The sequence below is a fragment of the Streptomyces sp. NPDC001832 genome (assembly GCF_040297265.1).
In the GTDB taxonomy this organism is placed as follows: domain Bacteria; phylum Actinomycetota; class Actinomycetes; order Streptomycetales; family Streptomycetaceae; genus Streptomyces.
Map to the genome: position 1 here is coordinate 1 of NZ_JBEOYU010000006.1, position 57671 is coordinate 57671.

The window sequence follows — 57671 nt, forward strand, 5'->3', positions numbered from 1 at the left end:
CCGCGACACCTGCCCGGTGGGCGCGTCCACCGTCAAGGTCGGGCTGCCGAAGCAGCCGGACACCACGGTGAACGTGCTGAAGGCGGACGGCTCGCAGGGCGGCTACTTCAGCGTCTGCGGCGACAGCTTCAAGGTCGGCGCCTTCACGGTCGGCTAAGCCTCGATCCACCGATCGTTCCTCGTACTGCTTGACCGTGGGGCGATCTGTACCGAAGTGGTGAACCCCCCGGCGGCTGCGGCTGCTCCCTTGGGCAACTCGGCACCCACGGTTCCAGCGGCCATCGACACATCGCCTATGGAGCAGCGACAGTCTCGCCGGACGGCCGACATCCTGCCGACGTGGCCTCATGGACGTCGTACTGAGGTACTGCCACCACGGTTGCCTCGCAGGATCGGATCGGCGGGCTGGACCAACTGCCGGACGAGTGGAGTTGATCGGGCATGCGCAGGATCTGCTCGCGGACCCGGGGGCCGAGGCGGCCCAGGTCCGGTACCTGGCCGCCCGGTTGACGGAGGCGTTGCGTCGCGTCCCGCCGGGATCAGCCCTGTGGAATCAGCTTTCCCCGTTTGAGTATGAGTGTCTTGTCGCAGGCGGCGGCGACGTCCCTGGAGTGCGTGACGACGATCACGCACTTGCCGTCATCGTGGGCCAGTTTCCGGAAGACCTCGATGATGCCAGCGGCGGTCTCGTGGTCAAGGGCACCAGTCGGCTCGTCGGCGAAGAGGATGTCGACCTCGCAGGCCAGTGCCCGGGCGATGGCTACGCGCTGCTGTTGGCCGCCGGAGAGTTGGAGAGTGCGGCGGGTACGGTCCTCGGGCTCGATGCCGAGGAGCCCGAGCAGTTCGTTGGCGCGCTGCTTCCTGCTGCCGCCCCTGACACCGGTGATCTCCATGGCGGAGGTGACATTTTGGACGGCGTTCATGTAGGTGAGCAGGTTCAGCGACTGGAACACGGTGGCCACGTGCCGGTTGCGGTACGTGCCGAGGCCCACTTCGGCCACATCGCGGCCCTTGAAGCGGACGCTGCCTGAGGTGGGTGCGTCGAGCCCGCTGGCCAGGGACAGCAATGTCGTTTTGCCGGAGCCGGACGGGCCGACAATGGCGTACATGTGGCCGGCCTCGAAGGTGTACGAGACGGACTTGAGGACCACGCGGCGACGGCTACCGGTGCTGTACGTGCGGCTCACGTCAGCGAGTTCGAGTATCGGCCCGGTCGTACCGCCGGGTGCGTGCGTGTCGGTGGGTGTGCTCGTCACGTCAGTTGCCCTTCGTGAGGATGTCGCGCGGGTTGAGGCGCAGGACGCGGGTGCCGGGGACGAGAGTGGCCAGGGCGGCGATGCCGAGTCCGGTGGCGCCGACCTTGGCGATGTCGGACGGACCGAGGCGCACGTCGAGTGAGTCGATGGGATCGGTCTTGGGCTGGTCGTCGCCCTGCTTACTCATGCCGCTGGGGTCGCTGTGGTCGGATTGGAGGCTCTCGTTCTCGGCTTCCTTGTTGGCCGATTCGACCTCCCCGGCGAGCAGCTTGTTGCCGATCGCCTCGGAGATGAACTGGCTGCCCACTCCGGCAAGTGCGATCGCGATGACGGCACAGGCGACGACCTCGACAAGGTGCTGGCCGAGCAGCTTGGGCTTCTTCTCGCCGAGGGAGAGCAGGATGCCCAACTCGCCGCGGCGCTCGCGCAGGTTGGAGGCGACGACGAGGGCGAGGATGATGGTGCCGGCGACGGCGACGAGCCAGACGGTGACCGTCGCGAAGTTCGCGGTCTTGGTGATGGGGCCGACGAGCGTCCTGTACTGCTTGTCGTTGACCGAGATCGGGAAGATCTGGAGATCGGCGCCGGCCTTATTCGCGTCGTGCTTGAGCTGGTCCAGGTCTCGGGGGTCGGTCAGGCTGAAGGTAGCGGACTTGAGGGTGCCGCCGCCGTCGGTGGTCCTGCCGCCGAGCAGGCTGGCGCCCTCGATGCTCGCGTAGAGCTGGTTGGCCGGATCCATCATGGCGGGCACGTACTGGCCCGTGTCGGCCGTGCCGTTCTCGTAGATGCCGATGACCTCGAACTCGTGCTCCGAGGTGTCCACGCCCGGCATCAGCTCGCCGATCTTGAGCTTGACCGTGTGGCCGATCTCGAGCTTGTTCTCCTTGGTCACACGCTCCTCGACGACGATCTCGTTCCTTTTGGTGTCCGGTCCGATGCCCTTCCCGGCGATCATCTTGGCGTCGCCGTTGCGGAAGACGCTCACCTCGTCGAGCTTGCGCACACCGTCCACCTTGAACAGGTCGGTGCCGGTGGTGTCCTGGCCCGCAGGCGCCGGGACCGGCTGGTAGAGCTTGGTGGTCGTGGTGGGGAAGGCGGCTCCGTCCGCCGTGTAGTTGCAGTCGGCGACCACGGACGACTTGCAGATCTTGTCGACCAGTTCGCGCTTCAGGTCGCCGGCGGATCCGATGGTGCCGGGGTTCTGCCCGCTGCCCTCGCTGCCGTTGTTCTTGCCCGACGCCAGTAAACCGTTCACATCGAGCTGCATCGTGGCCACCGCGCCCACACGCTTCTTGGCGCTGTCGGCCGCGCGCGCCGCCGCCGACTGGATCAGGAAGCCGGACAGCACCAGGGTGCAGACGACGAAGAACAAGCCGACCAGCATCAGCGTTTTGCCCGGGGCGCCGGTGAGCCGCCACCACGCACGTTTGCAGAGGTTCATGAACGGCACGCTATGCAGTCGGCGTTTTGAGCGACGTTGGCGAAAAGGGCGTCTCACGCGCACTCTCATACACGAATCAAAGACAGCATCTGGTAGACGTGGCGGAAACGCCGGGAAATGGACGGAGCCTCTTCGGCCGCGCCCCGCATTTTCAGGCAGTTCTCAGGAACGGCGAAAGGGGCGACGCACGTGCGGGTCTTGGTGGTCGAGGACGAGCAGTACATGGCGCGCGTCCTGGAGCTCGGGCTGCGCCGCGAGGCCATCGCCGTCGACGTCGTCCACGACGGGACGACGGCCTTGGAGTGGGTCACGGTGTACGACTACGACGCCGTGGTCCTGGATCGTGACCTGCCGGGTGTGCATGGCGACGAGGTGTGCCGACGCATCGTCGAGATGGGCATGGGCTGCCGCGTGCTGATGCTCACGGCTGCCGGCCGGCTCGGTGACAAAGTGGAAGGCCTGGGCCTCGGCGCGGACGACTATCTCGCCAAGCCCTTCGACTTCCCCGAACTGGTCGCACGACTGCGCGCCTTGTATCGGCGCAGTCCCATGTCGCACTCCCCGATCCTGATGTTCGCCGACCTGACCTTCGACACGCATCGACGCCGGGTGGCACGCGGCGGTGCGGAAATCAAACTCACGCCGAAGGAAAGGGCCGTCCTGGAACTGCTGATGCGCGCCGACGGCGGGGTCCTGAGCGCGGAGTACCTGCTCGACAAGGCATGGGACGTGCACGCCGATCCGCTCACGAACGCCGTCCGGCTCGTGGTGCACACGCTACGCAAGAAGCTCGGCGAACCGCAGCTCGTGCACACCGCGATCAGCGCGGGCTACTACTTGGGCGCGAAGTGAGGCGGCATCGGGGCCGCGTGTACAGGCCGCGCACGCTGAGCATCCACACCCGGCTGTTCCTCGGCTTCGGCGCCGCGCTCGCGGCCTGCTCGGCGATGATGGTGGCCATCATCTACATCGGGATCCGCTATCTGCCGACATACGACTTCACAACGCCGATCGTCGTGCCGCAGACGGAGGCCGGCCCGACCCACGTCGCGCCGAAACATGAGCCGCACATCCAGGATCCGCCCCTGAAGCGGGGCGACACGATCGATGTCTCCGGCCTGATCCGCGACAAGGAGGATGTGTGGGCGACGGTCCTCGTCCTGTCCATCGGCGGCGTGATCGTGGTCCTCGGTATCGGCCTGAGCGCAGGCTGGCTCCTGTCCCGACGGCTGCTCGCACCGCTGCACACCATCAATCAGGCGGCGGCCAAGGCCGGCGAGGGCGACCTGACATATCGGATCAACGCCCAAGGACCCAAGGACGAACTGAAGCAGCTCGCCGACACCTTCGACACGATGCTGGGGCGCCTGGAGGAGTCGTTCGCGGCACATCAGCGGTTCGCCGCGAACGCATCGCATGAGCTCCTGACACCGCTCGCGACGACCCGCGCGATTCTACAGATGGCCGACGGCGACACGTCGAAGGAGGAGTTCGCCGAGCTGCTCCCGATGCTGCGCGAGACCAACGAGCGCAACATCCAGGTCGTTCAGGAGTTGCTGCGGCTCGCGGCGGAGCAAGAGACCCACGAAACCGAGCCGGTGGACATGGCCGAACTGACGGAACAGGCCGTCGCCGAGCAGCGGGCCGGGGCAGACGACGTGACGATCACCGTCGCGATCGACACCCTCGAACCCTGCGATGTCATGGGTAGCGAGACGCTCTTGCGGCAGCTGGTCGTGAACCTCCTGAACAACGGCTGTAGGCACAATGTGCCGGGCGGGACGGTCGATGTGCGCGTCGATCGCGTGAACGACGCGATCGTCCTGGAGATCGTCAACACTGGCCCGACGGTCGACCCTAAGGTGGTGGGCCGCCTTTTCGAGCCCTTCTACCGGGCCCGCCCCCGCGTGGCCAGCGACCGCAGCGGCCACGGTCTGGGTCTAGCGATCGTCCGGTCCATCGTGCGTGGCCACCACGGCACCGTGACGGTGCGAGCTCAGGCGGCCGGCGGCCTCCTCGTGCGGGTCGAGTTGCCGGCAGAGCCTCGCAGAAGGCCGTGAGAACCGGTTGTGCTCGGCATCACCCTGACCCGTGAGTTGGGCGCCCTCAGGGTTCTTTGGGGTCGGCCCCGATAGCTGGCGGGGATGGGCAGGCGCGAGCATCTGGGCATGGATGCACGGGAGTTGACGGAGAGACGGAACAGGTTCGGCCAAGCCTCCTTTGGGCCGGGCTGCTGGCCCTCGTCACCTTGCTCGCGTTCTTCCGCCGGGACGTGGTCCGGGCGTGGGTTCCGGTGCTGGTGCTCGCCGGGACCGTACTGATGGCCGTGAGTCTGGATCTGCTGGCAGCGGGGGCCCTGTGCATCGGGGCGGCGATGCTTGGGATGCGCCGCGGGCTGCGGGGGAGGGAAGCCGCTGCGCGCGGTCCGCAGCAGGCCCGCTCTGCCGCGGAAAAGTAGACAAGGCGGCAAAAATGTTTCAGTCTACCCACCCCCGCCTCGCGCCACACGTCTCGACGCAGTCATTTATTCGTCTATGTGGCTGAACTTTTCTTGTTTCATGGTCAGTTGAAGAGGGAAAGGCCTTACCCTTCACCAGGTGAACGAGTTGATGTCCCGCGATTCCGATGCCGAGCCGACCTCCCACACCGAACCGCTCCCCGGCACGCTGCCCGAAACCCTCCGGGCCGAGTTGATCGCCTTCCGGCGCGACTTGCACATGCACCCCGAGCTCGGCAACCAGGAGTTCAGGACCACCGCGGCCATCAAGGCCCGGCTGGAGAAGGCCGGGCTCCGGCCCGAGGTGCTCTCCACCGGAACCGGACTCATCTGTGACGTGGGTACGCGGGACGGCTCCACCCGGCCCATGCTCGCCCTGCGCGCGGACATCGACGCACTGCCCATCCCGGACACCAAGGCGGGCGTCCCGTACCGCTCCACCGTCCCCGACCGGGCGCATGCCTGCGGGCACGACATCCACACCACCGCGGTCCTCGGCGCCGGTCTCGTGCTCGCCGACCTCGACGGGCAGGGGCTGCTGCCGAATCCCGTACGGCTGATCTTCCAGCCGGCCGAGGAGGTACTGCCGGGCGGGGCGCCTGACACGATCGCGTCCGGGGTGCTGGAGGGCGTCGGGCGGATCATCGGGGTGCACTGCGACCCGAAGGTGGACGTGGGGCGGATCGGGCTGCGGGTCGGGGCGATCACCTCGGCCTGCGACCGCCTGGAGGTGTCCCTCGACGGGCCGGGCGGCCACACCGCCCGCCCGCACCTGACCACTGACCTGGTCACGGCCGCCGCCAAGGTGGCCACCGAGGTGCCCGCGCTGCTGGCCCGCCGGGTCGACGCCCGTGCCGGACTCGCCGTCACCTGGGGGCGGCTGGAGGCCGGTCACGCCTGCAATGTGATCCCGCAGCACGCCGAGCTGTCCGGCACCGTGCGCTGTCTGGACCTGGCGGCCTGGCGGGAGGCGCCGGACCTGGTGCACGCGGCGATCGACGAGGTGGCCGGGATGCACCGGGCCAAGACGTTGATCAACTACGTCCGGGGCGTCCCGCCCGTCGTGAACGACGCCGCCGTGATCGATCTGCTCGCCGGAGCGATGACCGCGCGCCGCGGACCGTATGCGATCGAGGACACCGAACAGAGCCTCGGCGGCGAGGACTTCTCCTGGTACCTGGAACACGTCCCCGGAGCCATGGCCCGGCTCGGGGTCCGTACTCCCGGCAACACTGCCCGACTTGACCTGCATCGCGGTGATTTTGACGCGGACGAGGAGGCCATCAAGGTGGGCGTAGAGCTGTTCACGGCGTCGGCACTTCTGGATGGCTGCTCCGCCTGAGCCTGGATCCACCGCGTGAAGCGGCGGGCACCGGTGGCTATTCGTACGGGGATGCGCGCGTAGTCCCCCGATGCCCTGACCGGCGCGCGGCCAAGATCCGCGCGCCGCTTGACTCGTCTCGACGCCTGACCGGCATGCGGATGTCAACAGGGCTTCATCAATTGGCGGTTGACCGCCAGACACATAGCCGCCACGCGCGACAGGCATCAACTCCCTCCCCACGGCCCAGACTCATCGCGGCGCCCGGACCACCCCTTCCCCCGGGCGTCCGAGGAGTGCGTCGTGATCAGACCTTCCGCAGGAGGAAGGGCCGCCCTGCTCGCCGCAGGGCTCTCCCTGGTGCTGCTCTCGGCGGGGCAGACCGCCGCCGCCCCGGACACCGCCCCGGACACCGCGTCCGCACCGGCCACCTTCACCGGGGCCAAGGGCGCGAGCACGAGCACCACCGTCACCCTCATCACCGGTGACCGCGTCACCCTCACCGACATCGGCGGCGGCCAGAAGACCGTCACCGTCGACCGGGCCAAGGGCGCCACCGGGGCCGTCCACAACGAGACCGTGGACGGCAGGATCACCGTCATACCCGACGAGGCCCGCCCCTATCTGCAGTCCGGTGTCCTCGACCGGCGGCTCTTCGACGTCACCGGCCTCGTCGAGCAGGGCATCACCGGCGATCTGCCGCTGATCGTGACGCACGGCAAGGGCGCCCGCACCGCCGCCGCCCCGCGCGGCACCAAGACCGTCCGGTCCCTGCCCAGCATCAGTGGCGCGGCCGTACGAGCCACCGAACCAGCCGCCTTCTGGCGTGAGTTCACCAGCTCCGTCCGCCCCGGCGCCCGCTCGGCCGGTGCCATGAAGGTCTGGCTCGACGCCCGGGTCAAGGCCGACATGGCCGACTCCAACGCCCAGATCGGCACCCCCAAGGCCTGGGAGGCCGGCCTGACCGGCAAGGGCGTCAAGGTCGCTGTACTCGACACCGGCGCCGACCTCACCCACCCCGACCTCGACGGACGGGTCGCCGAGAGCCGGTCCTTCATCGAGGGCCAGGAGGTCGCCGACCGCCAAGGCCACGGCACCCATGTCACTTCCACCGTCGGCGGCAGCGGCGCGGGCTCCGAAGGCAAGGAGCAGGGCGTCGCCCCCGGCGCCACCCTCGCCGTCGGCAAGGTCCTCAGCGACCAGGGTTCCGGCAGCGAGTCGCAGGTCATCGCCGGCATGGAGTGGGCCGCGAAGGATATCGACGCGAAGATCGTCTCGATGAGCCTCGGCTCCAGCGAGGCCAGCGACGGCACCGACCCCATGGCGCAGGCGGTGAACACCCTCTCCGCCGAGACCGGCGCCCTCTTCGTCATCGCCGCCGGCAACGCCGGCGCCCCGGGCTCCATCGGCTCACCCGGCGCCGCCGACTCCGCGCTCACCGTCGGCGCCGTCGACTCCGCCGACCGCGCCGCCTACTTCACCAGCAAGGGCCCCCGCTACGGCGACCAGGCCCTCAAGCCCGACATCTCCGCCCCCGGTGTCGACATTCTCGCCGCCCGCTCCCAGCTCGTCAGCGGCAGCGGCCTCTACACCTCCAAGAGCGGTACGTCGATGGCGACCCCGCACGTCGCGGGCGTCGCCGCGCTCCTCGCCGAGCGGCACCCCGACTGGACCGGCGCCCAGCTCAAGAACGCCCTCATGTCCAGCTCCAAGACGCTCACCGCGTCCTCGTACGCCCTCGGCGCGGGCCGGGTCGACGTAGCCGCCGCGATCTTGGCGAACGTCACCGCCACCGGCTCCGCCGACCTGGGCTTCTACTCCTGGCCTTACGAGAAGAACAAGCCCGTGACGAAGACCGTCACGTACACCAACTCCTCCAACGCGCCCGTCGAGCTGAACCTGGCCGTCGAGGGCATGCCGCAGGGCACCACCACCCTCGCCGACAGCACCCTCACCGTCCCGGCCCACGGCACCGCGCAGACCACCGTCACCGGCGACGGCGCCAAGGCCCCCGTCGGCACCACCTCCGGCCGCATCACCGCCACCTCCGGCGGCACGCCCGTCACGCACACCGCGCTCGGCCTGGTCAAGGAGGAAGAGCGCTACAACCTCACCGTCCATGTCAAGGACCGCGACGGCGCCCCCACCCCCGCCGTGCTCTGGGTGAAGCAGCTGGCCGCGAACGTCGACCCGTTCGGGGCGGCCATCGGCGAGTCCGGCACTGTTCAACTGCGCCTGAAGCCCGGCACGTACACCGTCAACACCTTCCTCGACGTCCGCGGCTCGCACGGCAAGGACTCCCTCGGCCTCGGCTTCCTCATCGATCCGGAGATCGTCCTCGACCGCGACCGCGAGATCACCCTCGACGGGCGCCAACTGCGTGAGATACGCGCCGAGGTCGACAAGCGCACCGAGACCCGGCAGCTCCTGATGGAGTTCGACCGCAAGGCCAACGGAGCCTCCTTCAGCGACGCCGAAATGGTCCCCGCGAAGTACGACTCGATCTTCGCCGCGCCCACCACCAAGCCCGCCACCGGCACCTTCGAGTACCGGACGGTCTGGCGGCTCGGCAAGCCGATGCTCGATGTCGCCGCGGGCGGCGTCCGGCTCTTCAACGCCGCCCCGCAGCGCGGCGCCACCCTCCTCGAGGGCCGTCACCGTCTCGGCGTCGTCGACGCGGGCACCGGCACCGCCGCGGAGTACGCCGGCAAGGACGTCACCGGCAAGGCGGTCCTGGTCCGCCGCACCGAGGGCGCCGACCCCACGCAGCTCGCCCAGACCGCCCAGGACGCGGGCGCCAAGGTCCTGTTCGTCACCGACGACAAGCCCGGCCGGCTGGCGGCGTGGTTCGGCACCGCCGACCGCGAGGAACGGCCGATCGCCGTCGCCACCGTGAACGCGGCCGACGCCGCCACGATCGCGTCCGCCGCGGCCCGCGGGCAGGCTCTCGACCTGACGGGCACCCCCTTCACCCCGTACACCTACGACCTCTCCGAGGGGCACCCCGGAGCCATCGGCACGGACCTCGTCTTCCGGCCTGGCAAGGACGAACTCGCCACGATCCACTCGAAGTTCCACATGCCGACGGCCAAGAAGGAGCTCGGCGGCGAATTCCGCTACTCGATCACCGACACCTTCCGGTACGGCTTCGGCTTCAAGGAGTGGATCGTCTTCCCGACCGAGCGCACCGAGTACGTCTCCACCGGCACCGGCCAGCGCTGGCACGAGGCCGTCAACCTGGCGGAGAAACGGCTCACGATGGAGCAGCGCGGCGGCATCTCGTCCTACCGGGGCGGCAGCAAGACCGGTCTGGACTGGTTCAAGCCGGTCTGGCACCCGTGGCTCGGCACCGGCATCGGCTGGGGTCAGCAGCGCTCCGGCAAACAACTGCAGTTCAACATGTTCGGCTGGGGCGACTCCGGACCGGACCACTCCGGCTGGGGCGACGTGTACACCGACCGGACGATGAGCCAGTACACCGAGGTGTACGTCAACGGCGAGCAGGTCTCCCGCAGGATAAGTTCCGGTGGCTACGTCTGGGACGCCCCCGCAGAGGAGGCCACCTACAAGGTAGTCACCGACACCACGCTCGACCCGGCCCGCTGGCGGCTCGCCACCAAGGGCCACTCGGAGTGGACCATCCGCTCCAAGGAGACCCCGGCCGACCGGTGGACCTACCTGCCGATGATCAACCTCGGCTTCGACCTCGACACCGACCTCGTCGGCGATGTCCGGGGCGGCAGCCGGGTGCCCGTACGGATCTACGCCGAGTACGTGAAGGGCGCGTCGGACACGGGTGTCCTCGGGGGCGGCTCCCTGGAGGTCTCCTACGACGAGGGGGCGACCTGGACGAACGTCGCGCTGAGCTCGTCAAGCGACGCCTCCTGGAACGGTGAGCTGCGCGTCCCGGACGGCGCGAAGTTCGTCTCGCTGCGGGCAGGCGCGAACGACGACCGGGGCGGCTCGGTGAAGCAGGAGCTCATCCACGCGGTGGGCGTGCGCTGACCATCCCGCGCATGACGCACAGTACGACCAGGTCCTGGGGCACGGCCGGAGCTGTCCGGCCGTCCCCGGGACCTCGTCCGGTGACACTTTGCCCGACTTGGCCTGCATCGCGGTGATTTCGGTGTCGACGAGGAGGTCATTATGGTGGCCGTGGAGTTCCTTACTGCCTCCGCGTCGCTCGACGGCAACCATCCGTAATCGGGCAGGTCACCCCCCGTTCGCGACGATCCGATAACGGCTTCCGTACAGGGCTTTATCTGACATCTACGCGCGTTACGATCGCGGCGAAACCAGCGCCGGAAGAGGCGCTTCGGTCAGGTTTGAAGGAGCCTTCCCTTGCGCCGGGTATCCAAGATCACCGCTGCGTGTGCTGTCACCGCGGCCCTCGCGCTCACCGCCACCGCGTGTGGCGAGTCGTCCACCGAGAGCTCCAGCTCCGACAAGGGTGAGATGAAGATCGGCATGGCCTACGACGTGGGCGGCCGTGGTGACAACTCGTTCAACGACTCCGCCGCGCGCGGTCTGGACAAGGCCAAGGCCGAGTTCGGTGCCGAGACCAAGGAGCTCACCGCCAAGTCCGGTGAGACCCCTGCCGACCGTGAGCAGCGCCTCGAGTCGCTCGCCGAGGGCGGCTACAACCCGGTCATCGCGGTTGGATTCGCGTACAAGGACGCGGTCGACAAGATCGCGGCCAAGTATCCCAAGGTCAGCTTCGGTCTGGTCGACTCGGTCGCCAGCGCGAAGAACGTCGACAGCATCGTCTTCGCCGAGGAGGAAGGTTCCTACCTCGCCGGTGTCGCGGCCGCGCTGAAGTCGAAGGACGGTCAGGTCGGCTTCATCGGCGGCGTGGACCTCCCGCTGATCAAGAAGTTCGCCGCGGGCTTCGAGCAGGGTGTCCTGGACACCAATCCGAAGGCCAAGGTGCAGATCCAGTACCTGTCCACCGGCTCGGACCTCTCCGGCTTCGGCAGCCCCGACAAGGGCGCGGCCGCCGCCAAGGGCATGCTCGACAAGGGCGCGGACGTCATCTTCTCCGCCGCGGGCGGCTCGGGCGCCGGTGCGATCGAGGCCGTCGCGGGCAAGAAGGGCGCCTGGTCCATCGGCGTCGACTCCGACCAGGCCCTCGACCCGGCGCTGGCGAAGTACAAGGACACGATAATGACCTCCGTCGTCAAGAACGTCGACGGCGGTGTCTACGACCTGGTCAAGTCCGTCAAGGACGGCAAGCCGCTGACCGGCACGCAGGCGTACTCCCTGGCCGAGGGCGGCGTCAGCCTGACCACCACGGGTGACCACCTCAAGGACATCCAGCCCCAGCTCGACGAGGCGAAGAAGAAGATCGTCGACGGCACCATCAAGGTCAAGACCACGACCTGATCCGACCCGTCGATCGGGGCCCGGGCGAGCTGCTTCGGCTGTTCGCGCGGGCCCCGATTCACGTACGGCTCCCCCTGCTTCACCGTAGCCGTACGCACGCTGCCCGCCCTCCGTCCCACCGCCTCCGCCCTCCGCTCCTGCCAAGGAGAGTGCGCCATCAACGCGTCCAGCAGTCCTCATGCCGTGGAGCTCCGCGGCATCACCAAGCGGTTCCCCGGAGTCGTGGCCAACCACGACATCGACATCACCGTGCGCCGCGGCACCGTCCACGCTCTCGTCGGCGAGAACGGCGCCGGCAAGTCCACTCTGATGAAGATCCTGTACGGCATGCAGAAGCCGGACGAGGGAACCATCGCGGTGGACGGCGAGCAGGTCTCGTTCCACAACCCCGGCGACGCCATCGAACGCGGTATCGGCATGGTGCACCAGCACTTCATGCTCGCCGACTACCTCACGGTCCTGGAGAACGTCGTCCTCGGCTCCGAGAAGCTGTACGGGATCGGCGACCGGGCTCGCGCCAAGATCAAGGAGATCTCCGACGCCTACGGTCTCGGTGTCCGCCCGGACGCCATGGTCGAGGACCTCGGGGTCGCCGACCGGCAGCGCGTGGAGATCCTCAAGGTCCTCTACCGCGGCGCCCGCACCCTGATCCTCGACGAGCCCACCGCCGTCCTCGTGCCGCAGGAGGTCGACGCGCTGTTCGACAACCTGCGCGAGCTCAAGGCCGAGGGCCTGACCGTCATCTTCATCTCCCACAAGCTGGGCGAGGTCCTGTCGGTCGCCGACGAGATCACCGTCATCCGGCGCGGTACGACGGTGGGCACCGCCGACCCGAAGCGCACCACGACCAAGCAGCTCGCCGAGCTGATGGTCGGCAGCGAACTCCCGTCGCCGGAGACCCGCGAGTCGACCGTCACCGACATCCCGATGCTGACCGTCGAAGGGCTGCGGCTGACCGCCACCGACCCCGACGGGGTGGTGCGTTCGGTGCTCGACGGCATCGGCTTCACCATCCACAAGGGCGAGGTCCTCGGCATCGCGGGCGTCGAGGGCAACGGTCAGTCCGAACTGGTCGACGCGATCATGGGCATGCGCCACCTCGACGCAGGCGTACTCACCCTGGACGGCGCCGACATCTCCCGCACGCCGACCCGTAAGCGCCGCGAGGACGGCATGGCCGTCGTCCCCGAGGACCGCCACCGGCACGGACTGCTGCTGGAGGCCCCGCTCTGGGAGAACCGCATCCTCGGCCATGTCACCGAACGCCCCAACAGCAAGGGCGCGTTCCTCGATCTCAAGGGCGCCCGCGCCGACACCGAGCGGATCGTGCGCGAGTACGACGTCCGCACTCCCGGTATCGAGGTCACCGCCGCCTCCCTCTCCGGCGGCAACCAGCAGAAGCTGATCGTCGGCCGCGAGATGAGCCACAACCCGAAGCTGCTGATCGCCGCGCACCCCACACGGGGCGTGGACGTCGGCGCACAGGCGCAGATCTGGGACCAGATCCGCGAGGCACGCCGCGAAGGACTGGCGGTGCTGCTCATCTCCGCCGACCTGGACGAGCTGATCGGGCTCTCCGACACCCTGCGCGTCATGTACCGCGGCCGGCTGGTCGCGGACGCCGACCCGGCGACCATCACCCCGGAGGAGCTCGGCTCGGCGATGACGGGCGCGGCCACCGGCCACCTCGAAGCGCCGGAGGAGTCAGCAAAACCGGCCGACTCGGGCGCCGAAAGCACCGACACCGACCCCCGGAACGGGGGAGAGGACCGATGAAGAAGATCGACAAGGAGCGGCTGCTCCTGGGGATCGCGGCCCCCGTACTCGCGATCGTGGTCGCCTTCCTGGTGACCGCACTCGTGCTGGCCGCCACCGGCAAGGAGCCGTTCAGCGCCTTCGGCATCATGTTCGACTACGGGCTGAAGTCGGACAGTCAGGTCTACATCCTGAACAAGGCGACGACGTACTACCTGGCGGGTCTCGCGGTGGCCATCGGCTTCCGGATGAACCTCTTCAACATCGGCGTCGACGGCCAGTACCGCCTCGCCGCCTTCTTCGCCGCCGCGGTCGGCGGCGCGCTGACCCTGCCCGGCTTCCTGCAGATCCCGCTGATCATCCTCACCGCGATGACCGTCGGCGCGATGTGGGCCGGTATCGCCGGTGTCCTCAAGGTCACCCGTGGCGTCAGCGAGGTCGTCTCGACGATCATGCTGAACTCCATCGCGACGGCGATCATCGGCTATCTGCTCCAGCAGGGCCGCCTCGGCCACCTCGACGAGGCCGGCACGAAGATCTCCACCAAGCCGCTCCCCGAGTCCGCGCACTTCTTCGAGTTCCCGACCACCCCGGCGCCCGTCTGGGGCTTCATCGTGGTCGCGGTCGCCGCGGGCATCGCCTACTGGTTCGCGCTCTCCCGTACCCGGTTCGGCTTCGACCTGCGCACCGTCGGCCAGTCCGGCTCCGCGGCCGAGGCCAGCGGCGTCGACGTCAAGAAGATGGTCGTCACCTCGATGCTGCTCTCCGGTGCCGTGGCCGGCTTGGTCGGCATGCCGACCCTCCTCAACGACAGCTACGAGTACAGCGGCGACTTCCCGGTCGGCATCGGCTTCACCGGTATCGCCATCGCCCTCCTCGGCCGCAACCACCCCGTCGGCATCGCGCTCGGCGCACTGCTCTGGGGCTTCCTTGAGCGCGGCACCGGCAAGCTCGAATTCGAGGGGTACGACAAGGAGATCGTCGGCGTGATCCAGGGCGTCATCGTCCTGTGCGTCGTCATCGCCTACGAAGTCGTCCGCCGCTACGGTCTCAAGCGGCAGCAGAGCAAGGTCGGCGCGGAACTCGCCGCACAGGCCGCCTCCCGAAGCTCCGACCAGCAGGCCGCCCGTAACTCCGAACAGCAGGAGGTGTCGGCGTGACCGTCACGGCGACTTCCACCCCGCCCGCCGCGGCCCCCAAGGTCTCCGGCGGCAAGGGCGGCCGCACCCGCCTCTCCCTCCCCGTCGTACTGCTCATCGTCGCGGGGGCCCTGCTCGCGCTGTCCGCCGTACGCGCCATCACCGGCGCCGAGGACATCACATCGGCGGGACAGATCAGCGCGGCGCTCGCGATGGCTGTGCCGATCGGGCTCGCCGGTCTCGGCGGCCTCTGGGCCGAGCGGGCCGGTGTGGTCAACATCGGCCTCGAAGGCATGATGATCCTGGGTACCTTCTTCGGCGCCTGGGCCGGTTGGCAGACCGACCCGTGGCTCGGCGTACTGGCCGGGGTCGTCGGCGGCATGCTCGGTGGGCTGCTGCACGCGATTGCGACCGTCACCTTCGGCGTCGACCACATCATCTCCGGTATCGCCATCAACATCCTGGCGCTCGGCTTCACCACCTACTTCGCCAAGCTCTGGTTCAACACCGGCGAGGCGGCGGCCAAGGGCGGCAGCCCGAAGCAGTCCCCGCCGTCCGACGACATCACCTCGGTGACCATCCCGGGGCTCTCCGACTGGCTGCACTCCATCGAACAGCACCACTGGTTCTTCGTCTCCGACCTGGCCGGCGTCATCGGCGGCCTGGTCACCAATGTGTCGCTGCTGACGATCCTGGCCGTGCTCCTCTTCGTCCTCACGTTCTTCGTACTGTGGAAGACCTCGTTCGGGCTCCGGCTGCGCTCCTGCGGCGAGAACCCGATCGCCGCCGAATCGCTCGGTGTGAACGTCTACCGCTACAAGTACATCGCGGTGATCGTCTCCGGTGGCATGGCCGGCCTCGGCGGTGCCTTCCTCTCGCTCGTCACCTCGCACATCTACAACGAGGGCCAGACCGGCGGCCGCGGCTACATCGGTCTGGCCGCGATGATCTTCGGCAACTGGCGGCCCGGCGGGCTCGCCATGGGCGCCGGCCTGTTCGGCTTCGCCGACGCGCTCCAGCTGCGCAACGGCGGCGAGTCCGTCCACGCACTGCTCCTGCTGCTCGTGGTCGTGCTGGCCGCGCTCGCCGTCTGGAAGCTCTACCGCAAGAGCTTCGTCCAGGGCGCGGTCAGCGCGGTCATCGCCGCCGCGGTGCTGGTCTGGTACCTCGCCACGGACACGGTGCCCACCGAGTTCGTGAGCGCCACCCCGTACATCGTCACGCTGCTCGTCCTCTCGCTCTCCGCCCAACGGTTGCGGATGCCCAAGGCGGACGGCATGCGCTACCGCAAGGGCCAGGGCAAGTGACGGCCGCCGCGGAGGTCGACTGGGCGGCGCTGCGGAGCGCCGCACGGTCCGTCATGGCGCGTGCGTACGTTCCCTACTCGCGCTATCCGGTCGGCGCCGCGGCACGCGTCGACGACGGCCGCACGGTGTCCGGCTGCAACGTCGAGAACGCCTCGTACGGCATCGGGCTGTGCGCCGAGTGCGGCCTGGTCTCCCAGCTCCACGCCACCGGCGGCGGGCGGCTGACTCACTTCACCTGTGTGGACGGGGCGGGCGAGATCCTGGTGCCGTGCGGCAGGTGCAGGCAGCTGCTGTACGAGTTCGGCGGGCCGGAGCTGATCCTGGAGACGCCGGACGGCCTGCGCACGCTCGACGAGATGCTTCCGCAGGCGTTCGGACCGGATCATCTGAAGTAGAACTGCTGTGGCCCTCCTGCTCGTTGGGAGGGCCACACCCGTATCCACCCTCTATGCGCGTAGAGTCATTCAGGACTCTTGCGTACGCACCGGCCGGAAGGATTCCCAGGACATGGACGCCATCTCCGTCATCCGCACCAAGCGGGACCGAGGCGAGCTGACCCCCGAGCAGATCGACTGGGTCATCGACGCCTACACCCGCGGCGAGGTCGCCGACGAGCAGATGTCCGCGCTGGCCATGGCGATCCTGCTGAACGGCATGAACCGTGCGGAGATCGCCCGCTGGACCGCCGCGATGATCGCCTCCGGCGAACGCATGGACTTCGCGTCGCTCTCCCGGCCCACCACCGACAAACACTCCACCGGCGGCGTCGGCGACAAGATCACCCTGCCGCTCGCCCCGCTGGTCGCCGCGTGCGGCGCCGCCGTACCGCAGCTCAGCGGCCGGGGCCTCGGCCACACCGGCGGCACCCTCGACAAGCTGGAGTCCATCCCCGGCTGGCGCGCCCACCTCTCCAACGCGGAGATGCTGGACGTCCTGGACACCACCGGCGCGGTGATCTGCGCGGCCGGTGACGGGCTCGCCCCCGCCGACAAGAAGTTGTACGCGCTGCGCGATGTCACCGGCACCGTCGAGGCCATCCCGCTGATCGCCAGCTCGATCATGTCCAAGAAGATCGCGGAGGGCACCGGCGCGCTCGTCCTGGACGTCAAGGTCGGCTCGGGCGCCTTTATGAAGACCATCGAGGACGCCCGCGAACTGGCCTCCACCATGGTCGCGCTGGGCACCGACAGCGGAGTGCGGACGGTCGCGCTGCTCACCGACATGGCCACCCCGCTCGGCCTGACCGCGGGCAACGCCCTGGAGGTACGCGAGTCGGTCGAGGTGCTCGCCTGCGGCGGTCCGAAGGACGTCGTCGACCTCACCCTGGCCCTCGCCCGCGAGATGCTCGACGCGGCGGGCCTCAAGGACGCCGACCCGGAGAAGGCCCTCGCCGACGGCTCCGCGATGGATGTGTGGCGCCGGATGATCTCCGCCCAGGGCGGCGACCCCGACGCCACGCTCCCGGTCGCCCGCGAGCAGCACGTCGTGACGGCCCCGTCCACCGGCGTACTGACCCGCCTGGACGCGTACGACATCGGCGTCGCGGCCTGGCGCCTCGGTGCGGGCCGGGCCCGCAAGGAGGACCCGGTGCAGGCGGGCGCGGGAGTCGAGCTGCACGCCAAGCCCGGCGACACGGTCACGGCCGGACAGCCTCTGCTGACCCTGCACACCGACACGCCCGAGAAGTTCGACTACGCGCTGAAGGCCCTGCCCTCCTCGTACGACATCGCCCCGGCCGGTACGGACTTCACGGCCACCCCCGTGGTGCGGGAACGTATCGCCTGACCTGCACCAGGCCGTTACTCGTACGGGTGAACGGGACCGGTGGACTGCCGCCGGTCCCGTTCGGCATGTTGGACTCGGTGACGCACCGATAGAGGAGACCGCCATGAGCGCACTCACCGTCGACCCCGTGCCGGGCCACGGCCAGGACTGGGACGACCTCGTCCGGATCTGGGAGGAGACGGACGCACCCGAGGGCTGCAAGGTGGAGATCATCAAGGGGATCGTCACCGTGTCGCTACCGCCGTCCAAGGACCACAGTCTCACTGCGGCTCTGCTGCAGCGCAGGCTCTACACCGTGATCCCGGAGGACTGGGAGATCTTCCAGACCCTCGGCGTCGCCGTGCCGGGCCGGGCCGGGCTCTACATCCCCGATCTCGTGGTCGTGCCGCGTGCCGTGGCGACCGGGCCGGGCAACCGCGTACCGGCGGAAGAGGCCCGACTCGTCGTCGAGATCACCTCGCAGGCCAACGCCAACCACGACCGCATCGGCAAGGCACACGGATACGCGAAGGCCGGCGTTGCGCTCTTCCTGCTCCTCGACCCCTGGCACTCCGGCCGCCCCACCGCCACCTTGTACGGGGAGCCCGCCGAGGGCACGTACCGGATTCTGGACGCGGTCGAGTACGGGGAGAAGCTGACGCTTCCGGAGCCGTTCGCGCTGGTACTGGACACCGGAGCCTTTCCGGTGAGCTGAGAAGCAGCACCGCGCCGGTCCCAGGCGTGCGCGAGCGGCCCGCCGGGACGGATTCCTCAGTCCCGGCGGGCCGCTCGCGTGCGGCCGGTGCGCCCGCTGGATCAGCGGCTCACCGGTGATCGCCTACTTGCCGAAGTACGCGTTGTAGATCGACACCGACGACTTGTTGCCCTGCTTGTCCGTGACATCGGCCTTGTAGGAGATGGACTTGCCCTTGGCCGGGTTCTTCACGGAGAGCTTGCCGGACTTGACCGTGGACTTCTTCCAGGTCTTACCGGAGTCGTAACTGACGTACACCGTCAGCGACTTGAGGTTCTTTCCGGCGGCCGCACCCTGCACCGTCACCGGCACCGAAGCGGTCTTGCCCGCCGTCACCTTGCCGTCCAGCGTCACATTGGGCGTGAAGCGGACAGTCGAGACCGGCAACATGGTCTGGTTGGCGGTCTTCTTGGACCGGAAGGTCCAGCTGGCGTCGACCCGGGTGGAGACGGCCGAGAGCTTGGAGCTGCGCTGCGCCGAGGTCGTCAGCTTGTAGTCGGCGGCACCGGACGGCACGGCGAACGGGGTCCAGCCCTCCAGCGGGTCCGCGTTCTGGGCGAGCTTGACGCCATTGCGGTACAGGACGGTCTTGACCGAACTGTACGTGGAGGAGCCGGCGTTGCCGCTTCCGTCAGCCACCAGCGGCAGCGACCCGACGATGTCGTTGCCGTCGCGGAAGATCCCGTAGTCGGAACCGAGCGCGGGACCGAACACCGCGGTGTTGATCTTCTTCGTGTAGGTCTTGCCCGCCTTGAAGGTCTGCGGGGCACCGAGGGAGTACTGCGCCTCGGAGATCGGGAAGCCGTCCTCGTCGACTCCGCCGTCCTGGCTGAAGTCGATGCCCCACTTCACCTTGTCGGCGGTGGAGACATAGGCGGTGTTGATCCCGGGGAGCTTCTGACTGGACCAGGAGCTCCAGCTGCTGTCCGCACCGGGAAGTGAGCCCCATACAGCGATCTCGCCGGTCTTGCCCTTGACGGATGCGCCGAGAGAGGTATTGACCTTGGCCATCTGGCCGGTGGTGAACTTCCGGCTGTAACCGGTCGCCACCTGGCTCACCGGACCGCCGACCGCGACGTCGTACCGGGTCGAGGAACCCTTGGTCCAGTTGCCGATCCAGCTCTGGGAGAGCGTGCCGTCGGTCACCTTCGGGCCGACGTGCGCGGTGCGGAACCCCTGGAACGAGTTAAGGATCCAGCCGTAGCCGTAGCCGTAGCCGCCGTCCTTACTGTCGAACTTGAGCTCGGTACTGGCCAGTTGGGCCTTTGTGTCCGTGGTCGGCAGGGTGAACTGCACCGGCTTCGTCTTGCGCGCGTCGAACGTCACGGTGACGTTCTTGGTGACGTCCAGTTTCGGCTGAGCGAGCCAGTCGGTGCCCTTGGTGTAGTTCTCCGGGTCGACGTAGACGGCCGAGTTCAGCGTGTAACCGCCCTTGGGAACACGGACCTTTGCCGTTCCGTCGGTGGCCGTCGGGGCCAACCACACGCCGCTCGCCATGCCGGAGAGGCCGTAGAGCTGGGACTCGTGGAACTTGGCGGGCTTGCCGTCACGTCCGATGGTCTTGATCGTGAGGTCGTACGACTCGATCTCGCGCTCGACCGCGGCCGCGGTGCGGACCGTCTGGCCGCCGCCGGTTCCGACGACGTACGCGGAGTAGGAGCCGTCGGCCGTGCCGCCGAGCTTGGTGTTCACGGTCAGCGGCACGTCGGCGGTGCCGCCCGCGGGGACGGTCACCTTGTCGGAGCCGAGGGTGAAGAAGCCGGCCGGGGCAGGCTTGCCCGTTGGACCGGTGGCCGTGACCGCAAGGTCGAGGGTGACGTCCGTCGCACCGAGGTTGCGGTACGTCAGCTTCTTGCTGACCGGGGTGTCATCGGTGTGCGGCCACTGCTGCACACCGAAGCTCACCGAGACCGGGTCGGCGACGACGGTCTGGGCGATCGCCTGGTCGACCGCGATCCGGCCCGAACCCTGCTGGAACGGGGTGTACGCGCCCGGCTTCGTCGAGGCCGTGAGCGCGCCCTTGAGCTCGGCGTACTTCCAGTCCGGGTGCTGCTGCTTGAGGAGCGCCGCGGCGCCCGCGACGTGCGGGGTCGCCATCGACGTACCGGAGATCGTCAGGTAGCCCGGCGGGTTCTGTCCGACCTCCTGGTCGATGACGGAGCCGGGTGCCGCCGCCGCTGTGATGTCCACGCCGGGGGCGGTGACATCGGGCTTGATCGCGCCGTCGCCGATGCGCGGGCCGCGGCTGGAGAAGTCGGCCAGCTTGTCGTTGTCGTCGACCGCGCCGACGGTCAGCGCGGCATCCGCGCTGCCCGGGGAGCCGACCGTGCCGGCGTCGTCGCCCTCGTTGCCCGCTGCGATGGCGAACAGGACGCCGTTGTCGGCCGAAAGCTTGTTGACCGCCGCTTCGAGCGGGTCGATCTCGGGGGTGTCGGCACCGCCGAGGCTCAGGTTGATGACGTCCGCACCTTGCGCGACCGCCCACTCCATGCCCGCCAGGATGCCGGAGTCGTCGCCGAAGCCGTTGTCGTCGAGCACCTTGCCCGAGATCAGCTTGGCGTCCGGGGCCACGCCCTTGAACTTCCCGCCGGACTGGGTGCCCGTACCGGCGGCGATCGATGCCACGTGGGTGCCGTGGCCGAACCGGTCCTTGGTGTCGGAGGAGGCGGAGAAGTCCTTCGCCTCCAGGACCTGGCCCTTGAGGTCCGGGTGGGTGTCGTCCACACCGGTGTCCAGGACCGCGATCTTGACGCCCTTGCCGGTGTAGCCCGCCTTCCAGGCGGCCGGGGTGCCGATCTGCGGGACGCTCTTGTCGAGGCTCGCCTTGCGTACGCCGTCCAGCCAGACCCGGTCGATCCCGGCGGCCATGGTGCGCTGGGCGCCCTGCGTGGGCTTGCTGGTGAGTGCCTGCCAGATCTCCTGGGCGTCGTCCACCGGCGTGGTCACCGACTCGGCGTTCAGCGTCTTCAGGGTCCGGTCGACCCGAGTGGCGCCCGCGTCACGGACCTCCGCCTTCGAGGCCGCCGCCTGGGCACCCCGGTAGGCGACAATCAGCTTCAGGCCCGCCTTCTGGGCCCGGCGGTTCTCCGCACGGTTCAGCTCGGTGACATCGAACAGCCGGCGGTCCAGCTTTCCGGAGCTGATCAGCCGCTGTGCGTCGGCCGGGACGAGCAAGGTGTGCCCGTCGCGTATCTGCCGCTGCACGGGTATGTGTTCGCGGCCCTTGGCCGGCTGGAAGTTCAGCACCCGGCCCTTGGCGTCCACCGAGACGCGGTCGCCGGTGATGAGTGTCAGCTGGTGCTGGGCCACGGGCTCGGCACCCGCCGCTCCGGCGACGTCGGGCTGGGCCATCGCCGGGCTGGTCATCCCGGCTGCGAGCGCCACGGCGGCCGCCGTGGCGATGGTCGATACACACGCGTTTCTCACGTGTTTGCGCAACTCTCCCCCTGGAGAATCAGGCGGCACCTGAGGGGCCGCTGGTCAGTCGGCACCGAATGGGTCACCGGTGCCGACCGGTTCACGTACCTAGAGGGGGAATTGATCGAGAGGGTTCACAGAAACCTTGCTCGAGACGCGAGTTGACGGAAGTTGATCGGTTCCGGACGGCCCGGAGGGACGAGCGCCGGGCGCGCGCGCCGGTCGGGGCGAGACCGGCGGGGGCAGCCGCTGGGCGGGGTGCGGGGCATGTGCAGGGCCGGGCACCGGGCCGGGGCGCCGGGAAAACGCGGAAGCGGGCAGCGACGATTTTCAGCCACCGCACGCCCCCGCGCTCGACGGGAAGTGCCGAAGCGGCACTCATTCACCTCACGTCCCGGGCTTGCGTCCGTACACGTACACGTCATCGCCGTTCTTCAGCAGGTTCCAGTACGCCTTCGCGTCGGCGGGCCGCATGTTCACGCAGCCGTGCGACCCAGGCGGGTTCCACATCTTCACGCCCACCGAGTGGAACGCCTGCCCGCCGTCGAAGAACTGGGAGTACGGCATCTGTACGTGGTAGATCGTCGACCAGTGGTTGATGTGCCGCAGGTAGATCTTCGACAGCCCGGTGCGGGTCTCGTACCCGTTCCGCCCGGTCCGTACTGGGACGGGTCCGAACTTCAGCTTGCTGCCGTCCTGGATCCAGCTCAGCTGCCGGGTCAGGTCCACACATGCGATGCGCCCCTTGTTGGTGGGGCACTTCTTGTCCTTGTTCGGGTTCTTTCCGGCGGCCTTCTGGGCCGTGAGCGTCTTCATCGTTCGCCAGGTGACCGGCCCCGCGTAACCGATGTCCGGGGTGACCCCGTAGGTGCGCTGGAACGACTGGATCGCCTTGCAGTCGGCTGCCGACTGCTTGCCGTCGACCGGCCGGTGCAGATACTTCTCGGCCTGCTTCTGGTACGGCCCGGTGGACGTCGTGCAGGACGCCGCCTGCGCCGATCCGCCGGTGCCCAGGACGAGGGCGGGCGCCGCCATCAGACCGGCGACGGACAGCGCGAATGCGCGCCGCGTCCGGATCCCCCGTGATTTCCCTGCGACTCTCATGTACGCCAACTCCCCTTCGCGCGCCGTGAGGTGCTTCCGGCTGCTAGACGCGCGTCGGGGAGTGGATGGTTGTGCGTCGTATGTCTCAGTTCTGTACGGACGCCTGCTAGTTCTGTACGAACGCCTGCCTAGTTCTGTACGGACGCCTGCCTAGTTCTGTACGGACGCCACCGGCACGAGCCGGCGCCGCTCGGCGCGTGCGGCCCGCGAGCCGTACAGCGTGATCGATACGACGCCGAGGACCGCGAGCAGCCCCAGCGCTACGGTCCCGGCCCAGCCTCCCGCGTGGAAGGCGACCGCGCCGAGCGTGCCGCCCGCGCTGGAGCCCAGGTAGTACGCGGACTGGTAGAGCGCCGACGCCTGGGCGCGGCCCTTCGTCGCCGTACGGCTCACGGACGAGGAGGCGACCGCGTGCCCGGCGAAGAAGCCGGCCGTGATCAGGACCAGGCCGAGGAGTACGGCGGCCAGCTGGTCGGCGAGCGAGATCAGCAGACCGGCGGCCGTGGTGGAGACGGCCAGGTACAGCGCACCCCGTCGGCCGAGCCGGGCGACCAGCTTGCCGGCCGCGGCGGAGGAGACCGTACCGACGAGATAGACCAGGAAGATCGAGCCGATGACCCCCTGCGGGAGGTTGAACGGCGCCTCCACCAGGCGATAGCCGATCAAGGTGTAGACCGCGCCGAACACCGTCATGAACAGCGCGCCGATCGCGTACAGCCTGCGCAGCAGCGGATCGGCGAGGTGCCCGCCCACGGTCTTCGCGAGGGCCTTCGGGTTCAGCGAACCAGGGGTGAAGTGCCGGGCCTTGGGGATCATGAAGTGGAAGACGACCGCGCAGGCCACCGCCAGCAGCCCGACCGCGCCGAGCGCCGCCCGCCAGCCCCACAGCTGGGCGACCCAGCCGGTGAGGATACGGCCGCTCATGCCGCCGATGCTGTTTCCCGCCACGAACAGTCCGATGGCGGCGACCAGCGCCTTCGGCCGTACCTCCTCGGCCAGATACGCCATCGCGGAGGCGGGCAGTCCGGCCAGCGCCGCGCCCTGGACGGCGCGCAGCGCGATCAGCCAGCCCAGCGAGGGCGCGAACGGCACGAGCAGCCCGACCAGTACGGCGACCGTCAGCGAAGCGGTCATCATCTGCCGCCGCCCGAACCGCTCGGAGAGCGCGCTCATGGGCAGCACGCACAGTGCCAGTGCGCCCGTCGCGGCGGAGACCGTCCAGCTGGCCTGTCCGGCCGTGGCGCCGAGGGAGGCGGAGATGGCGGGCAGCAGGGCCTGGGTGGAGTAGAGGAGAGCGAAGGTCGCGACACCGGCGGCGAAGAGCGCGAAGCTCATCCGGCGGTAGCCGGGGCGGCCCGGTTCGAGACGGTCCGGCGCGGCGGCGTCTGCGGTGGCGACAGCGCCAGCGTCTGCGGTGGCGTCTGCGGTGGCGGGGGACGGCTGGGGCGAGGCGGCCACGGTGAGGGTGGACGCCCCGGTACTGGCAGGAGGCATGATGCAAAGGTAAAAGCCCCGGTTTCATGCGTCCAATGCATGAATTCCTCATAATCGTTCCTATGGCGCATGAACGCAGCTCACAGTCCCGGCTGTCACCCAGTAGTTACGAAGAAGACATTCGCGCAGTCCTCGCACCGCGGCTGGCCCACTTCGAGGCGGTGGCCCGCCACGAACACGTCACCCGCGCCGCGCACGAGCTCGGCATCCCGCAGTCGACGCTCTCGCGGGCGATGGTCAGGCTGGAACAGGACCTGGGAGTCGCCCTGTTCGCCCGCAAGGGCCGAACCGTCTCCCTCACCCCCGCGGGCCGCACCTTCCTGGGCTCCGCCGAGCGGGCCCTCGCCGAGGTCGAGAAGGCCGCCGACTCGGTACGGGCCGACGCCGACCCGGCCACCGGCAAGGTCGCCTTCGGCTTTCTGCACACCATGGGATCCGAGACCGTGCCCTCCCTGATCCGAGCCTTCCGCGTCGACCACCCCCGGGTCCGCTTCCAGCTCGTGCAGAACTACGGCGAGGCGATGATCGAACGCCTCCGGTCCGGCGGCCTCGACCTCTGCCTCACCTCACCCGTCCCGGACGCCCCCGATCTGGTCGCCCGCCGCCTCGACGAACAGCGGCTGCGCCTCGTCGTCCCCGAGGACCACCGCCTCGCCTCGCGCCGCCGCATCCGCCTGGCGGAGGCCGCCGACGAAAGGTTCGTCACCCTCGAACCCGGGTACGGCCTGCGGCGGATCACCGATGACCTGTGCGCGGAGGCGGGCTTCAAGCCACGCGTCGCCTTCGAGGGTGAGGAAGCGGAGACCCTGCGCGGCCTGGTAGCGGCCGGGCTCGGCGTGGCCCTGCTGCCACCGCCCGCGGTGGCCCGCCCCGGCGTCGTCGAACTCACTGTCACGGCCCCGAGGGCGGCCCGCGAGATCGGTGTCGCCTGGCTGGACGGCCACCCGGACACCCCGCCGGTGGCCGCCTTCAAGCGCTTCCTGCTGTCGCGGCGGGGCAACTTGCTGCCGGACTGAGCGGGGCGGGGCGGTGAGAAGGCCTGGGTGCCGTACGCGCCCTCCACCTGCGGCACCTGCGGCACCTGCGGCGCCCCGGCGCCGGGGGCGGCGCGGCGGCTGAGCAGTCACCTGCGTCGCACCCCGTCAGCGGCAGTAGAGCTGCTGCTGACAGCGAAGCACGACGGGACGGGCCGGACTGCTCGAAGGACATTCGGTAGTACCTACTTCCTCTTGCCCGGGCGCGGCCAACGGCAGGCGACGCCGCGACAGAGCCTTCTCTGTCGCAGGACGTCCTACACCTGTTCCCGGTTCTTCGAGCGGCATCGCCGGCCCTTTCTTCAGCCCCGCAACGACTTCCCGAACCCCGCGGCCAGCGGCATCCGCAACCCCAGTGGCGGTGGCGCCGCCAGGGCGTCGGCGACCGGGCGCGCGTATGCCCGGCCGAAGAGTGAGCCGCGGACGAAGTCCGTGACCAGGGCCGCCACTTCGGCCCGGTGCTGGCGCAGTCCGTGACCGTCCGAGTGAACCTCGAAACGGCAGGTGTCGCGGTTGGCCTTCTTGGCGCGTTCGGCCAGGCGGAAGGAGAGTTCGGGGTCGGTGCGGGCATCGTTCGTGCCGTGGACGAGCAGCACCTGACGGCCGAGCAGATGTTTCACCGGCTCCGGTTCGTCCGCCGCGTTCCCGGGTAGCCAAGGGGCCATCGCCAGCACGGAGTTGACCGCATCATGGCCACCCGCCCGAAGTGCGGCCCGGCCGCCCATGCCGTGACCGACGAGGCAGACGGGGACGTCGCCGTAGCGTCGTACGACCTCGTCCACCGCCCATTCGGCGTCCGCCGCGAGCTGTGCGTCGGTCGCGTTCCAGCCGCGGCAGCGGTAGCGCACGACATGCACGGCGAGCCCGTCCTTCTGGCCGGCGCGGGCCAGGGTGTGGGCCAGCGGCAGCTGGAGGGCGTACGAGAGTGGGGAGGGGCGGCGGTGCGAGTCGGCCTCGCCGTCCGGGAGCAGCAGAACCACGCCGCTGACCGCAGTTGGTGTTCCGGCCGTCCTGACGGCCCGTCCCAGCCTCGCAGCAGGCAGGGGGAGTGCGCGCTGTGTCACGACAGAACAGTGTCAGAAAGACAGGTGTACTCCACCCGTATTCGCGGTCACTGTTACGCATCGGCGAGCGACAATCTACGCGCGTAGGCGTTAGAGTGCCCAGATGATGAGCCCGACCCTCCATGTGCCCGGCCAGGATCAGATCCGGCGCGCCCCCAAGGTCCTTCTCCACGACCATCTCGACGGCGGTCTGCGCCCGGGAACGATCGTCGACCTCGCCGTCGCGAGCGGTTACGACGCACTTCCCGAGACCGAGCCCGACAAGCTCGGCATCTGGTTCCGCGAGGCGGCCGACTCCGGATCGCTGGAGCGCTACCTGGAGACGTTCGCCCACACCTGCGCCGTCATGCAGACCCGCGACGCACTGGTCCGGGTGGCCGCCGAATGCGCCGAGGATCTGGCCGCGGACGGTGTCGTGTATGCCGAGGTGCGGTACGCCCCCGAGCAGCACCTGGAAGCCGGGCTGACCCTCGAAGAGGTCGTCGAGGCGGTCAACGAGGGCTTCCGCAAGGGCGAGCGGCGGGCCCGCCGGGACGGTAACCGCATCCGTGTGGGCGCCCTCCTCACCGCGATGCGGCACGCCGCCCGCTCCCTGGAGATCGCCGAGCTCGCCAACCGCTACCGCGACCAGGGCGTCGCCGGCTTCGACATCGCGGGCGCGGAGGCGGGCTTCCCGCCCACCCGGCACCTCGACGCCTTCGAGTACCTCAAGCGCGAGAACAACCACTTCACCATCCACGCGGGCGAGGCCTTCGGCCTGCCGTCCATCTGGCAGGCCCTCCAGTGGTGCGGCGCCGACCGGCTCGGTCACGGCGTCCGCATCATCGACGACATCGAGATCGCCGAGGACGGCGGTGTGAAGCTCGGCCGCCTCGCCTCCTACGTACGGGACAAGCGCATCCCGCTGGAGCTGTGCCCGACCTCCAACCTCCAGACCGGCGCCGCAGCCTCGTACGCCGAGCACCCCATCGGGCTGCTGCGGAAGCTGCATTTCCGAGCCACCGTAAACACGGACAACCGGCTGATGAGCGGTACGAGCATGAGTCACGAATTCGAGAAGCTGACCGAGACTTTCGGATACACGCTCGACGACATGCAGTGGTTCACCGTCAATGCGATGAAGTCGGCATTCATTCCTTTTGACGAACGCCTGGCGATGATCAATGACGTGATCAAGCCCGGATACGCCGAGCTGAAGTCCGAGTGGCTCTTCGAGCAGACGGCTGCGACCAGCGTGCCTTCCTCTTCCGCGGGCTGATCCGCACCTCTTCGGACAACGGCCGGGACAGCGAAATCCCGGCCGTTTTCCGTGTGTCGGCATATTTGCGGGACGGGCAGTGGGCTGACTACGTTTCGGAGCCGCTCACATCCCCCTTCCCAAGGATGAATTTCACATGAAGCAGTCTGCTGTCAGGACTCTCGGCGTCGCCGCCCTCGGTGCCGCTTTCGCCGCTGCCGCCGCGGGGACCGCATCCGCCGCCGTGCTGCCGGCCGACGCCGCGGCCACCGCCCTGCCGGCCGCCGGCTCGGCGCTGGGGACCGCGACCCGTTCCCTGCCGGTCCAGGAAACGCCCGCCAAGCTCGTCGGCACCGGCCAGCAGAAGCTTGCCGGTGACGCCACCGCCCCGGTAAAGGGCCTGATCGGCGGTCTGCCCGCGGGCGGCGTGAACACCAGCGGCCTGTCCGCCAACGGTCTCCCGCTCGGCGGCTGATCCCCGTACACACGCCTGTGGGGCGGACACCCGAACCGGGTGTCCGCCCCACAGGCATGTGTTTCGTACGCGGGTCACCAGGCGGCGGCCGACGTCTTCTCGGACGGGAACAGCGCCCACAGTGCGAGGTAGAGCAGGAATTGCGGCCCCGGCAGCAGACAGGAGACCAGGAAGATGATGCGCATGGTTCCCGCGGAGGTGCCGAAGCGCCTTGCCAGCGCTGCGCACACTCCGCCGATCATGCGTCCGTCACGAGGGCGGGCAAGTGCTGCCATGGTGGGCTCCTTCGCGAACCGTTGCTGAGGGAGCAGCTGGGTCGTGCTCCCGATGCATCCATGCTCGCCCGGCGAACGGGGGCAAAGCGTCGCTCTACGGTGCGATACCGACCCTGGGAATCGTCGGGGTCGACCCCTGAGCGGCCTCGTCCCTGGGGCGGGGTGGCACCCTGACCCGCTGCTGCTTCCTGCGGCGCAGCCGCGCCCGGCACATCGGCACGACCAGCAGATGGGCGAGTGCCACACCGGTGGTGTTCAGCAGCAGCGAGTCGACGTCGAGGACCTGCCCCGGCACCCCGGTCTGCGCCAGTTCGATGGCCAGCGAGATCAGCGCCCCCGCCGCGACGGTACGGGCCAGCGAGGCCCACGGGGAGACGAACAGCCGGCCCCCGGCCATCGGCAGCAGCACGCCGAGCGGGGCGAGCAGCAGCAGCCTTTCACCGATCCGGCGAGCGGCCTCGACCGGGCCGAGGGAAAGATCTGCTCTGATACCGGCGAACGGTTGAAGATTCGAGGCGGTCGTCCACGGCACATCGAGCGGGCGCAACGTCAGCCACCCGACAAGCAGCAGATGCGCGAGGAGGAGCAAGCCCCCGGTCGCGCGGAAGCGGATGACACCTTGACTGTCCGAACCTTGACGCACGCACCCCAAGACGCGCCGGGCGGCAGGATCGGTTCCGCCCGGCCCGACGAACCCCGGATCTCAGCCGGGACGTCAGCGAATCCAGCCGGGACGACACCAAAGCCCGGCCGTCCGATCAGAGGTCACCCGACAGCCTCTCAGGCCCCCGTCGCCGTACCCGTCCCCAGCATCTGTGCCGCCTTCGGCCTGGCCTTCGTCTCCGAGGTGCATATATACCCACGCGGCGCGTAGTTCCCCGGCCCGCCCAGCACCACCGTGCCGTCCGGGGCGAGCGTCTCACTCTCCGCGTACGTGCACACGATCTGTGCCAGAGCCTCGGCCGGCAGGTCCTCCGGCTGCTTGCTGAGCCGCAGCGTGCCCTGCCGGTCGCCGCTGCGGGCCGCGCGGATCCGCAAGTCCGCCGGGACGGCCGTGGAGAACCCGGCCTGCCGCGCATCGGCGGGCGGCTTCTGCTCCAGCTCGTCCAGGAGCGCCTGTGCGATCCGGACCCGGTCCGACTTCGTATCGCCGACGTGCACCGTACGGTCCACCGCGACCAGTTGCGAGGAGCAGACCAGATAGATCTGTACGGGGAGGGCCTGGGTGGCGCCGTTCTCCGCGGACATCGAGCACGGCACCTGGGACGGTGCGGCCCCGGCGTCCACCGGCACGGTGGTGGTCCTGATCCCGCAGCCCGCGGCCAGCACGGCCGTGACCACGGCACCGGCCAGCGCCGCGGCCGAGCGGCGTCCCCGGCGGTTGCTGCTCATCACGTCGCGTCGCCCTCCTCGTCCTGGACCCCCGCTTCGTGATCCCCGGCGGAACGGGTGAGCGGCTCGGCGTCACGCGGCAGCCGCAGTACGAACACCGCGCCGTCGCCGTCCGGCGAGTTCGTGGCCGTGATGTCACCGCCGTGGATGTGTGCGTTCTCCATGGCGATCGACAGACCGAGACCACTGCCCTCGGAGCGCGGGCGGGAGGCGCTGGCCTTGTAGAACCGGTCGAAGACATGCGGCAGGACGTCCCCCGGGATACCGGGGCCGTGGTCGCGGACCTCGATGACGAGTTCGTCGCCCTCGGTCCTCACCGAGACCCGTACCGGCGAACCGCCGTGCTTGAGCGCGTTGCCGATCAGATTCGCCAGGATCACATCGAGCCGACGCGGGTCGAGGCGGGCCATCGTGCCGCGCTCGGCGTCCAGATGAACCGCGTCCAGCCAGGCGCGGGCGTCGATGCAGGCGGTGACCTGGTCGGCGACATCGACCGTGTCGAGGACGAGCCGGGCCGTACCCGCGTCGAAGCGGGTGACCTCCATCAGGTTTTCGACCAGGTCGTTGAGACGCCGGGTCTCGCTCACCACCAGATGCACCGCGGGCGCGATCATCGGGTCCAGGCTGTCCGCCTCGTCCTCCAGTACCTCGGTGACGGCGGTCAACGCGGTGAGCGGGGTGCGCAGTTCGTGGGACATGTCGGCAACGAACCGCCGGCTCGCCTCGTCCCGCGCGCTCATGTCCGCGACCTTCTTCTCCAGCGAACTCGCGGTCCTGTTGAACGTACGGGAGAGATCGGCGAGTTCATCGGTGCCGGACACCACGAGCCGGGTGTCGAGCTTGCCCTCGCCGAGCTTGCGCGCGGCGTCACCGAGCCGCTGAACGGGCCGCAGCACAGTCGTCGCGGCGGCCTGTGCGAGCAGCGCCGAGCCGATCAGTGCGAGCGCGGTGGCGATCCCCAGCGACCAGGCGAGGGAGTTCAGATCCTGCCGCTCCTGGTCGAGCGACTTCAGCATGTAGCCGGTCGGGCCACCTCCGATGATCTTCGTACCGCCCACCAGATACGGCGTACCGCGGATGCTGACCCGCTGCCAGAACAAGTGGTACTCGTACTTGTTGCCCGCCTTCACCGGCTGCTTCTCGTTGACCGCCTTCTGCAACGACAGCGGCACGTTGTCGAGCGTGAAGGTGTCCAGATCGGAGTTGCCGACGATCGGCTTGCCGGCGTCGCGCTCGTCGACCAGCAGCACGCTGTAGCCGGGCGAGCTGCTCGCCATCTGCACGGCGGCGTTCTGCAGATCATCCTTGGTGGGACGCAGCGGCAGCGAGGCCGCCCGGTTCTGCATCTCCTGACGGAAGTCCCCAAGTGCGGAGTCCTGGGTACGTGTCAGTACGGCCTCGCGGTTCAGCCAGTACGCGATTCCCGAGGCGGACACCGCGGCGGTCAGGGCCACCAGCGCGAAGACGACGAGGAGACGCAGCCGCAGACTGGTCCAGCGAAGTCCGGTGAGCAGGCTCCGTTTTGTGGCATCGCTCACTGAGGCGAATCCAGTCGGTAGCCCACACCCCGAACGGTACGGATCAGGGTCGGCGAGGACGGCACGTCCTCCACCTTGGCGCGCAGCCGCTGCACACAGGCGTCCACGAGCCGGGAGTCACCGAGGTAATCGTGCTCCCAGACCAGCCGCAGCAGTTGCTGCCGCGACAGGGCCTGGCCCGGCCGGCGGCTCAGCTCCAGCAGGAGTCGCAGCTCGGTCGGCGTGAGCTGCAGATCCTCGCCGTTCTTCGTCACGGTCATCGCGGCGCGGTCGATCACCACGTTCCCGAAGGACGCGGAGTCGGTGGACTCGCGCTCACCGCGGCGCAGCACCGCCCGGATGCGGGCGTCGAGCACCCGGCCCTGCACGGGCTTCACCACATAGTCGTCGGCACCGGACTCAAGTCCGACCACGACGTCGATGTCGTCGCTGCGCGCGGTCAGCAGAATGATCGGCAGCTGGTCGGTGCGCCGGATGCGTCGGCACACCTCGAAACCGTCGATGCCGGGCAGCATCACATCCAGCACGATCAGATCCGGCCGCTGCTCACGCAGCAGTTTCAGGCCGTCCTCTCCCGTCGCCGCGGCGGCCACACGATGGCCCTGGCGTGACAGCGAGAGTTCGAGGGCCGTGCGGATGGCGTCGTCGTCCTCGATCAGCAACAGGAAAGGCACACCGCCCATTCTGACCCATGGTGGTGTCCACGTTCGACAGTTGGTGCCGACTCATACATGAGGCACCCCGGCGACGCACCAACGGCAGGCCCTGTGACAAGGCTGTGACAGTCGGCGGACAGCGCGATGAAACTGCCCCGGCAAGCTCATTGGCACAAGGAACGGACGGACTCCACCGATGGGGGGCGCGAGATGAACGCGATTCAGAGCACCACCGCAAGCGCAGTTGTCACGCGTCTCCACGACGTCGGCCGGAGCACCGAGAAGTCCGGCGTCGGGGGGCGGGGGTGCGTTCGAGGCGCCGGGCGTCAGCACACGTCGTACATGGCGGTGGTCGACGCGCCTGTGGGGGCCTACGGGGGAAACGGCGGGGGAAGCAACGGGGGATCCGCGTACGGGGAGGTCATGGGGGAGCGGAAGGCACCGGCGCAGTCCGAGGACGCCGAAACGGCGTTCACGGCCTACGTCCAGGAGCGCCGCGCCTCCCTGTACGCAACTGCCTACCACCTGACCGGTGACCGGTTCGAGGCCGAGGATCTGCTGCAGAGCGCCCTCTTCTCGACGTACCGGGCGTGGGACCGGATCAGCGACAAGGCGGCGGTCGGCGGCTATTTGCGCCGCACCATGACCAATCTGCACATCAGCGCCTGGCGCAGGCGCAAGCTCAACGAGTACCCGACCGAGGAGCTGCCGGAGACGGCGGGCGACACGGACGCGATGCGCGGCACGGAACTGCGCGCCGTGCTCTGGCAGGCGCTGGCGCGGCTGCCCGAACTCCAGCGCACGATGCTGGTCCTGCGCTACTACGAGGGCCGCACCGACCCGGAGATCGCGGCCATCCTCGACATCAGTGTCGGCACGGTGAAGTCCAGCATCTGGCGGTCGCTCCGCCGGCTGCGCGAGGACGAGGTCCTCAGCTTCGGCCGTGACGAGGAGGAGTCCTTCGGCGAGTTGGTGGCCTGAGGGAACGGGGGACACCTGGGGGGGATACGGGGGGAGAGCGGGGCCGCTGCTTGGGGGGAGGCAGCGGAACACGGGGGTACGGGGGAATGTTGCGGGGTCGGAGGGGCCGGGGGGCCTGTCCGACCCCGCTCGCCGTGTGCGCGGCCGGTGTTCCGGGCGCGAGGGTGACGGCCGGTCAGTGGGCGACCGCTGAATCATGCTCGCTACAAGCAGGAGCAAGAGGCCGGGCTTCACGTACCAGGCACAAAGGAGAAGGCCACCCCCAAGCGGGCGCCGAAGGCGGTGCCCAAGCCGGGGTATGGCATCCAGGAGACGATCTGCTGGCAGCAGCGCGCCCCCGGTCCGGCATCAACCGGGCTCGGGGGCGCGATTACGCCCAGCGTCAGCGCCTGGCGGCGTACGAGACGAAGCCTGCCCACGCACTTGGCGCGAAGGCGAGGCGAGGGCCTTCAACGTCCTTGGAGTCACGGACGTGCACTGTTCCTGGGGCGGCTGCAACCTCAACGCAGTCGTTCCCGCTGCTGCTGTCGCTGTAGCTGCTCTTGAACCACTCCAGCTCAGAAGCATCCCCGGCAGAGAGCTTGTGGATCATGTTTCTCCCAGAAGTTGCTCGATGAAGGCCATCGACTCACGAGGGGTGAGGGCCTGGGCTCGGATGATGCCATACCGCAGCTCCAAGATCCGGAGCTGCTTCGGGTCGGAGACCGGGCGACCGCCGAAGGCGCCTCCCGAGCGCCCCACGGCCGTTCCGTCTCCAAACTTCAGCACCTCGATCTCACCGCCCATCCCAGGGTGAGTCTCGCAATCGAGCGGCATCACCTGCAGTGAGACGTTCCGCAACTGACCCACCTCCAGAAGGCGTTCGAGCTGACGACGCCACTCCATTCTGCCTCCGATGGGCCGTCGCAGCGCAGCCTCTTCCTGAACGAAGCTGAGTGCTGGCGCCGGAGAACGGTCGAAGATCGAGCGACGGGCCATGCGTGCAGCCACGCCTCGCTCCACCTCGTCCTGAGAGTACGCAGGTTGCCGCGCTTCCAGCAGCACCCGTGCGTGGCCCTCGGTCTGCAACAGGCCGTGGATACCGTGGTTGGCGTACACCCCAACCTCGACCGTCTTGGCCTCCAGCTTCGCCAGATCCCGAACTTTCTTCGGGTACCAGACCTCCGCCACGTCCCGCTTCATCGCAGCGAGCTTTCCGCCCGCGCTCAGCACCTCGTCCGCCCGATCCAGGAACTCCGGCCGGGGGATGCGACGGCCGCCCTCCACCTTGTAGACGAGGTCCTCGCCGTACCCGATCGCCGCCCCGAACTCGCCGGCCCGCATCCCCGCCGACTCCCGCCACGCCTTGGTCTGGCGGCCCACCGCAGCGACCACCGCCACCCCCGACTCGTCATCGGGATCGACATCCCAGCCGGGCTCGTCCGCCCCGCCGTCCCCGCGCTCCGTACCGGTCTCATCCACGCTCATCCGTGCCCCACTTCCGACGTGCATGTGTTCCTGCTCAACCCTGGTCGTCCCCAGCACGTCACCCCGGACAGCCGGGACAGCACTGGACAAGCACGGGACAATCACCGTACGTAACCGTCTCGTCGCTCTTCACCGTACGCAGACCGGTCCAGGCTGAGTGCCGTGACCCAAGAAATCACTCGAATCGAACATTCCACTCTCACCCGGCAGTTCACCGTGTTGCTCTCCCCCACCCGCCGAGGCGCCAGGCTCGCCCGTCTCCTCGCCACGGCACATCTGGGCGATTGGGGACTTCCTCCGGAGTCGGCCGCGCACATCGTCGCCGAGCTGGCAAGCAACGCCGCCGTCCATGGCCGCGTACTCGGCCGAGACTTCGACTCAGCCTCACCGTCCACCGCGACGAACTCCTGCGGATCGAGGTGACCGACACTCAGGGCGAGCAACTACCTCCCATGCCCGGCACCACATCCGCCCCCGCCGACGACGCGGAATCAGGGCGCGGCCTGCTGATCGTCGAGGCACTCGCCGACCGCTGGGGCATCGACCTCGGGCCCGTCCCCCGCAAGACGATCTGGGCCGAGATCGACCTCGCACCGCGACCGCTCCACCGGGTCGCGGAAACCCACGACCCGGTGAGCCACGTCGCCGCGCTCCACGACGTATAAGGCTTTTAAAGAACCTGGGGAAATTACCCTCCCCACCCAAACCCGACCCCGCCCCGCTCCCATCACTCGCGCGGGTGACATGGGGCAACTGGGCTGGATTTCACGCGGGTTGACTGGCATATGCTCGCCGCGACAACCGCAGACATGCGACGGCCCCCGACGAGATTCGCAGTCTCGACCGAGGGCCTGACCACCGAGGAAGAAGAGACCTTCCCGATGGATACCCAGCAGATTACCGCGCCCCCGTGCGCCCCGTCCCCCGTACCCGGGGACGCCACACCGTCATCCGGCGTCATCCACGCCAACGTCCGGCACGCCGCAGGCTTCACCGTCATCGGCAACCATCTCGCCCAGCACCGCGGACTCTCCCTCACCGCCATCGGGCTCGCCGCCCACATCCAGTCGCTCCCCGCCGGAGCGAAGATCGGCATCAAGCACCTCGCCGAACGCTTCCCCGAGAGCGAGACCCGCATCGCCGCCGCCCTGCGCGAACTCGAAGCCACCGGCTACCTCCACCGCAGCCGCGTACGCCTCCCCGACGGCCGCATCGCCACCCGCACCGTCTCGTACAACCAGCCAGGCGCCACCGCGTCCACCGCCCCAGCAGCCGAGCCGCGGACCAGGCGCAGCAAACCGGCAGCCCCGCGGCCCACACCACCACCGCCACTACGCGAGACCGCCCCCGAATCGCACCCGGCCCCCGCCGAGGCGCCGCAACCGCCCGCGCCGCAACAGACGCCCGAACCAACCCCCACCCCCGCACCACCCCCAGCACCCGCGCCACGGCCAACGCCCGCATCACCCTCAGCACCCGCACCGCACCCCGCCCCCAGGGCACTGCCCCCGCCACTCCCCCAGCCCCGGGAACTCACCCCGGACCTGCACCACACAGCCGCCGCGCTCCTCGCCGACCTCCGCCGTCACGCACCCCAACTTGTCCTCACCGAGAACGACATCCACACACTCGCCCCCGGTGTCGCCACCTGGCTCGAACGCGATACCCACCCCGACGCGATCCGCCACGCCCTCACCACCGACCTCCCCGTCCCCCTGAAGCACCCGGCAAAGCTCCTCCGGCACCGGATCACAACGCTCCTGCCACCACCGCTGCCGGGAGCCGAGGACCTTGCACCCGCACGTCCCGGCGCCGTCGTCATCCCGCTCCAGAACTGCGACCGCTGCGACCGCGCCTTCCGCTCCCACCACCCCGGCCACTGCCACGACTGCCACACCGAACTGCACACAGCCGCCTGACCGGAACATCACCCACAACCCGAACGGATCTGCATGGTCAGCTCGCCCCACGAGGCAATGCACCGCATCTTCCAGGAGTACCCCAGCCTCTTCTCCCGCGTCTCCGAAGTGCTCGGAGTCGACATCCCACCACCCACCTCAGCCACCGCCCTGCCCACCGACCTCACCGAAAACCGGCCCCTCGAACGCCGAGTGGACACCCTCCTACGCATCGACACGGAGCACGACGGACCCTTCGTCCTCGCCATCGAAGCCCAGGGCAAGAAGGACCCGTCCAAGACCGCCAGCTGGCCGTACTACGTCAGCTATCTCCACAACAGATACCGGCTGCCCGTCCTGCTCCTGGTCGTCTGCCAGGACCACGCCACCGCCGACTGGGCCGCACGCCCCATCACCATCGGCCTCCGCCAATGGCAGACACTCGCCCTGAACCCCCTCGTCGCCGGCCCCCACAACATGCCCGTCATCACCGACGTCGCCGAAGCCCGCAAAGATCTCGCACTCACCACCCTGGCCGCCATCACACACGCAGACAATCCGGACGTCGGTGCCATACTGAAAACCCTGTCCACCGCACTGCGGGACACACCGGAAACAATCGCCAACCCCATCGTCGAACTCACCGCACAAGGCCTGGGCAACCGCCCGGCCGCACAACAGTGGAGGAACCTGGTGGCCGTGGACCTCTCTTTCTACAAGTCACCCCTCTCGGAAGAAATCCGGGACGAAGGCCGGGACGAAGGACGAGCCGAAGGCCGAGCTGAGGGGCTCCTGCTCATCCTCGACGTGCGCGGTATCGCCATCACCGACGAGACCCGCGAGAAGATCACCGGCTGCGACGACCCTCAGCTCCTGCACCAATGGCTCCACCGCGCCACCACCGCCGCCACCGCCGAGGAAGTCTTCGCCGAGGAGTAACCCCACCCCGATGACCGCCTCTTCTCCTGCCACCGAGGACAGCGCGGCCCCCGTGCCGGAGCGCCGGGGCCGTCCGCGCCTTCGGTAACTCGTCCTGGTCCTGGTGTCGCCGGGGCCAGGACAAGAGGCGGCGGCCTAACAGATCGAATGTAGGCAGAGGACGGCCGGTCGTGAGGCCCTGATGAACCTGGACCGAGCCGCACCGGGGCCCGTACACACGATGCTCACCAGGCCCAGGCCGTAGTGCGTCCACGTAGTAATGCGCCCCGGCTGCGAGTCGCATTGGCTCACCCTCGCGAGCCTGCCCTACTCCGGAACCGGCGCCCTCACCGGTGCCCGGAGGCAGCGGCCCGCCGCCGCTGCGGCCAGCCGGCCCAGGGCCTCCTCCTTGCCGCACGGATGCGCGCCCAGCGCCGTCTGCCGCGCCACGATCCGCCGCTCCGCGCGCATCAGGCGCCACCCCCGCCGCAGCAGGAACGGCACCGACTTGCGGCCCTCACGCAGGTCGCGCAGCAGGCGGCGGCGGAAGGTGGTCGAGGGACGGCCGCGCAGGCACAGCGCGTCCGCGAGTAGACCCAACTCCTGGCACCGCTCGACTATGTCCGCCGCGAAGATCCCCTCGGCCACGAACAGCGGTGTGCGCTCGATGTGGAAGGCCTCTCGGTCGACCCGGGAACTCGTAGAGATGTCGTACACCGGGACGTTCGTACGCCCTGTGCAGCACAGCTCCGTGATCGCGGCGACCGCCGCATCGGCGTCCCAGGACTGCACGGAGTCCCAGTCGATGTCCGTACTGCCGGGAACGAGCGGCAGTGTGGGGTCGTCGCCCTCCTTGTAGAAGTCGTCCAGGCGCAGCACCGGCAGGTCGGTGCGTGCGGCGAGGGAGGACTTGCCGGAGCCGGATGGGCCGGCGAGCAGCACGACGCGGGTCGGGATCGGTTGGGAATTCACAGGACACGAGTGTGAGGCATTGACCCGCACAGGGGATCCCCCGGTGCCTGTGTTGGTATCGAGCATCACAACTCAACTACTCTACGCACCCATACGGTTACTCGTCCGTCACGATCAGGTGGGAACTCCATGGCACGTCACGCACTTTCCAACTCCCGGCGCCGCGCCCTGCTTCGGGCAGGTCTGACCGTCACCGCGGTGGGTGCCGCGCTCGGTGCGGGGGGTGCGGCGGCCCAGGCGGCGCCGCTGCCCCTCGCACCGGCCGCGGACGCCGACAGCAGTCTCGGCGGGGTCGGTGGGGCGACCGGGAGCGCGGTGACCGGGACGCTCGGGCACTCGCTCAAGAACGGCATCGCACCGGTGACGCATCGGCGCCTCGACCCGCTGGCCGGTACGGGCGTGGACCCGCTGGACAACACGGTGGAAACGCAGGTCGCCGACTTCAAGCCAGTCTCCACGGCCGCTGTCACCGACCCCTTGACCAGCGGGGGCGCGCTGAAGGACCTGCCGGTGGCGGGCAGGTGACAGAGGTGCTGCACGGCTGAGGCGGACGCGGGCAGGGGTGCGGACGCCGGCACGGACACGGCCCGCTCCGCCGGGATTCCGGAGGAGCGGGCCGTCGTCACGCGGTCAGTAGGACGATCCCGAGACGCCCAGCGCGCCCGTCGGGTGCCAGACCGTCTTCGTCTCCAGGAAGGCCGTCAGGCGGTGGGTGCCCGGATCGGCCGACCAGTCGAAGGCGCCGTCGCCGTCGCCGCGGTGAACCCGCTTCAGGTTGTCCGCCGCCGCGATCTCAAGCTCCTTCGCCAGAGCGTCGTCCGCGCCCGTGAGGTCGATGGCATTCACGTCCTGGTGGGACGCGAGCGGTGCCGCGATCTCCGCCGTCTTGCCGGACAGGATGTTCACCACGCCTCCCGGCAGGTCGGAGGTGGCCAGCACCTCGCCCAGTGACAGCGCCGGCAGCGGGGCGTCGGCGGACGCGATGACAACCGCCGTGTTGCCGGTCGCGATCACCGGGGCGATCACCGAGACCAGGCCCAGGAGCGACGACTCCTGGGGTGCCAGGACCGTGACCACACCGGTCGGCTCGGGCGTGGACAGGTTGAAGAAGGGGCCTGCGACCGGGTTGGCCCCGCCCACGACCTGGCCGATCTTGTCGGTCCAGCCCGCGTACCAGACCCAGCGGTCGATCGCAGCGTCCACGACGTCCGCCGCCTTCGACTTCGACAGGCCCTCGGCGTCCGCCACTTCCCGTACGAACTGGTCCTTGCGGCCCTCCAGCATCTCCGCGATGCGGTAGAGGATCTGGCCGCGGTTGTATGCCGTCGCGCCCGACCAGCCGCCGAACGCCTTGCGGGCGGCCACGACCGCGTCGCGCGCGTCCTTGCGGGAGGCCTGGGGGGCGTTCGCCAGCCACTTGCCCTTAGGGTTCGTCACCTCGTACACCCGGCCGCTCTCGGAGCGGGGGAACTTGCCCCCGACGTACAGCTTGTAGGTCTTGAAGACGGTCAGTCGGCTGTCAGACATCGAGGTAGGCCTCCAGACCGTGACGGCCGCCCTCGCGGCCGAAGCCCGACTCCTTGTAGCCGCCGAAGGGCGAGGTCGGGTCGAACTTGTTGAAAGTGTTGGCCCAGACGACGCCCGCCCGGAGCTTGTTCGCCACCGCGAGGATGCGGGAGCCCTTCTCCGTCCAGATGCCGGCCGAGAGACCGTACTGGCTGTTGTTGGCCTTGGCGACCGCCTCGTCGGGCGTACGGAACGACAGCACGGACAGCACCGGGCCGAAGATTTCGTCGCGGGCGATGGTGTGCGCCTGGGTGACGTTCGTGAACAGCGTCGGGGCGAACCAGTAGCCGGAGGAGGGGAGTTCGCAGGGGGCGGACCAGCGTTCGGCGCCCTCCGCCTCGCCCGTCTCGACGAGCGCGGTGATCCGGGCGAGCTGCTCCGCCGAGTTGATCGCGCCGATGTCGGTGTTCTTGTCCAGCGGGTCGCCGAGCCGGAGCGTGGACAGCCGGCGCTTCAAGGCGTCCAGCAGCTCGTCCTGGATCGACTCCTGCACGAGCAGGCGCGAGCCCGCGCAGCAGACCTGGCCCTGATTGAAGAAGATGCCGGTGACGATGCCCTCGACGGCCTGGTCGATCGGGGCGTCGTCGAAGACGATGTTGGCGCCCTTGCCGCCCAGTTCCAGGGTGACTTTCTTGTCCGTACCGGCGACCTGGCGGGCGATGGCCTTGCCGACCGCGGTCGAGCCGGTGAAGGCGACCTTGTCGACATCTTCGTGCTCGACGAGGGCGGCGCCCGCGTCCCCGTACCCGGTGAGGATGTTCACGACACCCTTGGGCAGGCCGGCTTGGCGGCAGATGTCCGCGAAGAAGAGCGCGGAGAGCGGGGTCGTCTCGGCGGGCTTGAGGACCACCGTGTTGCCGGTGGCGAGCGCCGGGGCGATTTTCCAGGCCAGCATGAGGAGCGGGAAGTTCCACGGGATGATCTGGCCCGCGACGCCGAGGGGGCGGGGGTTCGCGCCGTAGCCGGCGTGGTCGAGCTTGTCGGCCCAGCCCGCGTAGTAGAAGAAGTGCGCCGCGACCAGGGGGAGGTCGGCGTCGCGTGTCTCCTTGATCGGCTTGCCGTTGTCGAGCGTTTCGAGAACGGCGAGCTCGCGGCTGCGCTCCTGGATAATCCGGGCGATCCGGAAGAGGTACTTGGCGCGCTCGGAGCCGGGCAGCGCCGACCACTTCTCGAACGCCCTGCGGGCCGCCTTCACGGCCCGGTCGACGTCCGCGGTGCCGGCCTGCGCGACCTCGGAGAGCACCTCTTCACTGCTCGGCGAGATCGTCTTGAAGACCTTGCCGTCGGCCGCGTCGGTGAACTCACCGTCGATGAACAGGCCGTACGAGGGTGCGATGTCGACGACCGAGCGTGACTCGGGGGCGGGGGCGTACTCGAATGCAGATGCCATGGGGATCAGTCCACCGTCACGTAATCGGGGCCGGAGTAACGGCCGGTACTGAGCTTCTGACGCTGCATCAGCAGATCGTTCAGCAGGCTGGAGGCGCCGAAGCGGAACCAGTGGTTGTCCAGCCAGTCCTCGCCCACGGTCTCGTTCACCAGCACCAGGAACTTGATCGCGTCCTTGGAGGTGCGGATGCCGCCGGCCGGCTTCACACCGATCTGTACGCCGGTCTGCACCCGGAAGTCACGCACGGCCTCCAGCATCAGCAGGGTGTTCGCGGGCGTGGCGTTGGTGGCGACCTTGCCGGTCGATGTCTTGATGAAGTCGGCGCCTGCCAGCATGCCGAGCCAGGAGGCGCGGCGGATGTTGTCGTACGTGGACAGCTCGCCGGTCTCGAAGATCACCTTCAGCCGGGCGTCGGTGCCGTCGGGGCGGGCGCACTCCGCCTTCACGGCGAGGATCTCCTCGTACACCTTGAGGTACCGGCCGGAGAGGAAGGCGCCCCGGTCGATCACCATGTCGATCTCATCGGCCCCGGCGGCCACGGCGTCGCGGACATCCGCGAGCTTGACGTCGAGCGCGGCGCGGCCGGCCGGGAAGGCCGTCGCCACGGACGCCACCTTCACGCCGGAACCGGCCAGCGCGGCGACGGCGGTCGCCACCATGTCGGGGTAGACGCAGACCGCCGCGGTGTGCGGGGTGGTGCGGTCGGGCTCGGCATCCACAGGGTCGGTCGAGAGCCGAGGCGGAGCGTAGCGGAGCGGGTCGGGATTGACGGCCTTGGCGGCGAGAGCCCGGACCTTGCCCGGGGTGTCCGCGCCTTCCAGCGTCGTCAGGTCGATCATCGAGATGGCCAGGTCGATGGCGTATGCCTTGGCTGTCGTCTTGATCGAACGGGTTCCGAGGGACGCGGCGCGCGCTTCGAGGCCGACGGCGTCGACGCCGGGCAGCCCGTGCAGGAAGCGGCGCAGCGCACCGTCGGACGCGGTCGCGTCGGAGAGCGGGGTACCCCTCTGCTCGAACGCAGTTGAGAGCTTGGGGGAGGAAGCTGTGGTGGGCATCGTCACCAGATGAGCATATCTACGCGCGTAGCGACCTGTACAGGGGGCCTGCTCGTCCGTAGGTCGCACAGTAACGGGGCCGCCGCCCCGGTGCCCCTTGCGCACGTCAGGCAGAATCGGGCCCATGACGAGCCCCACACCGCCTGCCGAGCCGACCTACGCCGACCGGGCCTTCCGGTCGCCCGCCGGGATCGCCGGGGGTGTCCTGCTGCTTTTCCTCATCTGCTGGATCGGCGGGGACGCCGCGTTCCGGGGCGAGGGCCGGGTGCCGTGGCAGGCGCTGGCCGTAGTGCTGACCGCGGCGCCGCTCGTCGTCGCGTTCACGCTGCGGCCCGTCGTCCTCGCCAATACGCAGCGCATCAAGATCCGTAACCCGTTCCGGACGATCACGATGCCGTGGACCGCGGTCGCGGATCTGCGGGCGGGGTATTCGAGCGAGCTGTTCACCGAGGACGGCGCCAAGTACCAGTTGTGGGCGGTGCCGGTGTCGCTGCGGCAGCGGAAGAAGGCGGCCCGGCGGCAGTCCCGGCGGTCGCTGGACGACCCGTACGACCGCACTTCCGTGCATGCGGACGTGCGCGACACCAAGTCCCGGATGGCGACGGCCGACCAGACCATGGCGGACCTGCGGGAGTTGATGGAGCGGGCGAAGGCGGGGGCGGGGAAGTCTGCGTCTTCGGATTCTTCGGGATCTTCGGCGTCATCGGTCTCGGTGCGCTGGGCGTACGAGGTGATCGCGCCGGCGGTGGTGGGCGCGGTGCTGCTGGTGGTGCTGTTCGCGACCGGCTGAGAGCCTGTCGGAGGTCACCCGACAGGCTCTGAGAGGCCACCCGGGGCCGGCCCCGGCCGTCAGATCCCGGCCGCCGCCGCCAGGTCCCGCTTGATCCCGGCCAGCAGTTCCGCACCCCTCGCCCGGGCCGCGGGCAGCTCGTCCGCCGAGCCGACCGGCACCACGACCTCCAGGTAGCACTTGAGCTTCGGCTCGGTGCCGCTGGGGCGGACGATCACCCGGGCGCCCTGGAGGTGGTAGCGCAGCCCGTCGGTGGGCGGCAGCTGTCCGGTGCCCTCCGACAGGTCCTCGGCCGAGGTGACGGCAAGGCCGGCGAGTGCGGTCGGGGGCTGCTTGCGCAACCGCCGCATGGCGTCCGCGATGACCGACAGGTCCTCCACCCGGACCGACAGCTGATCGGTGGCGTGCAGCCCGTGGCCGACCGCGATGTCGTCGAGGAGATCGAGGAGCGTACGGCCCTGCTCCTTGAGTACGGAGGCGAGCTCGGCGACGAGCAGGGCGGCCGTGATGCCGTCCTTGTCGCGTACGCCGTCCGGGTCGACGCAGTAGCCGAGCGCCTCCTCGTACCCGTACCGCAGGCCGTCCACGCGGGCGATCCACTTGAAGCCGGTCAGTGTCTCCTCGTGGCCGAGCCCCGCCTTCCCTGCGATCCGGCCGAGGAGCGAGGACGACACGATCGACTCGGCGAAGACACCGCTCACCCCGCGGGCGACCAGATGGGCAGCGAGGAGCGCGCCGACCTCGTCGCCGCTCAGCATTCGCCAGCCGCCGTCGGCTTCGGGGTCCGGGACGGCGACGGCGCAGCGGTCGGCGTCCGGGTCGTTGGCGATGACGAGGTCGGGGTCCGTACGGCGTGCGGTGGCGAAGGCGAGATCCATCGCACCGGGCTCTTCGGGATTGGGGAAGGCGACGGTGGGGAACGCCGGGTCGGGCTCCGCCTGCTCGGCGACGAGCACGGGTTCCGGGAATCCGGCCCGCGCGAACGCGGCGGTGAGGACGGAGGTGCCTACGCCGTGCATTGCGGTGTACACGGTCCGGGCGGTGCGCGGCGATCCGGCGGCGAGCACGGCGTCCGTGCGGGTGAGGTAGGCGTTCAGGACGTCCTCGCCGAGGACCTCCCAGCCGTCGTCGGGGCGGGCCACGCCGTCGAGCGGGCCGACCGCGGCGATGGCGGCGGCGATCTCGCCGTCCGCGGGGGGGACGATCTGCGAGCCGTCGCCGAGATAGACCTTGTAGCCGTTGTCGCGCGGCGGATTGTGGCTGGCGGTCACCTCGACGCCCGCGACGGCGCCCAGGTGCCTTATGGCGTACGCCAGCACAGGGGTGGGGAGCGGGCGGGGGAGTACCGCGGCGCGCAGGCCCGCGCCGGTCATCACGGCCGCGGTGTCGCGCGCGAAGTCGGCGGACTTGTAGCGGGCGTCGTACCCGATGACGACGAGCTCGCCGGTCTGCCCCTGGGCCTTGAGATAGGCGGCGAGTCCGGCGGCGGCGCGGATGACGACGGCGCGGTTCATCCGCATCGGCCCGGCCCCCAGCTCACCGCGGAGCCCGGCCGTGCCGAACTGCAGCGTGCCGGCGAACCGGGCGGCGAGCTCGTCGAGGTCCTCGGAGGCGATGAGCTCGGCGAGCTCGTCGCGGGTCTCGGGGTCGGGGTCCTCCGCGAGCCACGTCCTGGCCTGCGCGATGAGCTCCTGCTGCACGATTGTCCGCCTTTCTGTGGGGTGGGTGGGGGAGTGGAGTGTGTGGGGGCGGGGGCTCGGGGACCAGGCGTGTGCGGGTGAGGCCGTTACCTGCTCGTCCCTTTCGTTGCCCCCGAACCCCAGAGCCGCCGGAGGGGCTTGATCTCGTCTCCGGCTCAGATCCGCTCGAGCACCCGCGCCAGCAACGCGCCCATCCGCGTAGCGGAGTCCCGCCCCGCCTGCAGCACCTCTTCATGGTTGAGCGGCTCCCCGCTCAGTCCCGCCGCCAGGTTCGTGACCAGCGAAATGCCCAGCACTTCGGCCCCCGCCTCCCGGGCGGCGATCGCCTCCAGCACGGTGGACATGCCGACCAGGTCGCCGCCCATGGCACGGACCATGTTGATCTCGGCCGGGGTCTCGTAGTGCGGACCGGGGAACTGTACGTACACACCCTCTTCGAGGGTCTCGTCGACCTCCTTGCACAGCGCGCGCAGCCGCGGCGAGTACAGGTCGGTCAGGTCGACGAAGTTGGCGCCGATGATGGGGGACGCCGCGGTCAGGTTGATGTGGTCGCTGATCAGGACCGGCTGCCCGGGGCGCATGCCCTCGCGCAGGCCGCCGCAGCCGTTCGTCAGGACGACCGTCTTGCAGCCGGCGGCGACGGCGGTACGGACCCCGTGCGCGACGGCGGCGACACCGCGGCCCTCGTAGAAGTGCGTGCGGCCGAGGAAGACCAGGGCACGCTTCTCGCCGATCCGGTACGAGCGGATCGTGCCGCCTTGCCCCTGGACGGCGGGCGCCGGGAAACCGGGCAGGTCGGTCACCGGGAACTCGGCCTCCGGAGTGCCGAGCGCATCGCCCGCAGGTGCCCAGCCGGAACCCATCACGAGCGCGACGTCGTGGGTCTCGGCGCCGGTCAGCTCGCGCAGGCGGGCGGCGGCGTCGGCGGCGGCGGCGTGCGGGTCGCCCTGGATGTTGTCCGGAATAAGTGATGCGTTCACGCCGAAGAGGGTAGCCGGTGATTCCCTACGCGCGTAGATGCCCATGCGTAGAGTCTGCACACGCTTCCTCGTACATTCACACAAAAACGCTGGTCCGCCGGGTCAGCAGGGGCGCTTGCGCAGTTCCATCACATAGTCGTGCGGCGCGCCCGCGGACTCCGCGGCGTCCGCGATCTCGCCCAGATAGCGGGCGGACGGCAGCCCGCCCTCGTAGCCGTTCAGCACATACATCCAGGCCGGCTCATCGCCGTCCAGGGTGTGCACCCGCACCCGCATCCGCCGGTAGACGTCGAGGCCGACGCCCTCCCACCGGTCCATGGAGTCCTCGTCCATCGCCGCCAGGTCGTACAGCGCCACGAAGACTTGGGAACGGGGCGCCTCCACCACGGTGGCGAGCGCGCCTTCCCAGCCCATCTGCTCCCCGCCGAAGGTCAGCCGCCAGCCGTTGAGCCAGCCGGTGCCGCGCAGCGGGGAATGCGGTGCGCGGCGCGTCATCAGCCGCGCGTCGAGGTTGCCGGCGTACGCGGCGTAGAGCGACATGGGATCGAGGGTACGGGAGGGCGGTGGGCGGAACGTCGATTCCTGTGCGGGAAGCCCCCTTACGGGGTTGCGTACGCGGTTCCGTACGCGGTCTTGCCGCACCGTCCCGGAACCCCGCCGTGTACGTCCGGCGCACGTATGGAGGGCCCCGGGACGAAGCACCTTGGCGCGTGCGGGACAATGAAGTACGTACTGCATTCCCCGGGGCTACCCCCCGGACCCCCGGCCGGGGCAGCAGACGGCCGCGGGATGACACACGCGAGGCGGACTTTTCGTGACCCGGATCGTGATCATCGGCGGTGGACCCGGCGGGTACGAGGCGGCATTGGTGGGCGCTCAGCTCGGCGCGGAGGTGACCGTCGTCGACTGCGACGGCCTCGGCGGCGCCTCGGTGCTCACCGACTGCGTGCCCTCGAAGACGCTCATCGCGACGGCAGAGGTGATGACCACCTTCGACTCCTCGTACGAGGAGCTGGGCATCATCGTCGCCGACGACACACCGTACGTCGAGCAGGCGGCCCGGGTGGTCGGCGTCGACCTCGGCAAGGTCAACCGACGGGTGAAGCGCCTGGCGCTCGCCCAGTCCCACGACATCACCGCCTCGGTCACCCGTGCCGGGGCGCGTGTGGTGCGCGGCCGCGGCCGCCTCGAAGGCCTCCAGGCCGCCGACGGCTCCCGCACGGTCGTCGTGACCGCCGCCGACGGCGCGGAGGAGAGGCTCACCGCCGACGCCGTCCTGATCGCGACCGGCGGCCACCCGAGGGAGATACCGGACGCGCTCCCCGACGGCGAGCGCATTTTGAACTGGACCCAGGTCTACGACCTCGACGAGCTTCCCGAGGAGCTCATCGTGGTCGGCTCCGGTGTGACGGGCGCCGAGTTCGCGGGTGCCTACCAGGCGCTCGGCTCGCGCGTCACCCTCGTTTCGTCCCGCGACCGGGTGCTGCCGGGCGAGGACCCGGACGCGGCCGCCGTGCTGGAGGACGTCTTCCGGCGCCGCGGTATGAACGTCATGGCCCGCTCCCGCGCCCAGGCGGCGAAGCGCGTCGGCGACCGGGTCGAGGTCACCCTCGCCGACGGCCGGGTCATCTCCGGTTCGCATTGCCTGATGGCGGTCGGCGCGATACCGAACAGCGCGAGCATGGGCCTGGAGGAGGCCGGGGTCAGGCTCAAGGAGTCCGGCCACATCTGGACCGACAGGGTCTCCCGCACCAGCGCCCCCGGCGTGTACGCGGCCGGTGACGTCACCGGGATCTTCGCCCTCGCCTCGGTCGCCGCCATGCAGGGCCGGATCGCGATGTACCACTTCCTCGGTGACGCGGTGGCGCCGCTGGACCTGAAGACGGTCTCCTCGAACGTCTTCACCGACCCCGAGATCGCCACCGTCGGCTACAGCCAGGCCGATGTCGACTCCGGCAAGATCGACGCCCGGGTGGTCAAGCTGCCGCTGCTGCGCAACCCGCGCGCCAAGATGCAGGGCATCCGCGACGGCTTCGTCAAGATCTTCTGCCGGCCCGGCACCGGAATCGTGGTCGGCGGCTGTGTCGTGGCACCGCGGGCGAGCGAGCTGATCCATCCCATCTCGATCGCGGTCGACAACAATCTGACGGTGGAACAGATCGCAAACACTTTCACTGTGTACCCGTCCCTGTCGGGATCGATCGCGGAAGTGGCCCGTCAATTGCACACCCGTAAGCTCGCGAGCGAGGCGTAAGCGCCCTCGGGAGCCCGGCAATTTCCGGCAATCCCCGGCAACTCACGTGGCTGGGTGACCGTCCGGCGATCAGTACGGAACAACAACGGGGGCACCTATACCACTTGGCGACCCCTTGTGTGCACAACTTCTGTTATTCGGCGCAAACCGCTGAAAACACTCGGGCGGTCACGTTACTGTCAGTTTTGTGTTCGCTGCAGAACGTCGTCAGTTGATCCTCGAAATGGTGCGCGCCAACGGGGCGGTATCGCTCCGTGAGCTCGCCCGCGTCGTCCAGACCTCCGAAGTGACCGTACGGCGGGACGTGCGGGCGCTGGAGGCAGAAGGACTCCTCGACCGCCGCCACGGCGGTGCGGTCTTGCCGGGCGGTTTTACGCGGGAGTCCGGCTTTCCGCAGAAATCCCATCTCGCCACCGCCGAGAAGACGGCCATCGCCGACCTGGCCGCCGGTCTCGTCGAAGAGGGCGAGGCCATCGTCGTCGGTGCCGGTACGACCACGCAGGAGCTGGCCCGCCGGCTCGCGCGGATCCCCGGTCTGACCGTCGTCACCAACTCGCTGCTGGTCGCCCAGGCCTTGGCCCATGCCAACCGGGTGGAGGTGGTGATGACCGGCGGCACCTTGCGGGGCTCCAACTACGCCCTGGTGGGCAGCGGAGCCGAGCAGTCCCTCCAGGGGCTGCGGGTCTCGCGAGCGTTCCTCTCCGGGAGCGGGCTCACCGCGGAACGCGGCCTCTCCACGTCCAACATGCTCTCCGCGAGCGTGGACCGGGCCCTGGTGCAGGCCGCGGCGGAGGTGGTGGTCCTGGCGGACCACACCAAGCTCGGCTCCGACACCATGTTCCAGACGGTGCCGACGGATCTCATCACCCGTCTGGTGACGGACGAACCGCCCGGCCACGACGACCGCGCCGCCACCGAACTGCAGGCCCTGGCCGACCAGGGGGTGCAGATCGCGGTGGCCGGCGCGGGAAGCGGCCCCACGCCGGCCGAGGCCCTCCCACCGGGCCGTCAGACCCGCCGGGACATGCCACTGCCGGGGCAGCGCCGTACGCGCGGGGCCGGCCCCGGGGGGCCCGGCCCGCAGCAGCTACGGAGCGCTGCGGTGCTGGCGGAACCGGGGCAGGGGCAGGGCGATCGGGCGCGGGTGGCGGATCTGCGGCGCCGGTAGGGGCCGCGGGGTTGCGAGCTGCTGCCGGATTGCTGGACTACAAGGTGTCGCCGGCGGCGGGGCGGTGTCCGGGGCAGCGCCCCGGTTGTGGGAAGGGGCGGGGAGGGGAGGGCCCCAGACACCGCTCCTTCTCCCACTGCCAGTCGAGGGTGAGGCCGTCAACCTTTCTCCGCTTTCGGCCCCTTCAGCCCCTGCAGGGTCAGCATCAGCAGTCGCCCCGCCAACTCCGGGTCATCCGGCGACTGCTCCGCAGCCAGCGCGATCGCGTTCGTCAGCTGCATCAGGTCGTCGATGGATACATCCGCCCGCACGGCCCCACTCGCTTGCGCCCGCGCCAGCAGCACCGCCCCCGCCTCGCGCAGCGGCACATTGCACTGCGAAAGTGCGGAAGTCTTGTCCCGCGACGTCGATATGAGCGCCTGGGCGAGCCCGCGATACTCACCCGCATGGGTGATGATCGCGCCCAGCCACTCCACCAGGCCCCCGCACGGCTGCTCCGCCCCCGCGAGTTCACGCGAACGGACGAGCAGGGAGGCGAGGGCCTCCTGGAAGACGGCGTTCATCAGCGCGTGTCGGTTCGGGAAGTGCCGGTACAGCGTGCCGATCCCCACGCCCGCACGTCGCGCGATGTCCTCCAAGGACGCATCGGTTCCGTGCTCCGCGAAGGCGGTACGGGCCTCACCCAGCAGCCGTTCGTAATTGCGGCGCGCGTCGGCACGCATGGGCCGGGGCGGCGGCTGTGCCGTGCTCATCGCCATTGCGCAGTCCTCCCTTTTCCCGCCCCAGGGTCCAGGATGCCATTGCACATCCGGAGAGCGTCTCCGGATCGATTCGGAGTCACCTCCGCATCCTGCTGCTCACCGCGAGGACGGTTGCCGCACCACCCGCCGAGGGGTGACGGTGCCGCCGAACGCCCCGGGCCCCTGCGGAGCCGCACGACTCCGCAGGGGCCCGGACAGGACGTCGGGTACCGCTCGATCAGTCCTTGATCTCGCAGATCACGGCGCCGGAGGAGACCGAGCTGCCGACTTCGGCGGCGAGTCCCTTGACGGTGCCGGCGCGGTGCGCGTTCAGCGGCTGCTCCATCTTCATGGCCTCCAGGACGACGATGAGGTCGCCCTCGTTGACCTGCTGGCCCTCCTCGACGGCGATCTTGACGATGGTGCCCTGCATCGGGGAGGCCAGGGTGTCGCCGGAGACTGCGGAGCCGGACTTCTTCGCCGCGCGGCGCTTGGGCTTGGCGCCTGCCGCGAGGCCGGTACGGGCCAGGCTCATGCCCAGCGACGAGGGCAGCGAGACCTCAAGGCGCTTGCCGCCGACCTCGACGACCACGGTCTCGCGGCCGACCTCCTCCTCCGCCTCCACATCGGCGGTGGCGGTGAAGGGCTTGATGTCGTTGACGAACTCGGTCTCGATCCAGCGGGTGTGGACCTGGAACGGGTCGCCGGCGAACGCCGGGTCGGCGACGACCGCACGGTGGAACGGAATGGCGGTGGCCATGCCCTCGACATTGAACTCGGCCAGCGCACGTGCCGCCCGCTGCAGCGCCTGCTCGCGGGTCGCACCGGAGACGATGAGCTTTGCCAGGAGCGAGTCCCAGGCGGGGCCGATGACGGAGCCGGACTCCACGCCCGCGTCGAGGCGGACACCGGGGCCGGACGGCGGGGCGAAGGTGGTCACCGTGCCCGGGGCGGGCAGGAAGCCGCGGCCCGGGTCCTCGCCGTTGATCCGGAACTCGAAGGAGTGCCCGCGCACGGCCGGGTCGTCGTAGCCGAGCTTCTCGCCGTCGGCGATGCGGAACATCTCGCGTACGAGGTCGAGGCCGGTGACCTCCTCGGTGACCGGGTGCTCGACCTGGAGGCGGGTGTTGACCTCCAGGAACGAGATGGTGCCGTCCGTGCCTACGAGGAACTCCACGGTGCCCGCACCGACGTAACCGGCCTCCTTGAGGATGGCCTTCGACGCCGAGTACAGCTCCGCGTTCTGCGCCTCGGTGAGGAACGGCGCCGGGGCCTCCTCGACCAGCTTCTGGTGGCGGCGCTGAAGCGAGCAGTCACGGGTGGAGACGACGACCACGTTGCCGTGGGTGTCGGCCAGGCACTGCGTCTCGACGTGCCGCGGCTTGTCGAGGTAGCGCTCCACGAAGCACTCCCCGCGGCCGAACGCCGCGACGGCCTCACGGACCGCGGAGTCGTACAGCTCCGGGATCTCCTCCAGCGTGCGCGCCACCTTCAGCCCGCGACCGCCACCACCGAAGGCGGCCTTGATCGCGATCGGCAGCCCGTGCTGCTTCGCGAACGCCACGACCTCGGCGGACCCCTCGACCGGGTCGGGGGTACCGGCCACCAGCGGGGCACCGGCGCGCTGCGCGATGTGACGGGCGGCGACCTTGTCACCGAGGTCCCGGATGGCCTGCGGCGGCGGGCCGATCCAGGTCAGACCCGCGTCGATGACGGCCTGGGCGAATTCGGCGTTCTCCGACAGGAAGCCGTATCCCGGGTGGATCGCGTCCGCCCCGGAGTCCTTGGCAGCCTGGAGCACCTTGGCCATGTCCAGGTAGCTGGCGGCCGGGGTGTCACCGCCCAGAGCGAATGCCTCGTCGGCTGCACGTACATGCAGAGCGTCGCGGTCCGGGTCGGCGTAGACGGCCACGCTCCCGATTCCGGCATCCCGGCATGCCCGAGCAACACGGACAGCGATTTCGCCACGGTTGGCGATGAGCACCTTGCGCACGATGGCTCCCTCCTTGAAACAAGCTGAGTTTAGGGACTACCGACACCGCCCTACGACCCGTCCCCAATGGTGAGCTTGCCCACACGGAGCGTGATTCGAGGCCTGCTCGAAGCGCGAAATCCCTTGTGGCACCACGGTACGCCGGGATTCGTGACCGCACAGTAGCCACGAGGTGTGGTCCAGGTCTCTGTTGGTGCAAGTGGCCGTGCCCCGTGTTTTCTTTGTCTAGTCCCTACTAAGGGGCGAACGATTCTTTGCCCGACGCACCACAGGCGCGACAAGGGAGGTGCGGGGAAGCGTACGAGCGCGTGTCGTCGGTACGGGCCAGAGCGTTACCCCCCAAGCTCTTAAGGAGCAGGGGGTACCCCCTGTAGGGTCCGCGCTATCGCACGTACTGCAGGTACAGGGGGTGAGCGCCGTGGTGCGCAGACCGGTGGCGTTCGTGACCGCGATCGCGCTGTTCGTGGAGGCCGTGGGCATTGTGGTCGTCAACGGCATCCTGGCGACGGTCGTCAAGAACCAGGACATGTCACTGGCCGGGCTGGAACCCGCCGCCATGTCCAATGGCACATGGGTGATGGGCGGCGTCTTCGGCCTGTATCTGCTGCTGTGCGGGCTGGCGCTCCTGCTGACCGGCATCCGCGACCGGGCTCCCGGCCGTATCGGTCGCATCGCCCTCATCACCTGCGCCGTGGTGCACGGGGTGCTGGGCGCGCTGACGGTGGGGCTGGTCGGCTGGGCGGCGTTCGCGTGTCTGATGGTGGTGCTCGGGCTGATCGTGCTGACGCTGGTGGCGTACGGCCCCGAGGACGAGGCCGGCCGGCCTGCGGACGATGCCGAACCCAGCGCTCCGGCTACGGCCTGACGCAGCTGGGCCGGTCACGGAGGCTGTCGGTGGCCGCCCGACAGCCTCAAACCCACAGTTCGGTGACGGAGATCCCCAGCTCGCCCAGCAGCCGGCGCAGCAGCGGCAACGAGAGCCCGATGACATTGCCGTGGTCGCCCTCGATGGAGTCGACGAACGGCGCCGAACGGCCGCCCAGCGTGAAGGCGCCCGCCACGTGGAGCGGCTCGCCCGAGGCCACGTAGGCGGCGATCTCGGCGTCGGTCGGTTCGCCGAAGCGGACGGTGGTGGAGGCGGTCGCCGAGGCCGTACGTCCGGTCGCGGTGTCGATCACACTGTGGCCGGTCTGCAACACAGCGGCCCGGCCGCGCATGGACTTCCAGCGGGCGATGGCCTCCTCGCTGTCGGCCGGCTTGCCGAGCGCCTCGCCGTCGAGTTCGAGCACCGAGTCGCACCCGATGACCAGGGCACCTGCCACCCCCGGCCGACTGGCCACAGCGGCGGCCTTGGCCTCGGCGAGAACGAGCGCCAGCCCGGCCGGCGTCGGGGCGCTCAGCGCGTCCTCGTCCACCCCGCTGACGACCACCTCGGGCGCGAATCCGGCCTGCCGCAGAAGGCCGAGACGGGCGGGGGAGGCGGAGGCGAGTACGAGACGGCGCTGATCAGTCATACGCGCCATCGTAGAAGGGACAGGCCGGCATCCGGCCCGCCCTGGCAACAAATCAGCCGCTCCCGGGCCAAGAAGGCAGTGTGAAGGGGCAGGCAGGCAGGGAACAGGCCCCGCGCAGCGGCCCCCGCGCCCCGTGCCACCGCGCCCCACGCCACCGCATCTCTCACCGCGTCCCGAGCACGAACATCGCGACCACCATCGCGAGCGCGAGGACCAGGCCCGCACGACGCATCATGTCCTGGGCGTCGCGCAGTTCCTTCGGCGGCTTGTTCTCCGGGTCGGACCACAGCATGGGACCGATCTTGCTGCGTAGGGCGGATACCGCGCCTGAGTACAGGTACTCAGCCCGGCCTGGTGCGTACGGACCAGATCGCGCCCGGACGCACCGGAGATCCGGACCCGAACGGGCCCGGACCTCCGGAAACGTGCACGAACAGGTACTCCTGCGACTACCCGGGCCAGTACGTCCGCGCCCAGGCCCGTGGCCCCGGCAGACGGCGCTCGCGCCGGGCGATACGCCCCGGGTCGGACCACTGGCTGGGCAGCGCCGGTTCGCCGGACGGCTCATCGGCCATCGCCGCGGCGCGCGCCCGGACCACCGCCAGTGCGGCGGCCAGCTCCTCAGGGGTCGGGTTGCCCCGTACGACCTTGATCATGGCCAGGGCCCTTTCTAGAGGGGGATGTTGCCGTGCTTCTTCGGGGGCAGCGACTCCCGCTTCGTACGCAACTGGCGCAGCCCCTTCACGATGTGGGCGCGGGTGTCGGACGGCATGATCACGGCGTCGACGTAGCCGCGTTCGGCCGCCACGTACGGGTTGAGCAGCGTGTCCTCGTAGTCGGCGATCAGCTTGGCGCGGGTGGCTTCTGCCTCGTCGGGGTCCGTGACGGCGGCGATCGTGCGGCGGTGCAGGATGTTCACGGCGCCCTGCGCGCCCATCACGGCGATCTGCGCGGTCGGCCAGGCGACGTTGATGTCGGCGCCCAGGTGCTTGGAGCCCATGACGTCGTACGCGCCGCCGAAGGCCTTGCGGGTGATCACCGTGATCAGCGGGACGGTCGCTTCCGCGTAGGCGTAGATCAGCTTGGCGCCGCGGCGGATGATGCCGCCGTACTCCTGGTCTACGCCGGGCAGGAAGCCGGGGACGTCCACGAAGGTCAGGACGGGCACGTTGAACGCGTCGCAGGTGCGGACGAACCGTGCCGCCTTTTCGCTCGCGTTGATGTCCAGGCAGCCGGCGAACTGCATCGGCTGGTTGGCGACGATGCCGACCGGGTAGCCCTCGACGCGCCCGAAGCCGGTGATGATGTTCGGCGCGAACATCGCCTGGGTCTCCAGGAATTCGCCATCGTCCAGCACGTGCTCGATGGCGGTGTGCATGTCGTACGGCTGGTTCGCCGAGTCCGGGATGAGGGTGTCGAGCTCGCGGTCCTCGTCGGTGGTGGCGAGCACCGCCTCCTCCGGGAAGGCCGGTGCTTCGGAGAGGTTGTTCGAAGGCAAGTACGACAGCAGCGACTTGACGTACTCGATGGCGTCCTTCTCGTCGCCCGCCATGTGATGTGCCACACCGGAGGTGGTGTTGTGGGTGCGGGCGCCGCCGAGTTCCTCGAAGCCCACGTCCTCACCGGTGACGGTCTTGATGACGTCGGGGCCCGTGATGAACATGTGCGAGGTCTGGTCGACCATGACCGTGAAGTCGGTGATCGCGGGGGAGTAGACCGCGCCGCCCGCGCACGGTCCGACGATCAGCGAGATCTGCGGGACGACGCCTGAGGCGTGCACATTGCGGCGGAAGATCTCGGCGAACAGGCCGAGCGCCGCAACACCTTCCTGGATGCGCGCGCCGCCGCCGTCGTTGATGCCGATGATCGGGCAGCCGGTCTTCAGCGCGAAGTCCATCACTTTGACGATCTTCTCACCGTAGACCTCGCCGAGCGAGCCGCCGAAGATGGTGAAATCCTGCGAGTACACGCAGACGGGGCGGCCGTCGACCGTGCCGTAGCCGGTGACGACGCCGTCTCCGTACGGGCGGTTCTTCTCGATGCCGAAGTTGGTGGAGCGGTGCCGCGCGAATTCGTCGAGCTCCACGAAGGAACCCTCGTCGAGCAGCAGGTCGATCCGCTCGCGGGCGGTCAACTTGCCCTTCGCATGCTGCTTCTCGACCGCGCGATCGGAGCCCGCGTGCGTTGCCTCGCCGATACGGCGCTGCAGGTCCGCGATCTTGCCCGCGGTGGTGTGGATGTCGATCTCTTCCGGCTCGGACATCGGGTGGCTGCTCCCTGCCTGGTCACGGGGACGGCTGTGCTGCTGATCAGGTGCTGAACACCTACTGATCCGTAGGGTATCGGCGTGGATCCGGTTCGGCAGTGCGTCGTTTACCACACCTAGTCTGGCTTGCATGACACCTTCGGATGCGCCTCACAGTCGCTGGTCGGACCTGGACCGACCGCCCCTGAACGTCGCCGCGCTGCGCCGCGGGCTGCTGCGTCCCGGCGGGCTGTGGACCTCGCTCGACGTCGTGGAGACCACCGGGTCCACCAACTCCGATCTTGCCCGGCGCGCGGCGGCGGGGCTCGCCGAAGGCGCCGTGCTGGTCGCCGAGGAACAGACCGCGGGCCGCGGCCGCCTCGACCGCGCCTGGTCGGCTCCGGCCCGCTCGGGCCTGTTCTTTTCCGTCTTCCTGACGCCGGGCGACATCCCCGTCCACCGGTGGGGCTGGCTGCCGCTGCTCGCGGGAGTCGCGACGGCGACGGGCCTGGCCCGCGCAGCAGGCGTCGACACGGCACTGAAGTGGCCCAACGACCTCCTCGTGACCGTCCCCAAGGAGACCCCACTCAAGGACTCCGACAAGCTTCGTCCAGGGGAGACCGCACTGCGCGAGGAACGCAAGGCGGGCGGCATCCTGGCCGAGCGCGCCGGGAACGGAGTCGTCGTGGGTATCGGCCTCAACGTCTCCCTGCGCGCCGACGAACTCCCCGTACCCACGGCCGCCTCGCTGGCCCTGGCCGGAGCGGTCTCCACCGACCGCGAGACGCTGCTTCGGGGTGTACTGCGCTCGCTGGAGCACTGGTACGTCCAGTGGCGCGCGGCGGACGGCGACGCGGCGGCGAGCGGCGTGCAGGAGGCGTACGCGGCGGGCTGCGCGACACTCGGCCGGACGGTACGCGCCCAGCTGCCCGGCGACCGCACGCTCACCGGCGAGGCCGTGGCGATCGACGGGGACGGCCGGCTGATCCTGTCCACCGACGACGGCCTCCGGGAACACGTGTCGGCGGGCGACATCGTGCACCTGCGAGGGGCTGGCGACGGCCTGGCGTGAGGCGTGGGTGGTCGCGCACGACCACCCCCGCCCCCCGCCTTCCTCGGGCGCGTATGAGTCCTTGCCCTCCTGGAAACCACCCCCCGGCCGCAACCACCCACGCCCCCGGCCCACCCAGGAACATTCCGGGACGACTACGTGAGCCACGGCACACCTGCCGTATCGTTGAGGCGATCCACCGACAGATCGGCAGGGCAGTGCGCAGGGAACGGGCAGGAGGCGGCTGGTGACCGTCGACGACACGACCTCCGGTGCGGGCGCGGAGCCCCCGTCGGACTCCTCGGTCCACCCGACACCGCATCACGACGTCGACCATACGGCGGAGCCGACCGACGATCCCCTCGCGATCCGGCTGGAACAGCTGATCCTGGGCGCCGACCGTCGCTACACGCCGTTCCAGGCGGCCCGTACCGCCGGCGTCTCGATGGACCTGGCTTCCCGGTTCTGGCGGGCCATGGGCTTCGCCGACATCGGGCAGGCCAGGGCCCTCACCGAGGCCGATGTGCTGGCGCTGCGCCGGCTCGCCGGTCTCGTCGAGGCAGGCCTGCTCAGCGAGCCGATGGCGATCCAGGTGGCCCGGTCCACCGGGCAGACCACCGCCCGGCTGGCGGAGTGGCAGATCGATTCCTTCCTGGAGGGGCTGACCGAGCCGCCCGAGCCCGGAAT

Annotated in this window: 51 protein-coding genes and 1 pseudogene (1 of these 52 running past the window's edge); 26 read left to right on the plus strand and 26 right to left on the minus strand. The window is 69.5% G+C overall.

Annotated features, from left to right (window positions below):
- Positions 1-539: 539 nt before the first annotated feature.
- Positions 540-1256, minus strand: a complete 717-nt coding sequence (locus tag ABT115_RS07020) for an ABC transporter ATP-binding protein (RefSeq protein WP_351784879.1) — start codon at positions 1254-1256, stop codon at positions 540-542.
- 1 nt (position 1257) lies between these two features.
- Positions 1258-2697, minus strand: a complete 1440-nt coding sequence (locus ABT115_RS07025; protein ID WP_351784881.1) for an ABC transporter permease — start codon at positions 2695-2697, stop codon at positions 1258-1260.
- A 189-nt stretch (positions 2698-2886) separates the two neighbouring features.
- Between ABT115_RS07025 and ABT115_RS07030 the strand changes: the two genes are divergently transcribed.
- The 12 genes from ABT115_RS07030 (at position 2887) to ABT115_RS07085 (ending at position 18577) form a co-directional block, all read left to right on the plus strand.
- Complete coding sequence (locus tag ABT115_RS07030) at positions 2887-3549, plus strand: response regulator transcription factor (RefSeq protein WP_351784883.1); 663 nt, start codon at positions 2887-2889, stop codon at positions 3547-3549.
- 17 nt (positions 3550-3566) lie between these two features.
- The gene (locus ABT115_RS07035; RefSeq protein ID WP_351784885.1) at positions 3567-4757 is read left to right on the plus strand and encodes a sensor histidine kinase; all 1191 of its coding nucleotides are present in this window, start codon (positions 3567-3569) and stop codon (positions 4755-4757) included.
- 188 nt (positions 4758-4945) lie between these two features.
- The gene (locus tag ABT115_RS07040) at positions 4946-5155 is read left to right on the plus strand and encodes a hypothetical protein (RefSeq protein ID WP_351784887.1); all 210 of its coding nucleotides are present in this window, start codon (positions 4946-4948) and stop codon (positions 5153-5155) included.
- A gap of 151 nt (positions 5156-5306) precedes the next feature.
- Positions 5307-6536, plus strand: a complete 1230-nt coding sequence (locus ABT115_RS07045; RefSeq protein ID WP_351785261.1) for an amidohydrolase — start codon at positions 5307-5309, stop codon at positions 6534-6536.
- A 282-nt stretch (positions 6537-6818) separates the two neighbouring features.
- Entirely contained in the window at positions 6819-10520 is a 3702-nt protein-coding gene (locus tag ABT115_RS07050; protein ID WP_351784889.1) for a S8 family serine peptidase, read from the plus strand.
- A gap of 336 nt (positions 10521-10856) precedes the next feature.
- Complete coding sequence (locus tag ABT115_RS07055) at positions 10857-11897, plus strand: BMP family lipoprotein (RefSeq protein ID WP_351784891.1); 1041 nt, start codon at positions 10857-10859, stop codon at positions 11895-11897.
- 183 nt (positions 11898-12080) lie between these two features.
- Entirely contained in the window at positions 12081-13673 is a 1593-nt protein-coding gene (locus tag ABT115_RS07060) for an ABC transporter ATP-binding protein (RefSeq protein ID WP_351784893.1), read from the plus strand.
- The gene (locus ABT115_RS07065) at positions 13670-14812 is read left to right on the plus strand and encodes an ABC transporter permease (RefSeq protein ID WP_351784895.1); all 1143 of its coding nucleotides are present in this window, start codon (positions 13670-13672) and stop codon (positions 14810-14812) included. Before ABT115_RS07060 ends, ABT115_RS07065 begins: the two co-directional genes overlap by 4 nt.
- Entirely contained in the window at positions 14809-16098 is a 1290-nt protein-coding gene (locus ABT115_RS07070) for an ABC transporter permease (RefSeq protein WP_351784897.1), read from the plus strand. Before ABT115_RS07065 ends, ABT115_RS07070 begins: the two co-directional genes overlap by 4 nt.
- A complete protein-coding gene (locus ABT115_RS07075) occupies positions 16095-16493 on the plus strand; it encodes a cytidine deaminase (RefSeq protein ID WP_351784899.1) in 399 nt (132 codons plus the stop codon). Before ABT115_RS07070 ends, ABT115_RS07075 begins: the two co-directional genes overlap by 4 nt.
- A 112-nt stretch (positions 16494-16605) precedes the next feature.
- The gene (locus ABT115_RS07080; protein WP_351784901.1) at positions 16606-17883 is read left to right on the plus strand and encodes a thymidine phosphorylase; all 1278 of its coding nucleotides are present in this window, start codon (positions 16606-16608) and stop codon (positions 17881-17883) included.
- A gap of 103 nt (positions 17884-17986) precedes the next feature.
- Positions 17987-18577 (plus strand): Uma2 family endonuclease, encoded by a 591-nt coding sequence (locus ABT115_RS07085; RefSeq protein ID WP_351784903.1) that lies wholly within the window; start codon positions 17987-17989, stop codon positions 18575-18577.
- Positions 18578-18700: 123 nt separating this feature from the next.
- On the opposite strand, the gene ABT115_RS07090 is transcribed toward ABT115_RS07085, so the two are convergent.
- The 3 genes from ABT115_RS07090 to ABT115_RS07100 form a co-directional block, all read right to left on the minus strand.
- Positions 18701-22042, minus strand: a complete 3342-nt coding sequence (locus tag ABT115_RS07090) for a S8 family peptidase (RefSeq protein ID WP_502969041.1) — start codon at positions 22040-22042, stop codon at positions 18701-18703.
- Between the two features lie 378 nt (positions 22043-22420).
- Entirely contained in the window at positions 22421-23137 is a 717-nt protein-coding gene (locus ABT115_RS07095; protein WP_351784905.1) for a L,D-transpeptidase family protein, read from the minus strand.
- 150 nt (positions 23138-23287) lie between these two features.
- Positions 23288-24631, minus strand: coding sequence for an MFS transporter (locus tag ABT115_RS07100; RefSeq protein WP_351784907.1), 1344 nt, complete (start codon positions 24629-24631; stop codon positions 23288-23290).
- A gap of 62 nt (positions 24632-24693) precedes the next feature.
- Here ABT115_RS07100 and ABT115_RS07105 point away from each other — a divergent pair, with 62 nt between their 5' ends.
- Complete coding sequence (locus ABT115_RS07105; RefSeq protein WP_351784909.1) at positions 24694-25647, plus strand: LysR family transcriptional regulator; 954 nt, start codon at positions 24694-24696, stop codon at positions 25645-25647.
- 320 nt (positions 25648-25967) lie between these two features.
- Here the strand turns inward: ABT115_RS07105 and ABT115_RS07110 are convergent, their stop codons facing one another.
- On the minus strand, positions 25968-26645 hold the full coding sequence (locus ABT115_RS07110) for an alpha/beta hydrolase family protein (RefSeq protein WP_351785266.1): 678 nt from the start codon (positions 26643-26645) through the stop codon (positions 25968-25970).
- 187 nt (positions 26646-26832) lie between these two features.
- On the opposite strand from ABT115_RS07110, the gene ABT115_RS07115 reads away from it, so the two are divergent.
- Together ABT115_RS07115 and ABT115_RS07120 are read left to right on the plus strand one after the other, a co-directional pair.
- On the plus strand, positions 26833-27987 hold the full coding sequence (locus tag ABT115_RS07115) for an adenosine deaminase (protein ID WP_351784911.1): 1155 nt from the start codon (positions 26833-26835) through the stop codon (positions 27985-27987).
- Positions 27988-28123: 136 nt separating this feature from the next.
- Positions 28124-28441: a hypothetical protein gene (locus ABT115_RS07120; protein WP_351784913.1), complete on the plus strand. Its 318-nt coding sequence runs from the start codon at positions 28124-28126 to the stop codon at positions 28439-28441.
- 74 nt (positions 28442-28515) lie between these two features.
- On the opposite strand, the gene ABT115_RS07125 is transcribed toward ABT115_RS07120, so the two are convergent.
- The 5 genes from ABT115_RS07125 to afsQ1 form a co-directional block, all read right to left on the minus strand.
- A complete protein-coding gene (locus ABT115_RS07125; RefSeq protein WP_351784914.1) occupies positions 28516-28716 on the minus strand; it encodes a PspC domain-containing protein in 201 nt (66 codons plus the stop codon).
- Positions 28717-28810: 94 nt separating this feature from the next.
- On the minus strand, positions 28811-29359 hold the full coding sequence (locus tag ABT115_RS07130) for a VanZ family protein (protein ID WP_351784916.1): 549 nt from the start codon (positions 29357-29359) through the stop codon (positions 28811-28813).
- A gap of 137 nt (positions 29360-29496) precedes the next feature.
- Entirely contained in the window at positions 29497-30108 is a 612-nt protein-coding gene (locus ABT115_RS07135) for a GerMN domain-containing protein (protein WP_351784918.1), read from the minus strand.
- A complete protein-coding gene (locus ABT115_RS07140) occupies positions 30108-31646 on the minus strand; it encodes an ATP-binding protein (RefSeq protein WP_351784920.1) in 1539 nt (512 codons plus the stop codon). Before ABT115_RS07140 ends, ABT115_RS07135 begins: the two co-directional genes overlap by 1 nt.
- The gene (gene afsQ1, locus ABT115_RS07145) at positions 31643-32320 is read right to left on the minus strand and encodes a two-component system response regulator AfsQ1 (protein ID WP_351784922.1); all 678 of its coding nucleotides are present in this window, start codon (positions 32318-32320) and stop codon (positions 31643-31645) included. The genes ABT115_RS07140 and afsQ1 overlap by 4 nt, the downstream gene beginning before the upstream one ends.
- Positions 32321-32512: 192 nt before the next feature.
- Here afsQ1 and ABT115_RS07150 point away from each other — a divergent pair, with 192 nt between their 5' ends.
- The gene (locus ABT115_RS07150; RefSeq protein WP_351784924.1) at positions 32513-33283 is read left to right on the plus strand and encodes a SigE family RNA polymerase sigma factor; all 771 of its coding nucleotides are present in this window, start codon (positions 32513-32515) and stop codon (positions 33281-33283) included.
- Between the two features lie 382 nt (positions 33284-33665).
- Here the strand turns inward: ABT115_RS07150 and ABT115_RS07155 are convergent, their stop codons facing one another.
- Together ABT115_RS07155 and ABT115_RS07160 are read right to left on the minus strand one after the other, a co-directional pair.
- Positions 33666-33875: a DUF397 domain-containing protein gene (locus tag ABT115_RS07155; RefSeq protein WP_351784926.1), complete on the minus strand. Its 210-nt coding sequence runs from the start codon at positions 33873-33875 to the stop codon at positions 33666-33668.
- Entirely contained in the window at positions 33872-34750 is an 879-nt protein-coding gene (locus ABT115_RS07160; RefSeq protein WP_351784928.1) for a helix-turn-helix domain-containing protein, read from the minus strand. The genes ABT115_RS07155 and ABT115_RS07160 overlap by 4 nt, the downstream gene beginning before the upstream one ends.
- 162 nt (positions 34751-34912) lie before the next feature.
- Here ABT115_RS07160 and ABT115_RS07165 point away from each other — a divergent pair.
- The 3 genes and pseudogenes from ABT115_RS07165 (at position 34913) to ABT115_RS07175 (ending at position 37587) form a co-directional block, all read left to right on the plus strand.
- Positions 34913-35415 (plus strand): annotated as a pseudogene (locus ABT115_RS07165) (ATP-binding protein).
- A 216-nt stretch (positions 35416-35631) separates the two neighbouring features.
- Complete coding sequence (locus tag ABT115_RS07170; RefSeq protein ID WP_351785269.1) at positions 35632-36669, plus strand: helix-turn-helix domain-containing protein; 1038 nt, start codon at positions 35632-35634, stop codon at positions 36667-36669.
- A 33-nt stretch (positions 36670-36702) separates the two neighbouring features.
- Positions 36703-37587 carry an RpnC/YadD family protein gene (locus ABT115_RS07175; RefSeq protein WP_351784930.1) on the plus strand — a complete coding sequence of 295 codons (885 nt, stop codon included), beginning with the start codon at positions 36703-36705 and terminating at the stop codon, positions 37585-37587.
- Positions 37588-37893: 306 nt separating this feature from the next.
- Here ABT115_RS07175 and ABT115_RS07180 read toward each other — a convergent pair whose 3' ends face one another.
- Positions 37894-38604 carry a uridine kinase family protein gene (locus ABT115_RS07180; RefSeq protein ID WP_351784932.1) on the minus strand — a complete coding sequence of 237 codons (711 nt, stop codon included), beginning with the start codon at positions 38602-38604 and terminating at the stop codon, positions 37894-37896.
- A 63-nt stretch (positions 38605-38667) separates the two neighbouring features.
- Here ABT115_RS07180 and ABT115_RS07185 point away from each other — a divergent pair, with 63 nt between their 5' ends.
- A complete protein-coding gene (locus ABT115_RS07185) occupies positions 38668-39063 on the plus strand; it encodes a hypothetical protein (protein WP_351784934.1) in 396 nt (131 codons plus the stop codon).
- 105 nt (positions 39064-39168) lie between these two features.
- Here ABT115_RS07185 and ABT115_RS07190 read toward each other — a convergent pair whose 3' ends face one another.
- Genes ABT115_RS07190 through deoC form a run of 3 tightly spaced genes read right to left on the minus strand, consistent with a single transcriptional unit; the run spans position 39169 to position 42549 of the window.
- Positions 39169-40065 (minus strand): aldehyde dehydrogenase family protein, encoded by an 897-nt coding sequence (locus ABT115_RS07190; RefSeq protein ID WP_351784936.1) that lies wholly within the window; start codon positions 40063-40065, stop codon positions 39169-39171.
- The gene (locus ABT115_RS07195; RefSeq protein ID WP_351784938.1) at positions 40058-41494 is read right to left on the minus strand and encodes an aldehyde dehydrogenase family protein; all 1437 of its coding nucleotides are present in this window, start codon (positions 41492-41494) and stop codon (positions 40058-40060) included. Before ABT115_RS07195 ends, ABT115_RS07190 begins: the two co-directional genes overlap by 8 nt.
- A gap of 5 nt (positions 41495-41499) precedes the next feature.
- A complete protein-coding gene (gene deoC, locus ABT115_RS07200; RefSeq protein WP_351785272.1) occupies positions 41500-42549 on the minus strand; it encodes a deoxyribose-phosphate aldolase in 1050 nt (349 codons plus the stop codon).
- Between the two features lie 124 nt (positions 42550-42673).
- Between deoC and ABT115_RS07205 the strand changes: the two genes are divergently transcribed.
- Positions 42674-43339: a PH domain-containing protein gene (locus ABT115_RS07205; protein WP_351784940.1), complete on the plus strand. Its 666-nt coding sequence runs from the start codon at positions 42674-42676 to the stop codon at positions 43337-43339.
- Positions 43340-43398: 59 nt separating this feature from the next.
- Here ABT115_RS07205 and ABT115_RS07210 read toward each other — a convergent pair whose 3' ends face one another.
- The 3 genes from ABT115_RS07210 to ABT115_RS07220 form a co-directional block, all read right to left on the minus strand.
- Positions 43399-45039, minus strand: coding sequence for a phospho-sugar mutase (locus ABT115_RS07210; protein WP_351784942.1), 1641 nt, complete (start codon positions 45037-45039; stop codon positions 43399-43401).
- A 155-nt stretch (positions 45040-45194) separates the two neighbouring features.
- A complete protein-coding gene (locus ABT115_RS07215) occupies positions 45195-46019 on the minus strand; it encodes a purine-nucleoside phosphorylase (RefSeq protein WP_351784944.1) in 825 nt (274 codons plus the stop codon).
- Between the two features lie 102 nt (positions 46020-46121).
- Complete coding sequence (locus tag ABT115_RS07220; RefSeq protein WP_351784946.1) at positions 46122-46559, minus strand: gamma-glutamylcyclotransferase family protein; 438 nt, start codon at positions 46557-46559, stop codon at positions 46122-46124.
- Positions 46560-46833: 274 nt separating this feature from the next.
- Here ABT115_RS07220 and ABT115_RS07225 point away from each other — a divergent pair, with 274 nt between their 5' ends.
- Together ABT115_RS07225 and ABT115_RS07230 are read left to right on the plus strand one after the other, a co-directional pair.
- The gene (locus ABT115_RS07225; RefSeq protein ID WP_351784948.1) at positions 46834-48273 is read left to right on the plus strand and encodes an NAD(P)H-quinone dehydrogenase; all 1440 of its coding nucleotides are present in this window, start codon (positions 46834-46836) and stop codon (positions 48271-48273) included.
- A 187-nt stretch (positions 48274-48460) separates the two neighbouring features.
- Positions 48461-49441, plus strand: coding sequence for a DeoR/GlpR family DNA-binding transcription regulator (locus ABT115_RS07230; protein ID WP_351784950.1), 981 nt, complete (start codon positions 48461-48463; stop codon positions 49439-49441).
- A gap of 158 nt (positions 49442-49599) precedes the next feature.
- Here the strand turns inward: ABT115_RS07230 and ABT115_RS07235 are convergent, their stop codons facing one another.
- The gene (locus tag ABT115_RS07235; protein ID WP_351784952.1) at positions 49600-50199 is read right to left on the minus strand and encodes a TetR/AcrR family transcriptional regulator; all 600 of its coding nucleotides are present in this window, start codon (positions 50197-50199) and stop codon (positions 49600-49602) included.
- Between the two features lie 220 nt (positions 50200-50419).
- Entirely contained in the window at positions 50420-52174 is a 1755-nt protein-coding gene (locus tag ABT115_RS07240; protein ID WP_351784954.1) for an acetyl/propionyl/methylcrotonyl-CoA carboxylase subunit alpha, read from the minus strand.
- A gap of 409 nt (positions 52175-52583) precedes the next feature.
- Here ABT115_RS07240 and ABT115_RS07245 point away from each other — a divergent pair, with 409 nt between their 5' ends.
- A complete protein-coding gene (locus tag ABT115_RS07245) occupies positions 52584-53039 on the plus strand; it encodes a hypothetical protein (protein WP_351784956.1) in 456 nt (151 codons plus the stop codon).
- A gap of 46 nt (positions 53040-53085) precedes the next feature.
- Here ABT115_RS07245 and ABT115_RS07250 read toward each other — a convergent pair whose 3' ends face one another.
- The 4 genes from ABT115_RS07250 to ABT115_RS07265 form a co-directional block, all read right to left on the minus strand.
- Positions 53086-53697, minus strand: a complete 612-nt coding sequence (locus tag ABT115_RS07250) for a nucleoside triphosphate pyrophosphatase (RefSeq protein ID WP_351784958.1) — start codon at positions 53695-53697, stop codon at positions 53086-53088.
- Between the two features lie 154 nt (positions 53698-53851).
- The gene (gene mmpB / locus ABT115_RS07255) at positions 53852-53980 is read right to left on the minus strand and encodes a morphogenic membrane protein MmpB (RefSeq protein WP_093900106.1); all 129 of its coding nucleotides are present in this window, start codon (positions 53978-53980) and stop codon (positions 53852-53854) included.
- Positions 53981-54137: 157 nt separating this feature from the next.
- Entirely contained in the window at positions 54138-54344 is a 207-nt protein-coding gene (locus ABT115_RS07260; protein ID WP_351784960.1) for an acyl-CoA carboxylase epsilon subunit, read from the minus strand.
- 14 nt (positions 54345-54358) lie between these two features.
- A complete protein-coding gene (locus tag ABT115_RS07265; RefSeq protein ID WP_351784962.1) occupies positions 54359-55951 on the minus strand; it encodes an acyl-CoA carboxylase subunit beta in 1593 nt (530 codons plus the stop codon).
- Between the two features lie 133 nt (positions 55952-56084).
- Between ABT115_RS07265 and ABT115_RS07270 the strand changes: the two genes are divergently transcribed.
- Complete coding sequence (locus tag ABT115_RS07270; RefSeq protein ID WP_351784964.1) at positions 56085-57005, plus strand: biotin--[acetyl-CoA-carboxylase] ligase; 921 nt, start codon at positions 56085-56087, stop codon at positions 57003-57005.
- A 226-nt stretch (positions 57006-57231) separates the two neighbouring features.
- A protein-coding gene (locus ABT115_RS07275; protein ID WP_351784966.1) for an adenylate/guanylate cyclase domain-containing protein crosses the window boundary here: on the plus strand, positions 57232-57671 show its 5' portion. Its footprint extends 736 nt past the window's final position; only the first 440 of its 1176 coding nucleotides appear in the window; the start codon lies at positions 57232-57234; the stop codon falls past the right edge of the window.

What these genes read in the sequence shown, in the direction of transcription:
- ABT115_RS07235 (WP_351784952.1), bottom strand. Translation starts at nt 50,199, where the DNA reads ATGGCGATGAGCACGGCACAGCCGCCGCCCCGGCCCATGCGTGCCGAC.
- mmpB (WP_093900106.1), bottom strand. Translation starts at nt 53,980, where the DNA reads ATGCTGTGGTCCGACCCGGAGAACAAGCCGCCGAAGGAACTGCGCGAC.
- ABT115_RS07150 (WP_351784924.1), top strand. Translation starts at nt 32,513, where the DNA reads ATGAACGCGATTCAGAGCACCACCGCAAGCGCAGTTGTCACGCGTCTC.
- ABT115_RS07115 (WP_351784911.1), top strand. Translation starts at nt 26,833, where the DNA reads ATGATGAGCCCGACCCTCCATGTGCCCGGCCAGGATCAGATCCGGCGC.
- ABT115_RS07160 (WP_351784928.1), bottom strand. Translation starts at nt 34,750, where the DNA reads ATGAGCGTGGATGAGACCGGTACGGAGCGCGGGGACGGCGGGGCGGAC.
- ABT115_RS07025 (WP_351784881.1), bottom strand. Translation starts at nt 2,697, where the DNA reads ATGAACCTCTGCAAACGTGCGTGGTGGCGGCTCACCGGCGCCCCGGGC.
- ABT115_RS07085 (WP_351784903.1), top strand. Translation starts at nt 17,987, where the DNA reads ATGAGCGCACTCACCGTCGACCCCGTGCCGGGCCACGGCCAGGACTGG.
- ABT115_RS07175 (WP_351784930.1), top strand. Translation starts at nt 36,703, where the DNA reads ATGGTCAGCTCGCCCCACGAGGCAATGCACCGCATCTTCCAGGAGTAC.
- ABT115_RS07195 (WP_351784938.1), bottom strand. Translation starts at nt 41,494, where the DNA reads ATGGCATCTGCATTCGAGTACGCCCCCGCCCCCGAGTCACGCTCGGTC.
- ABT115_RS07265 (WP_351784962.1), bottom strand. Translation starts at nt 55,951, where the DNA reads ATGTCCGAGCCGGAAGAGATCGACATCCACACCACCGCGGGCAAGATC.
- ABT115_RS07095 (WP_351784905.1), bottom strand. Translation starts at nt 23,137, where the DNA reads ATGAGAGTCGCAGGGAAATCACGGGGGATCCGGACGCGGCGCGCATTC.
- ABT115_RS07155 (WP_351784926.1), bottom strand. Translation starts at nt 33,875, where the DNA reads ATGATCCACAAGCTCTCTGCCGGGGATGCTTCTGAGCTGGAGTGGTTC.
- ABT115_RS07250 (WP_351784958.1), bottom strand. Translation starts at nt 53,697, where the DNA reads ATGGCGCGTATGACTGATCAGCGCCGTCTCGTACTCGCCTCCGCCTCC.
- ABT115_RS07045 (WP_351785261.1), top strand. Translation starts at nt 5,307, where the DNA reads ATGTCCCGCGATTCCGATGCCGAGCCGACCTCCCACACCGAACCGCTC.
- ABT115_RS07260 (WP_351784960.1), bottom strand. Translation starts at nt 54,344, where the DNA reads ATGATCAAGGTCGTACGGGGCAACCCGACCCCTGAGGAGCTGGCCGCC.
- ABT115_RS07205 (WP_351784940.1), top strand. Translation starts at nt 42,674, where the DNA reads ATGACGAGCCCCACACCGCCTGCCGAGCCGACCTACGCCGACCGGGCC.
- ABT115_RS07125 (WP_351784914.1), bottom strand. Translation starts at nt 28,716, where the DNA reads ATGGCAGCACTTGCCCGCCCTCGTGACGGACGCATGATCGGCGGAGTG.
- ABT115_RS07180 (WP_351784932.1), bottom strand. Translation starts at nt 38,604, where the DNA reads ATGCTCGATACCAACACAGGCACCGGGGGATCCCCTGTGCGGGTCAAT.
- ABT115_RS07220 (WP_351784946.1), bottom strand. Translation starts at nt 46,559, where the DNA reads ATGTCGCTCTACGCCGCGTACGCCGGCAACCTCGACGCGCGGCTGATG.
- ABT115_RS07185 (WP_351784934.1), top strand. Translation starts at nt 38,668, where the DNA reads ATGGCACGTCACGCACTTTCCAACTCCCGGCGCCGCGCCCTGCTTCGG.
- ABT115_RS07100 (WP_351784907.1), bottom strand. Translation starts at nt 24,631, where the DNA reads ATGCCTCCTGCCAGTACCGGGGCGTCCACCCTCACCGTGGCCGCCTCG.
- ABT115_RS07080 (WP_351784901.1), top strand. Translation starts at nt 16,606, where the DNA reads ATGGACGCCATCTCCGTCATCCGCACCAAGCGGGACCGAGGCGAGCTG.
- ABT115_RS07065 (WP_351784895.1), top strand. Translation starts at nt 13,670, where the DNA reads ATGAAGAAGATCGACAAGGAGCGGCTGCTCCTGGGGATCGCGGCCCCC.
- ABT115_RS07135 (WP_351784918.1), bottom strand. Translation starts at nt 30,108, where the DNA reads ATGAGCAGCAACCGCCGGGGACGCCGCTCGGCCGCGGCGCTGGCCGGT.
- deoC (WP_351785272.1), bottom strand. Translation starts at nt 42,549, where the DNA reads ATGCCCACCACAGCTTCCTCCCCCAAGCTCTCAACTGCGTTCGAGCAG.
- ABT115_RS07120 (WP_351784913.1), top strand. Translation starts at nt 28,124, where the DNA reads ATGAAGCAGTCTGCTGTCAGGACTCTCGGCGTCGCCGCCCTCGGTGCC.
- ABT115_RS07105 (WP_351784909.1), top strand. Translation starts at nt 24,694, where the DNA reads ATGGCGCATGAACGCAGCTCACAGTCCCGGCTGTCACCCAGTAGTTAC.
- ABT115_RS07270 (WP_351784964.1), top strand. Translation starts at nt 56,085, where the DNA reads ATGACACCTTCGGATGCGCCTCACAGTCGCTGGTCGGACCTGGACCGA.
- ABT115_RS07170 (WP_351785269.1), top strand. Translation starts at nt 35,632, where the DNA reads ATGGATACCCAGCAGATTACCGCGCCCCCGTGCGCCCCGTCCCCCGTA.
- ABT115_RS07190 (WP_351784936.1), bottom strand. Translation starts at nt 40,065, where the DNA reads ATGTCTGACAGCCGACTGACCGTCTTCAAGACCTACAAGCTGTACGTC.